This is a genomic window from Streptomyces sp. E11-3, from assembly GCF_046540415.1.
Taxonomy (GTDB): Bacteria; Actinomycetota; Actinomycetes; order Streptomycetales; family Streptomycetaceae; genus Streptomyces.
The window spans coordinates 3,230,558-3,285,552 of sequence record NZ_JAZGRL010000001.1 but is presented as its reverse complement, the minus strand read 5'-3'; the positions used below and the strand labels follow the sequence as shown (position 1 = coordinate 3,285,552).

General features: G+C 70.2%; 51 protein-coding genes and 4 pseudogenes (1 of these 55 cut by a window edge). 35 read left to right on the top strand and 20 right to left on the bottom strand.

Features of this window, described 5'->3' with window-relative positions:
* Both U9R90_RS14990 and U9R90_RS14985 read left to right on the top strand, forming a co-directional pair.
* Positions 1 to 1,197, top strand: the 3' portion of a protein-coding gene (locus U9R90_RS14990; protein WP_411056934.1) for an aldehyde dehydrogenase family protein. It extends 261 nt beyond the left edge of the window; the window shows 1,197 of its 1,458 coding nt (coding positions 262-1,458); its start codon lies beyond the left edge, outside the window; it ends in the stop codon at positions 1,195 to 1,197.
* A 167-nt stretch (positions 1,198 to 1,364) separates the two neighbouring features.
* Positions 1,365 to 1,910, top strand: a complete 546-nt coding sequence (locus U9R90_RS14985; RefSeq protein ID WP_411056933.1) for a DinB family protein — start codon at positions 1,365 to 1,367, stop codon at positions 1,908 to 1,910.
* A gap of 4 nt (positions 1,911 to 1,914) precedes the next feature.
* On the opposite strand, the gene U9R90_RS14980 is transcribed toward U9R90_RS14985, so the two are convergent.
* Entirely contained in the window at positions 1,915 to 2,622 is a 708-nt protein-coding gene (locus tag U9R90_RS14980) for a VOC family protein (protein ID WP_411056932.1), read from the bottom strand.
* A gap of 42 nt (positions 2,623 to 2,664) precedes the next feature.
* On the opposite strand from U9R90_RS14980, the gene U9R90_RS14975 reads away from it, so the two are divergent.
* From U9R90_RS14975 to folE, 6 genes are all read left to right on the top strand, one after another.
* Positions 2,665 to 3,306, top strand: coding sequence for a PadR family transcriptional regulator (locus U9R90_RS14975; protein ID WP_411056931.1), 642 nt, complete (start codon positions 2,665 to 2,667; stop codon positions 3,304 to 3,306).
* Positions 3,307 to 3,706: 400 nt separating this feature from the next.
* Positions 3,707 to 4,840 (top strand): zinc-dependent metalloprotease, encoded by a 1,134-nt coding sequence (locus U9R90_RS14970; protein ID WP_411056930.1) that lies wholly within the window; start codon positions 3,707 to 3,709, stop codon positions 4,838 to 4,840.
* Between the two features lie 198 nt (positions 4,841 to 5,038).
* Positions 5,039 to 6,097: a tRNA lysidine(34) synthetase TilS gene (gene tilS / locus U9R90_RS14965; RefSeq protein WP_411056929.1), complete on the top strand. Its 1,059-nt coding sequence runs from the start codon at positions 5,039 to 5,041 to the stop codon at positions 6,095 to 6,097.
* 40 nt (positions 6,098 to 6,137) lie between these two features.
* Positions 6,138 to 6,677, top strand: a complete 540-nt coding sequence (hpt, locus tag U9R90_RS14960) for a hypoxanthine phosphoribosyltransferase (protein WP_411056928.1) — start codon at positions 6,138 to 6,140, stop codon at positions 6,675 to 6,677.
* A gap of 208 nt (positions 6,678 to 6,885) precedes the next feature.
* Entirely contained in the window at positions 6,886 to 8,940 is a 2,055-nt protein-coding gene (ftsH, locus tag U9R90_RS14955; protein ID WP_411056927.1) for an ATP-dependent zinc metalloprotease FtsH, read from the top strand.
* Positions 8,941 to 9,071: 131 nt separating this feature from the next.
* Positions 9,072 to 9,677: a GTP cyclohydrolase I FolE gene (gene folE / locus U9R90_RS14950; protein WP_411056926.1), complete on the top strand. Its 606-nt coding sequence runs from the start codon at positions 9,072 to 9,074 to the stop codon at positions 9,675 to 9,677.
* A 189-nt stretch (positions 9,678 to 9,866) separates the two neighbouring features.
* Here the strand turns inward: folE and U9R90_RS14945 are convergent, their stop codons facing one another.
* A complete protein-coding gene (locus U9R90_RS14945; protein WP_411056925.1) occupies positions 9,867 to 11,699 on the bottom strand; it encodes a phosphatidylglycerol lysyltransferase domain-containing protein in 1,833 nt (610 codons plus the stop codon).
* Positions 11,700 to 11,874: 175 nt separating this feature from the next.
* Here U9R90_RS14945 and U9R90_RS14940 point away from each other — a divergent pair, with 175 nt between their 5' ends.
* Positions 11,875 to 12,996 carry an alpha/beta hydrolase gene (locus tag U9R90_RS14940; RefSeq protein WP_411056924.1) on the top strand — a complete coding sequence of 374 codons (1,122 nt, stop codon included), beginning with the start codon at positions 11,875 to 11,877 and terminating at the stop codon, positions 12,994 to 12,996.
* A gap of 31 nt (positions 12,997 to 13,027) precedes the next feature.
* On the opposite strand, the gene U9R90_RS14935 is transcribed toward U9R90_RS14940, so the two are convergent.
* Positions 13,028 to 14,011 carry a helix-turn-helix transcriptional regulator gene (locus tag U9R90_RS14935; protein ID WP_411056923.1) on the bottom strand — a complete coding sequence of 328 codons (984 nt, stop codon included), beginning with the start codon at positions 14,009 to 14,011 and terminating at the stop codon, positions 13,028 to 13,030.
* A gap of 109 nt (positions 14,012 to 14,120) precedes the next feature.
* On the opposite strand from U9R90_RS14935, the gene U9R90_RS14930 reads away from it, so the two are divergent.
* On the top strand, positions 14,121 to 14,528 hold the full coding sequence (locus U9R90_RS14930) for a DUF3224 domain-containing protein (protein WP_411056922.1): 408 nt from the start codon (positions 14,121 to 14,123) through the stop codon (positions 14,526 to 14,528).
* A 30-nt stretch (positions 14,529 to 14,558) separates the two neighbouring features.
* On the opposite strand, the gene U9R90_RS14925 is transcribed toward U9R90_RS14930, so the two are convergent.
* Entirely contained in the window at positions 14,559 to 15,722 is a 1,164-nt protein-coding gene (locus U9R90_RS14925) for an ABC transporter ATP-binding protein (protein WP_411056921.1), read from the bottom strand.
* Between the two features lie 175 nt (positions 15,723 to 15,897).
* Between U9R90_RS14925 and U9R90_RS14920 the strand changes: the two genes are divergently transcribed.
* From U9R90_RS14920 to U9R90_RS14905, 4 genes are all read left to right on the top strand, one after another.
* Complete coding sequence (locus U9R90_RS14920; protein WP_411056920.1) at positions 15,898 to 16,617, top strand: ABC transporter permease; 720 nt, start codon at positions 15,898 to 15,900, stop codon at positions 16,615 to 16,617.
* Between the two features lie 3 nt (positions 16,618 to 16,620).
* The gene (locus tag U9R90_RS14915) at positions 16,621 to 17,310 is read left to right on the top strand and encodes an ABC transporter permease (RefSeq protein ID WP_411056919.1); all 690 of its coding nucleotides are present in this window, start codon (positions 16,621 to 16,623) and stop codon (positions 17,308 to 17,310) included.
* 48 nt (positions 17,311 to 17,358) lie between these two features.
* Positions 17,359 to 18,339: an ABC transporter substrate-binding protein gene (locus U9R90_RS14910; protein WP_411056918.1), complete on the top strand. Its 981-nt coding sequence runs from the start codon at positions 17,359 to 17,361 to the stop codon at positions 18,337 to 18,339.
* An 82-nt stretch (positions 18,340 to 18,421) separates the two neighbouring features.
* Positions 18,422 to 19,462 (top strand): hypothetical protein, encoded by a 1,041-nt coding sequence (locus tag U9R90_RS14905; protein WP_411056917.1) that lies wholly within the window; start codon positions 18,422 to 18,424, stop codon positions 19,460 to 19,462.
* 46 nt (positions 19,463 to 19,508) lie between these two features.
* On the opposite strand, the pseudogene U9R90_RS14900 reads toward U9R90_RS14905, so the two are convergent.
* A pseudogene (locus U9R90_RS14900) lies at positions 19,509 to 20,848 on the bottom strand (PH domain-containing protein).
* A 152-nt stretch (positions 20,849 to 21,000) separates the two neighbouring features.
* Positions 21,001 to 21,513, bottom strand: a complete 513-nt coding sequence (locus U9R90_RS14895; protein ID WP_411056916.1) for a PH domain-containing protein — start codon at positions 21,511 to 21,513, stop codon at positions 21,001 to 21,003.
* 31 nt (positions 21,514 to 21,544) lie between these two features.
* Here U9R90_RS14895 and U9R90_RS14890 point away from each other — a divergent pair, with 31 nt between their 5' ends.
* Positions 21,545 to 22,696 (top strand): NADH-quinone oxidoreductase subunit D, encoded by a 1,152-nt coding sequence (locus tag U9R90_RS14890; protein ID WP_411056915.1) that lies wholly within the window; start codon positions 21,545 to 21,547, stop codon positions 22,694 to 22,696.
* Here U9R90_RS14890 and U9R90_RS14885 read toward each other — a convergent pair.
* Both U9R90_RS14885 and U9R90_RS14880 read right to left on the bottom strand, forming a co-directional pair.
* A pseudogene (locus U9R90_RS14885) lies at positions 22,661 to 22,906 on the bottom strand (hypothetical protein); the annotation flags it as partial. The gene U9R90_RS14890 and the pseudogene U9R90_RS14885 sit on opposite strands and share 36 nt — an antisense overlap.
* Positions 22,907 to 23,006: 100 nt before the next feature.
* Positions 23,007 to 24,044 (bottom strand): annotated as a pseudogene (locus tag U9R90_RS14880) (DUF5937 family protein); the annotation flags it as partial.
* A gap of 179 nt (positions 24,045 to 24,223) precedes the next feature.
* Here U9R90_RS14880 and U9R90_RS14875 point away from each other — a divergent pair.
* Entirely contained in the window at positions 24,224 to 24,409 is a 186-nt protein-coding gene (locus U9R90_RS14875) for a hypothetical protein (protein ID WP_411056914.1), read from the top strand.
* Between the two features lie 293 nt (positions 24,410 to 24,702).
* Here U9R90_RS14875 and U9R90_RS14870 read toward each other — a convergent pair whose 3' ends face one another.
* Entirely contained in the window at positions 24,703 to 25,881 is a 1,179-nt protein-coding gene (locus U9R90_RS14870) for a threonine aldolase family protein (protein ID WP_411056913.1), read from the bottom strand.
* A gap of 176 nt (positions 25,882 to 26,057) precedes the next feature.
* Between U9R90_RS14870 and U9R90_RS14865 the strand changes: the two genes are divergently transcribed.
* The 10 genes and pseudogenes from U9R90_RS14865 to U9R90_RS14820 all read left to right on the top strand — a co-directional run bounded on the left by U9R90_RS14865 (position 26,058) and on the right by U9R90_RS14820 (position 35,267).
* On the top strand, positions 26,058 to 27,002 hold the full coding sequence (locus U9R90_RS14865) for a Rossmann-like and DUF2520 domain-containing protein (protein ID WP_411056912.1): 945 nt from the start codon (positions 26,058 to 26,060) through the stop codon (positions 27,000 to 27,002).
* A complete protein-coding gene (gene panC / locus U9R90_RS14860; RefSeq protein WP_411056911.1) occupies positions 26,999 to 28,003 on the top strand; it encodes a pantoate--beta-alanine ligase in 1,005 nt (334 codons plus the stop codon). Before U9R90_RS14865 ends, panC begins: the two co-directional genes overlap by 4 nt.
* Positions 28,004 to 28,023: 20 nt before the next feature.
* Positions 28,024 to 29,780: pseudogene (locus U9R90_RS14855) on the top strand (L-aspartate oxidase).
* Positions 29,777 to 30,817: a carboxylating nicotinate-nucleotide diphosphorylase gene (gene nadC / locus U9R90_RS14850; protein ID WP_411056910.1), complete on the top strand. Its 1,041-nt coding sequence runs from the start codon at positions 29,777 to 29,779 to the stop codon at positions 30,815 to 30,817. The pseudogene U9R90_RS14855 and the gene nadC overlap by 4 nt, the downstream one beginning before the upstream one ends.
* Complete coding sequence (locus U9R90_RS14845; RefSeq protein WP_411056909.1) at positions 30,817 to 31,623, top strand: type III pantothenate kinase; 807 nt, start codon at positions 30,817 to 30,819, stop codon at positions 31,621 to 31,623. The genes nadC and U9R90_RS14845 overlap by 1 nt, the downstream gene beginning before the upstream one ends.
* A gap of 29 nt (positions 31,624 to 31,652) precedes the next feature.
* Positions 31,653 to 33,203, top strand: coding sequence for a hypothetical protein (locus U9R90_RS14840; protein ID WP_411056908.1), 1,551 nt, complete (start codon positions 31,653 to 31,655; stop codon positions 33,201 to 33,203).
* Positions 33,204 to 33,428: 225 nt separating this feature from the next.
* Positions 33,429 to 33,629, top strand: coding sequence for a hypothetical protein (locus tag U9R90_RS14835; RefSeq protein WP_411056907.1), 201 nt, complete (start codon positions 33,429 to 33,431; stop codon positions 33,627 to 33,629).
* 126 nt (positions 33,630 to 33,755) lie between these two features.
* Positions 33,756 to 34,142, top strand: a complete 387-nt coding sequence (locus tag U9R90_RS14830) for a BlaI/MecI/CopY family transcriptional regulator (protein ID WP_411056906.1) — start codon at positions 33,756 to 33,758, stop codon at positions 34,140 to 34,142.
* A gap of 10 nt (positions 34,143 to 34,152) precedes the next feature.
* Positions 34,153 to 34,695, top strand: coding sequence for an amino-acid N-acetyltransferase (locus tag U9R90_RS14825; protein WP_411056905.1), 543 nt, complete (start codon positions 34,153 to 34,155; stop codon positions 34,693 to 34,695).
* A gap of 236 nt (positions 34,696 to 34,931) precedes the next feature.
* Positions 34,932 to 35,267: a histone-like nucleoid-structuring protein Lsr2 gene (locus U9R90_RS14820; protein ID WP_411056904.1), complete on the top strand. Its 336-nt coding sequence runs from the start codon at positions 34,932 to 34,934 to the stop codon at positions 35,265 to 35,267.
* On the opposite strand, the gene U9R90_RS14815 is transcribed toward U9R90_RS14820, so the two are convergent.
* A complete protein-coding gene (locus tag U9R90_RS14815) occupies positions 35,246 to 35,845 on the bottom strand; it encodes an SCO3374 family protein (RefSeq protein ID WP_411056903.1) in 600 nt (199 codons plus the stop codon). The two genes, U9R90_RS14820 and U9R90_RS14815, sit on opposite strands and share 22 nt — an antisense overlap.
* Before the next feature lie 430 nt (positions 35,846 to 36,275).
* On the opposite strand from U9R90_RS14815, the gene U9R90_RS14810 reads away from it, so the two are divergent.
* Positions 36,276 to 38,801: an ATP-dependent Clp protease ATP-binding subunit gene (locus U9R90_RS14810; protein ID WP_411056902.1), complete on the top strand. Its 2,526-nt coding sequence runs from the start codon at positions 36,276 to 36,278 to the stop codon at positions 38,799 to 38,801.
* 259 nt (positions 38,802 to 39,060) lie between these two features.
* Here U9R90_RS14810 and U9R90_RS14805 read toward each other — a convergent pair whose 3' ends face one another.
* A complete protein-coding gene (locus tag U9R90_RS14805) occupies positions 39,061 to 39,726 on the bottom strand; it encodes a DUF4097 family beta strand repeat-containing protein (RefSeq protein ID WP_411056901.1) in 666 nt (221 codons plus the stop codon).
* Between the two features lie 239 nt (positions 39,727 to 39,965).
* Here U9R90_RS14805 and U9R90_RS14800 point away from each other — a divergent pair, with 239 nt between their 5' ends.
* Positions 39,966 to 40,721 carry a helix-turn-helix domain-containing protein gene (locus U9R90_RS14800; RefSeq protein ID WP_411056900.1) on the top strand — a complete coding sequence of 252 codons (756 nt, stop codon included), beginning with the start codon at positions 39,966 to 39,968 and terminating at the stop codon, positions 40,719 to 40,721.
* 49 nt (positions 40,722 to 40,770) lie between these two features.
* Here U9R90_RS14800 and U9R90_RS14795 read toward each other — a convergent pair whose 3' ends face one another.
* On the bottom strand, positions 40,771 to 41,412 hold the full coding sequence (locus U9R90_RS14795) for a TetR/AcrR family transcriptional regulator (RefSeq protein WP_411056899.1): 642 nt from the start codon (positions 41,410 to 41,412) through the stop codon (positions 40,771 to 40,773).
* Positions 41,413 to 41,549: 137 nt separating this feature from the next.
* Between U9R90_RS14795 and U9R90_RS14790 the strand changes: the two genes are divergently transcribed.
* The 3 genes from U9R90_RS14790 to U9R90_RS14780 all read left to right on the top strand — a co-directional run bounded on the left by U9R90_RS14790 (position 41,550) and on the right by U9R90_RS14780 (position 43,425).
* Complete coding sequence (locus U9R90_RS14790; protein ID WP_411056898.1) at positions 41,550 to 42,347, top strand: alpha/beta fold hydrolase; 798 nt, start codon at positions 41,550 to 41,552, stop codon at positions 42,345 to 42,347.
* 65 nt (positions 42,348 to 42,412) lie between these two features.
* Positions 42,413 to 42,631, top strand: a complete 219-nt coding sequence (locus U9R90_RS14785; RefSeq protein WP_411056897.1) for a DUF4287 domain-containing protein — start codon at positions 42,413 to 42,415, stop codon at positions 42,629 to 42,631.
* A 119-nt stretch (positions 42,632 to 42,750) separates the two neighbouring features.
* The gene (locus U9R90_RS14780; RefSeq protein ID WP_411056896.1) at positions 42,751 to 43,425 is read left to right on the top strand and encodes a class I SAM-dependent methyltransferase; all 675 of its coding nucleotides are present in this window, start codon (positions 42,751 to 42,753) and stop codon (positions 43,423 to 43,425) included.
* Positions 43,426 to 43,432: 7 nt separating this feature from the next.
* On the opposite strand, the gene U9R90_RS14775 is transcribed toward U9R90_RS14780, so the two are convergent.
* Positions 43,433 to 43,615, bottom strand: coding sequence for a DUF397 domain-containing protein (locus tag U9R90_RS14775; protein ID WP_411056895.1), 183 nt, complete (start codon positions 43,613 to 43,615; stop codon positions 43,433 to 43,435).
* The gene (locus tag U9R90_RS14770; RefSeq protein ID WP_411056894.1) at positions 43,608 to 44,513 is read right to left on the bottom strand and encodes a helix-turn-helix domain-containing protein; all 906 of its coding nucleotides are present in this window, start codon (positions 44,511 to 44,513) and stop codon (positions 43,608 to 43,610) included. The genes U9R90_RS14775 and U9R90_RS14770 overlap by 8 nt, the downstream gene beginning before the upstream one ends.
* 310 nt (positions 44,514 to 44,823) lie before the next feature.
* Between U9R90_RS14770 and U9R90_RS14765 the strand changes: the two genes are divergently transcribed.
* Positions 44,824 to 45,222 carry an ATP-binding protein gene (locus U9R90_RS14765; RefSeq protein ID WP_411056893.1) on the top strand — a complete coding sequence of 133 codons (399 nt, stop codon included), beginning with the start codon at positions 44,824 to 44,826 and terminating at the stop codon, positions 45,220 to 45,222.
* Between the two features lie 11 nt (positions 45,223 to 45,233).
* Here U9R90_RS14765 and U9R90_RS14760 read toward each other — a convergent pair whose 3' ends face one another.
* On the bottom strand, positions 45,234 to 48,311 hold the full coding sequence (locus U9R90_RS14760) for an NACHT domain-containing protein (protein WP_411056892.1): 3,078 nt from the start codon (positions 48,309 to 48,311) through the stop codon (positions 45,234 to 45,236).
* A gap of 368 nt (positions 48,312 to 48,679) precedes the next feature.
* Here U9R90_RS14760 and U9R90_RS14755 point away from each other — a divergent pair, with 368 nt between their 5' ends.
* The 3 genes from U9R90_RS14755 to U9R90_RS14745 all read left to right on the top strand — a co-directional run bounded on the left by U9R90_RS14755 (position 48,680) and on the right by U9R90_RS14745 (position 50,451).
* Entirely contained in the window at positions 48,680 to 49,363 is a 684-nt protein-coding gene (locus tag U9R90_RS14755; protein ID WP_411056891.1) for a M23 family metallopeptidase, read from the top strand.
* A gap of 169 nt (positions 49,364 to 49,532) precedes the next feature.
* Complete coding sequence (locus tag U9R90_RS14750; protein ID WP_411057748.1) at positions 49,533 to 49,916, top strand: helix-turn-helix transcriptional regulator; 384 nt, start codon at positions 49,533 to 49,535, stop codon at positions 49,914 to 49,916.
* Between the two features lie 85 nt (positions 49,917 to 50,001).
* On the top strand, positions 50,002 to 50,451 hold the full coding sequence (locus U9R90_RS14745) for a VOC family protein (RefSeq protein ID WP_411056890.1): 450 nt from the start codon (positions 50,002 to 50,004) through the stop codon (positions 50,449 to 50,451).
* A gap of 39 nt (positions 50,452 to 50,490) precedes the next feature.
* Here U9R90_RS14745 and cseC read toward each other — a convergent pair whose 3' ends face one another.
* The 5 genes from cseC to U9R90_RS14720 form a co-directional block, all read right to left on the bottom strand.
* Positions 50,491 to 51,825 (bottom strand): two-component system sensor histidine kinase CseC, encoded by a 1,335-nt coding sequence (gene cseC, locus U9R90_RS14740; protein WP_411056889.1) that lies wholly within the window; start codon positions 51,823 to 51,825, stop codon positions 50,491 to 50,493.
* Positions 51,822 to 52,538 (bottom strand): two-component system response regulator CseB, encoded by a 717-nt coding sequence (cseB, locus tag U9R90_RS14735; RefSeq protein WP_411056888.1) that lies wholly within the window; start codon positions 52,536 to 52,538, stop codon positions 51,822 to 51,824. Before cseB ends, cseC begins: the two co-directional genes overlap by 4 nt.
* Before the next feature lie 18 nt (positions 52,539 to 52,556).
* Positions 52,557 to 53,213: a hypothetical protein gene (locus U9R90_RS14730; protein ID WP_411056887.1), complete on the bottom strand. Its 657-nt coding sequence runs from the start codon at positions 53,211 to 53,213 to the stop codon at positions 52,557 to 52,559.
* The gene (locus U9R90_RS14725; protein ID WP_411056886.1) at positions 53,201 to 53,749 is read right to left on the bottom strand and encodes a SigE family RNA polymerase sigma factor; all 549 of its coding nucleotides are present in this window, start codon (positions 53,747 to 53,749) and stop codon (positions 53,201 to 53,203) included. Before U9R90_RS14725 ends, U9R90_RS14730 begins: the two co-directional genes overlap by 13 nt.
* A 227-nt stretch (positions 53,750 to 53,976) precedes the next feature.
* Positions 53,977 to 54,906 carry an A/G-specific adenine glycosylase gene (locus U9R90_RS14720; RefSeq protein ID WP_411056885.1) on the bottom strand — a complete coding sequence of 310 codons (930 nt, stop codon included), beginning with the start codon at positions 54,904 to 54,906 and terminating at the stop codon, positions 53,977 to 53,979.
* Between the last annotated feature and the right edge of the window lie 89 nt (positions 54,907 to 54,995).

The window sequence follows — 54,995 nt, the reverse complement described above, 5'->3', positions numbered from 1 at the left end:
GCCGACGCGATCATCGCCGAGCTGGGTGGCACCCCGCTCAAGGCCGGGTTCGAACTTCACCTGGCCAAGGAGTTCCTGCGCGAGGCGATCCAGGCGGCGCTGCGGCCCGAGGGGAAGATCATCCCCTCGCCCGTCGACGGCAAGGAGAACCGTGTCTACCGCGTCCCGGTCGGTGTCGTGGGCGTCATCAGCCCCTTCAACTTCCCCTTCCTGCTGTCGCTGAAGTCGGTCGCCCCGGCGCTGGCGCTGGGCAACGCGGTGGTGCTCAAGCCACACCAGAACACGCCAATCTGCGGTGGCTCGCTGGTGGCCAAGGTGCTGGAGGGGGCGGGCCTGCCGCCGGGGCTGCTCAACGTGGTGATCACCGACATCGCGGAGATCGGGGACGCGCTGATCGAGCACCCGGTCCCCAAGGTCATCTCGTTCACCGGCTCCGACAAGGTCGGGCGGCATGTCGCGACCGTCTGCGCCGCGCACTTCAAGCACGTCGTGCTGGAGCTCGGCGGCAACAGCGCACTGGTCGTCCTGGACGACGCCGATCTCGACTACGCGGTGGACGCGGCGGTCTTCAGCCGCTTCGTGCACCAGGGCCAGGTCTGCATGGCCGCCAACCGCATCCTGGTGGACCGCTCCGTGGAGGCGGAGTTCACCGAGCGGTTCGTCGCCAAGGTCAAGACCCTGAAGACCGGCGACCCGCGCGAGGTGGGCACCGTCATCGGGCCGGTCATCAACTCCTCGCAGGCCGAGTCGCTCACCTCGGTGGTGGACCAGGCGATCGCCGAGGGCGCCACCGCGCTGCTGCACGGCAGTACGGTCGGCACGCTGGTGGAGCCGAGTGTGCTCACCGGCCTGCCCGGCGACTCCGCGATCCTGCGGCAGGAGATCTTCGGCCCGGTGGCGCTGATCATCCCCTTCGACGGCGAGGACGAGGCGGTACGGATCGCCAACGACACTCCGTACGGCCTGAGCGGGTCCGTGCACACGGGTGACATCGAGCGCGGGGTGAACTTCGCGCGCCAGATCGACACCGGGATGTTCCACGTCAACGACAGCACGGTGCACGACGAGCCGGTGGTGCCGTTCGGCGGCGAGGGGAACTCCGGGCTCGGGCGCCTCAACGGCGACTCGACGCTGGAGGCGTTCACCACCCAGAAGTGGATCTCTGTGCAGCACGGCAGGAGTCAGTTCCCGTTCTGACGCGGGAGGACGCTGACAGGAGGACGCCAAAGGGAGGACGTTAACGGGAGAGCGTTACCCCGAATGGCTGATGCGGACCCTTGCGGACAGAACCTGACCGCAAGGGTCCGTAGCGTGGTGGGTGTCAAGAAGGACGGCACCACCCCCCTCGAAAGGCGGCCCCCCTCATGGTCACTCACGTCAACGCCGAAGCCCACGGTGACGAGCGCGGCGCCCTGCTGGCCTTCCTCGACGAGGCGCGCGGCGGCATCCGCCGTACGCTGCTCGGCCTGACCGACGAGCAGGCGGCGACCGCGCCGAGCGCCAGCGAACTCTCGCTTTCCGGGCTGCTCAAGCATGTGACCGAGACCGAGCAGAACTGGGTGGCCCGGGCCAAGGGCGAGCCGCCGGCTCTGGAGCGCACCGAGGAGAACTGGGACGAGTGCTTCCGGCTGGTCGGCGACGAGACGGTCGCGCAGCAGCTGGCCCTGTGGGAGAAAGTCGCCCAGCAGACCGAGGAATTCATCCGCACGGTGCCCAGCATGAACGACACCTTCGACCTGCCGGACGAGCCCTGGTTCCCCAAGGAGAGCGTCTCGATGCGCTGGCTGATGCTGCGGCTGATCAGCGAGATGGACCGGCACGCGGGCCACGCCGACATCATCCGCGAGACGCTGGACGGCAAGACGGCGTTCGAACTGGTCGCGCTCCAGAGCGGCGAAAGCCGGACCTGAGCGCCTAAGAGGGCTCGCTGAGCTCCGCCAGTCGCGCCAGGTCGTCGCGGGCCGACTCCCGTTCCTCATCGGTGAGTCGGACCGCGGCGGCCTGTTCCCATATCCGGGCCGCCGTCTCGCCCTCGCCCAGGCGGTACGCGATATCGCCGCGCAGTACGAGAAGGCGCAGCCGCTGTACCGGTGTCGGCTCCTCGTCGCCCGGCCGCAGCACCCGGTCCAGGATCTTCGCCGCGCCCGGCAGGTCCTCCTTGGAGTCCGCGAACAGCGTCGCCCTATGCAGAGCGCGCGCGAAGGTCTCCTTCGGCGCGTCCTCGTAGTGCCCGTCCCCGCCCGTCGGCTGCCCGATCCGCAGGCAGTTGCCGCCCGGGTCGGTCATCAGGAACTGCCGCACCCCGTACGGCATGTCCTTGACCGGCCCGATGCGCGGGATGCCACGGGTCGGGATCTTCCCGTAGGCCGTCTTGAGGCCAGCCCGGAACGCCTCGTGCAGGTCGTCCACGGCGTCGGTGACGATATAGCAGGCGGCGATCGATTCGGCGGGCTCGTACTTCTTCATGCCGAAGAACTGCAGCTCGATGGCGCCACGCTGGACCACCGCGTACGGGTTCGGGCTCTTCTGCAGGAAAGTCACCTCGAATCCGAGCGCGGTGTAGAAGTCGATCACGGGTGGGATGGTCTGGCACGGCAGGAGGGGGATCGTCTTCTCGGTCATGACGCATACTCTAGTCAAAGTTGAATAGAAAGGGAGTGGGTCATGTCGGCCATCCGGCTTCTGGTCCTCGGTGCGATCCGCCAGCACGGGCGGGCGCACGGCTATCAGGTGCGCAACGACCTGGAGTACTGGGGCGCCCATGAGTGGTCCAACGCCAAGCCCGGGTCGATTTACCACGCGCTGAAGCAGATGGCGAAGCAGGGCCTGCTGAAGGCGCACGAGATCGCCCCCTCCACGGCAGGCGGTCCGCCGCGCACCGAGTACGAGGTCACCACGGCGGGCACCGAGGAGTACTTCGCGCTGCTGCGCGAGGCGCTGCGGACCCACGACCAGAAGGCCGACGTCCTCGCCGCGGGCATCGGGCTGATCGTCGACCTGCCGCGCGACGAGGCCGTCGCGCTGCTGCGGGAGCGGGTGGCGGGCCTCACGGAGTGGCGGCGCTCGGTCACCGAGTACTACACGCCCGAAGAGGGCCCCGAGTCACTCGGCCACATCGGCGAGATCATGCACATGTGGGTGCACCAGGCGGACGCCGGAGCGGAGTGGACCCAGGGCCTGATCACCCGGATCGAGGGCGGCGCGTACACCTTCGCCGGCGAGGGCGAGCCGTTCGTCGCGGTGCTCGGCGAGGGCGAGGAGAACCCGTACGCGACGGGGGTCCCGCACGAGGGGGACCAGCGCTAGGGCCTGTCCGGCGGACAGGCCCTAGGTGTATTGACCCGCAGGGTTGTTGACGCGGCTGATGGGTGGGTGTCCGTTGAGTGCNTCGAGGGGTGTCGCAGGCGTCGCCCTGGGGTTGCTGCGTCCCTCGGGTACCTGGCCCGGGCGTGGGCCGTCGTAGGGCTCACCGCTCGGGCGGTCGGGGGGTGTGGTTGGGGTGGGCCGGGTGGCGGTGGTGCGGAGATGGTCGACTGGCTGTTTTCTCCCGGGGGCAACCCCCGTACCCCCGGCCGGGGGTGGGTTGCGGGGTCGAGGGGTGTCGCAGGCGTCGCCCTGGGGTTGCTGCGTCCCTCGGGGTCCCCGGCCCGGGCGTGGGCCGTCGTAAGGCTCACCGCTCGGGCGGTCGAGCACGTACGGTTGACGCATGACGAGCATCGGTGGTGCGGAGATGGTCGACTGGAATCTCGCGGTGGCGACCGCGACCCGGCTGGTGAGGCCGGGCCCAGAGGTGAGTCGCGACGAGGCGCGGGCCATCGTCGCGGAGTTGCGTCGGCACGCCAAGTCCTCGGAGGAGCATGTCCGTTCCTTCACGCGGATGGGGCCGGATGACGGGAGCGCGCTCCACGACACCCCGGTGCTGGTCGTCGACCGGCCCGGCTGGGTGCGGGCGAACGTCGCCGGGTTCAGGGAGGTGCTGAAGCCGCTGCTCGAGAAGATGCAGGACCGCCGCCCCGGCGGCCCCGGCGGCGCCATGCTCGGAGCCGTCGGCGGCAAGGTGACCGGTGTCGAGCTGGGCATGCTGCTGTCGTTCCTGGCCTCCCGCGTGCTCGGCCAGTACGAGACCTTCGCCCCCGCCAGCCGCGACCTCCCCGCCGCCCCCAACGGCGGCGGCCGCCTCCTCCTCGTCGCCCCGAATATCGTGCACGTGGAGCGCGAACTGGAAGTGGACCCGCACGACTTCCGTCTCTGGGTGTGCCTGCACGAGGAGACCCACCGCACCCAGTTCACCGCCGTCCCCTGGCTGCGCGACCACCTTGAGGGCGAAATCCAGTCATTCCTCGGCGAGACCGAGGTCGACCCGATGACCCTCCTGGAGCGCTTCAGGGAGGCCGCGTCCGCGCTCGCCGGCAACCGCCCCGAGGGCGAGGAGGACGACGGCGGCCGGTCGATCGTCGAGCTGGTGCAGACCCCCAGGCAGCGGGAGATCCTCAGCCGGCTCACCGCCGTGATGTCCCTGCTCGAAGGCCACGCCGACTTCGTCATGGACGGCGTCGGACCTGACGTCGTCCCGACCGTCGCCGAGATCCGCGAGAAGTTCCAGCAGCGCAGGGCCCGCGGTGCCTCCCGCCTTGACCAGGCACTCCGCAAGCTCCTCGGCCTCGACGCCAAGCTCCGCCAGTACCGCGACGGCGAACGTTTCGTCCGCGCCGTCGTTGACGAGGTGGGCATGGACGGCTTCAACCGCGTCTGGACATCGCCCAACACACTCCCCACCAAGGCAGAGATCGCCAAACCGGCGGACTGGGTCGCGAGGGTGCACCGTAAGGCAGAGTCGTGAGCCGTGTGCTGCCGATGGCAGAAGGATGCCCCGGCAATCACCCGTCCGAGGGACCGTGAGCCATGAGTAGGCGTGCAATGCTCGGGTAGCGGCTCGGCTCTGTCACCATCGACACACTCTGAGTGACTGATCCTCGGTAACTGATCCTCGGTGACTGAGTCGAACCCCCCTCCCGAACTTCACGAAGGGAACCGGGCAATGGGTCCCCATCCCGCGGTCGCGGCGATACGCCTGGCAGTCCGCCGCGTCCTCCACGACGTACTGACCGAACTCGCCGCACACGACCACGCACCCGAATACGCGCACACCGCACCCCCCACCGGCGACCGGCCCCGCACGCCGCTCGTGCTCGTCGCCTGCTCCGGCGGCGCCGACTCCATGGCGCTCGCCTCCGCCCTCGCCTTCGAAGCCCCCAAACTCGGCATCCGGGCCGGTGGCATCACCGTCGACCACGGTCTGCAGCCCGGCTCCGACCTCCGCGCCGCCGAAGTCGTCGCGCGGCTCACCGCCCTGCACCTGGACCCGGTCGACTCCGTCGCCGTCTCCGTCGGCCGGGACGGCGGCCCCGAGGCCGCCGCCCGCGACGCCCGGTACGCCGCCCTCGACGCCGCCGCCGAACACCACGGCGCCGCCGCCGTCCTGCTCGGCCACACCCGCGATGACCAAGCGGAAACCGTCCTGCTCGGCCTCGCCCGCGGCTCCGGCATCCGCTCGCTGTCCGGCATGGCCGCCGTCTCCGGACGCCCCGGCGCCACCGGCCGCTACCGCCGCCCCTTCCTCCAGCTCGACCGCCAGACCGCCCGCAAGGCCTGCATGGTCCAGTCGCTGCCCGTCTGGGACGACCCGCACAACGCCGACCCCGCCTACACCCGCTCGCGCCTGCGTCACGAGGGCCTGCCGGCGCTGGAGAAGGCCCTCGGCAAGGGCGTCGTCGAAGCCCTCGCCCGTACGGCCCAGCTGTCCCGCGACGATGCGGACGCCCTGGACGCCTGGGCCGCCCAGGCCGAGACCTCCGTACGCGACGAGAACGGCCAGCTGCGGTGCGCCGAGCTCTACGCACTGCCGCCCGCCGTACGCCGCCGAGTACTGCGCCGCGCCGCCATCGAGGCGGGCTCACCCGCCGGTTCGCTCTTCGCCCGGCACATCGAAGAAGTCGACCGACTGATCACCGCCTGGCGCGGTCAGCGGGCCATCAACCTCCCCGGCCGAGTGGAGGCTCGCCGCCAGGGTGGCAGACTGGTCATTCGGCAAGGCTGACCGGCGAACCGAAAGTGATGTGCGGGTGGACGCGAAAGACATGGGAACCGACCTGAAGTCGGTACTCATCACCAAGGAAGAGATCGACGCGAAGCTGGCCGAGCTGGCATCGAAGATCGACGCGGAGTACGCGGGCAAGGACCTCCTCATCGTCGGCGTCCTCAAGGGCGCCGTGATGGTGATGGCGGACCTGGCGCGGGCCCTGTCCACCCCCGTCACGATGGACTGGATGGCCGTCTCCTCGTACGGCGCCGGCACCCAGTCCTCCGGCGTGGTGCGGATCCTCAAGGACCTCGACACCGACATCAAGGGCAAGCACGTCCTGATCGTCGAGGACATCATCGACTCCGGGCTGACCCTGTCCTGGCTGCTCTCCAACCTCGGCTCGCGTGAGCCCGAGTCGCTGAAGGTCTGCACCCTGCTGCGCAAGCCGGAGGCGGCCAAGGTGGACATCGACGTGGAGTGGGTCGGCTTCGACATCCCCAACGAGTTCGTCGTCGGGTACGGCCTGGACTTCGCCGAGAAGTACCGGAACCTCCCGTTCGTGGGCACCCTCGCCCCGCACGTCTACGGCGGCTGACCAGGCCCGCGCGTCGCCCTCCGACCGGGCGGGAACCCTCGCCGGGTTCCCGCCGTTGGAGCAGGGGAAGACGGGTTTGCCCGCCGTCCCCTGCGGCTTCGGGTGACAATGCTGAGGTACCGTCCGAAGAGCAGTCTTCAGATCAGTCTTTTCAGTCTTTATCAAACTCACTATGGCAGGAGGGACGGGGCGACACCGCTCCGTATGGATGGACGTGAAGCGATACTTCCGTGGGCCGGTCATGTGGATCGTGCTGGCCGTCCTCGCCGTGGTCGTGTTGATGCAGGTCGTCGGTTCGTCCGGCGGTCACAAGACAGTGGACACCGGCGAGGTCGTGCAAGCGATCGACGACAAGCAGGTGCAGAGCGCCAAGCTCACGACCGGCGATGAGCAAATGATCAAGGTCGAGCTGATCAAGGACGCTGACAAGGACAAATACGGCGGCAGCACCAAGATCCAGGCCAGCTACATCGGCGACCAGGGCAAGGAGCTCGCCAACAAGCTCCAGGAGCACTACGAGAACGGCGAGATCGAGAAGGGCTACACCGTCTCGCCCGAGAAGCAGAACATGTTCGTCACGTTCCTGCTCTCGCTGCTGCCCTTCATCCTGATCATCGTCGTCTTCCTCTTCCTGATGAACCAGATGCAGGGCGGCGGCTCCCGCGTCATGCAGTTCGGGAAGTCCAAGGCCAAGCTGATCACCAAGGACACCCCGAAGACGACCTTCTCCGATGTCGCGGGCTCCGACGAGGCCGTCGAGGAGCTCCACGAGATCAAGGAGTTCCTCCAGGAGCCGGCGAAGTTCCAGGCCGTCGGCGCCAAGATCCCCAAGGGTGTGCTGCTGTACGGCCCGCCCGGCACCGGTAAGACGCTGCTCGCGCGTGCCGTCGCGGGCGAGGCCGGGGTGCCGTTCTACTCCATCTCCGGCTCCGACTTCGTCGAGATGTTCGTCGGTGTGGGTGCCTCGCGTGTCCGCGACCTCTTCGAGCAGGCCAAGGCGAACGCCCCGGCGATCGTCTTCGTCGACGAGATCGACGCCGTCGGCCGCCACCGCGGCGCCGGCATGGGCGGCGGCCACGACGAGCGCGAGCAGACGCTGAACCAGCTGCTCGTCGAGATGGACGGCTTCGACGTCAAGGGCGGCGTCATCCTGATCGCCGCCACCAACCGCCCTGACATCCTGGACCCGGCGCTCCTGCGCCCCGGCCGCTTCGACCGGCAGATCGCCGTCGACCGTCCGGACATGCAGGGCCGTCTGGAGATCCTCAAGGTCCACCAGAAGGGCAAGCCGGTCGCCCCGGACGTCGACCTGAGCGCCGTTGCGCGTCGTACGCCCGGCATGACCGGCGCCGACCTGCAGAACGTCCTGAACGAAGCCGCGCTGCTCACCGCCCGCAGCGACAAGAAGCTGGTCGACAACCACTTCCTGGACGAGGCGATCGACCGCGTCATCGCGGGCCCGCAGAAGCGGACCCGGGTCATGTCGGACAAGGAAAAGAAGATCACCGCGTACCACGAGGGCGGACACGCCCTGGTCGCGGCGGCCTCCCCGAACTCCGACCCGGTGCACAAGATCACGATCCTGTCCCGCGGCCGCGCCCTGGGTTACACCATGGTGCTGCCCGAGGAGGACAAGTACTCCACCACGCGCAATGAGATGCTCGACCAGCTCGCGTACATGCTGGGCGGCCGCGCGGCCGAGGAGCTCGTCTTCCACGACCCGACCACGGGCGCGGCGAACGACATCGAGAAGGCCACCGCCACGGCCCGTGCCATGGTCACGCAGTACGGCATGACCGAGCGGCTCGGCGCGATCAAGTTCGGCGGCGACAACACCGAGCCGTTCCTGGGCCGGGACATGACGCATCAGCGCGACTACTCGGAAGAGGTCGCGGCGCTGGTCGACGAAGAGGTCAAGAAGCTCATCGAGACCGCGCACAACGAGGCCTGGGAGATCCTGGTCGAGAACCGCGACGTCCTGGACAACCTGGTTCTCGAACTGCTGGAGAAGGAGACCCTCGGCAAGGAGCAGATCGCCGAGATCTTCGCCCCGATCGTGAAGCGCCCGGCCCGCCCGGCGTGGACCGGCTCCTCGCGGCGTACGCCGTCGACCCGCCCGCCGGTGCTCTCCCCCAAGGAGCTGTCCCTCACCAACGGCTCCGCGCCCGCGGTGACGGCGGGCTCCTCGCTGGACATCGGCACGGCCTCGGTGGACATCACCAAGTCCCCCGAGCCGACTCCGGAGGACCGTCCCGAGAGCTGACCCCAGCCCCAGTGGGCTGCCACGGCAGCCTCACAGGGCCCGGAATGGATGCCGCACCCCCCAGGTTCTAACCTTGGGGGGTGCGGCTTTCCCATGGGCTCGCACGCGAGACGCACAGGAACGAGGCAGACATGACCGACCCGGTGACACTGGACGGCGAGGGCTCGATCGGCGAGTTCGACGAGAAGCGGGCCGAGAACGCCGTACGGGAGCTGCTCATCGCGGTCGGCGAGGACCCGGACCGTGAGGGGCTGCGGGAGACTCCGGGGCGGGTGGCACGGGCGTACCGCGAGATATTCGCCGGGCTGTGGCAGCAGCCCGAGGACGTGCTGACGACGACGTTCGACCTGGGCCACGACGAGATGGTCCTGGTGAAGGACATCGAGGTCATGAGCAGCTGTGAGCACCATCTGGTCCCGTTTGTCGGGGTGGCCCACGTCGGCTATATCCCGTCCAACGACGGCAAGATCACCGGCCTGTCGAAGCTGGCCCGACTGGTTGACGTCTTCGCCCGTCGCCCGCAGGTGCAGGAACGTCTCACCACGCAGATCGCCGATTCCCTGATGGAGATCCTGGAGCCGCGTGGTGTGATCGTGGTCGTCGAGTGCGAGCACATGTGCATGACGATGCGCGGGGTGCGCAAGCCGGGGGCCAAGACGATCACCTCGGCGGTGCGCGGTCAGCTGCGTGACCCGGCGACCCGGGCCGAGGCGATGAGTCTGATCATGGCGCGATAGGCACCCCACGGCCTCGTGGACCGGGGTAGATCCGGCCGGTGTCGCCGGCGGGGGGGCNGGTCGAACGTGGGCAGGCCGGCAACCGACCCTCGGCCATACAACGTACTCATGCCTCCAGCGTAGGCCCGGATGGAGTACTCCCCGCGCCCCCGGCCCCGCACTCCGCCCCGTACTGCGTCCGCACGCCCCCTACGCGGCCTGGACCTCACAGTCCTGCCGGTCCGCCGGCGCCCGGTGCGGGCAGGGGCGCGGGCGGCTGCTCCCCACGCGCAGGAAGCGGGGCAGCGCCAGGGTCACAAAGCCCTCGGCCCGCATCGCGGCGATGCCGATACGGGGCAGGTCGCGGGTGTTGCGGAAGATGATGAAGCGGGGTTCCCAGCGGGGCCGGAACTTGGCGTTGAACTTGTACAGGGACTCGATCTGGAACCACCGGGAGAGGAAGACGAGCAGCCCCCGCCAGCAGCGCAATACCGGGCCCGCGCCCAGCTTCTCGCCGCGGGCGAGCGTCGAGCGGAACATCGCGAAGTTGAGCGAGACCCGGTTGACGCCGAGCTTCGGCGCCGCCTGCAGGGCCGCCACGATCAGCAGCTCGTTCATCCCGGGGTCGGCCGCGCGGTCGCGGCGCATCAGGTCGAGTGAGACGCCGTCGGTGCCCCAGGGGACGAAGTGCAGCACGGCCTTCAGATCGCCGTACGGTCCGGGCTCCTCGTCCTGCTTGTGCGCGGTGGCGATCAGGCAGGCGCCGTCGGCCGCGTCGCCGATCCGGCCGAGTGCCATCGAGAAGCCGCGCTCGGTGTCGGTACCGCGCCAGTCGGCCGCGGCACGCTGGACGCGGGCCAGCTCGGTGTCGCCGAGGTCAGCCACGCGCCGTACGCGGGTCTCGTAACCATGGCGCTCGATGCGCTTGACCATCTGGCGCACATTCCGCATCGCGCGCCCGGACAGGGAGAAATCCGCGACATCCACCACCGCCTCGTCGCCCAACTCGAGGGCGTCCAGGCCGGTCTCACGGGTCCACACCTCGCCGCCGGTCTCCGAGCAGCCCATCACAGCGGGCGTCCAGGAGTGCAGTTTGGCCTCGTCCATAAAGCGTTCGATCGCGCCCGGCCAGGCCTCCACATCGCCGATGGGGTCGCCGCTGGCGAGCATCACACCGGATACGACGCGGTAGCAGACGGCCGCCTTGCCGCTGGGCGAGAAGACCACGCCCTTGTCGCGGCGGAGGGCGAAGTGGCCCAGTGAGTCGCGGGCGCCGTGCCGGTCGAGCAGTTCGCGCAACCGGGCCTCGTCGCCCTCGGTGAGCCGGGCCGCCGGGTGCTCGGGGCGGAAGGCCAGGTAGATCGTGGTGATCGCGGTCAGCAGGCCGAGCGCGCCCAGCGAGTACGCAACGGTGGTGGACGTACGACCGACGTACTCGACCGGACCCTCGACGCCGACCAGACCGAAGAGCACATGCGAGAGGTACTCGGCGATGCTCGGGTCGCCGACCACCTTGGCCGGGTGGCTGCTGACGATGACCGTGCCCAGGCTGATCGAACCGGTGCCCATGAGGACGAAGTTGGCCAGCGCGTACCAGCGGCTGCGCGGGTCGGGCAGGGCGGCGAACTCCCGGCGGTGCCGCAGCAGGAGGGCGAGCAGAAGCAGTGAGATCAGGGTGCCGACCACGGAGTTCCGGTACAGCAACTGCGCCAGCGCCCCGACCGGCAGCAGCACCACCGCGGCCCGCCAGGCCCGCCGCTTGCCGCGCCGCAGCCCATGGCCGAGCAGGAGCAGCAGGACGCCCGCGCTGATGGACAGGGCGGCGGCGAAGGGGCCGAGCGCGCCGGGGAGCACCTCGGCGACGGCGTGCATCCGGCTGTGCCGAAAGCGCGGGATCGCGCCCGCGGCGATGTCAAGGAGGCCCACGACGGTGCAGGCGGTGGCGACCAGAGAGGGGACCTTCGCGGGGCTCGGCCCGTGCAGTACGCGGCGCAACTTCCCCGGAACCTCAGCTGACGTTTCCCCATCTACTCTGACAGACATCGCATCCCGTAGTTCGGCGAGAGAGTTGGCGCCCGGTCCTGTTATGGCCGGACAAATGGCGCTCTCTAGGACGCTCCGACCGGGAGGCGGGTTCACTCTCCGGCCGGGAAATCCCGCAGTGGAATCGACAGCCAGGGCCTTGATCCCGGCAGGAAGCGCGGACAGGAACACCCCCATGGGCCTCAAGAGCAACCTTGTGCTGGCACTCGCGGTTTCGTTGGCCGTGCTGCTGTTCCTCGGCACCGTCTGGCTCTGGCCGCGGCTCTCCCACCGCACCTGGCGCGCCGTACTCGGCCGCGTCGCGCTGCTGCTCGCCACTCAGGTGACGCTGTTCGCCTCGGTGGGCCTCGCCGCGAACAGGACCTACGAGTTCTACGCCACCTGGGCCGACCTCTTCGGCCAGGAGCAGGAGATGGGCGTGGTCCAGGACCACGGCCAGGCCGGTGCGAAGTCCCTGGTCAAGCTGCTCGGCAAGCGGGGCGTGCCCCATGTGCCCGGCAGCTCCCAGCCCGCGGTCGGTGGCCAGATCCAGCGGATCGAGGTCTCGGGGCAGAAGTCGCGTATCGCCAGTACGGCCTACGTCTACCTGCCACCGGAGTACTTCCAGCCGCGGTACGCGGACCGCACCTTCCCGGCGTCGGTCGCGATCACCGGCTACCCGGGCACCGCGGAGAACCTGCTCAACGGCCTGCGCTACCCGGCGACCGCCCATGAGCAGGCGCGCAAGGGCCGGATGCAGCCCATGGTCCTGGTGATGCTGCGCCCCACGGTCGCCCCGCCACGGGACACCGAATGCGTGGACGTGCCGAACGGCCCGCAGACCGAGACCTTCTTCGCCGAGGACCTGCCGACGGCGATTTCCAGCCACTACCGGGTCGGCGAGAAGCCGGAGAACTGGGGCGTCATCGGCAACTCCACCGGCGGCTACTGCGCCCTGAAGATCGCCATCAAGCACCCCGACCGCTTCGCCGCGGGCGCCGGACTCTCCGGCAACTACAAGGCACCCCAGGACCGCGACACCGGCGACCTCTTCCACGGCGACAAGCAGCTGGAGCGGCGCGCCAACCTGCTGTGGCTCCTGGACCACGAGCCGCCGCCCAAGGTCTCGCTCCTGGCGACCAGCAGCAAGCAGGGCGAGAGCAACTACGGCGACACGCTGAGGTTCATCGACAAGGTGCGGCCCCCGACCCGGGTGTCGTCGATCATCCTCGACAGCGGCGGGCACAACTTCAACACCTGGCGGCGGGAGATCCCGCCCGCCCTGGAGTGGCTCGGCGGCAGGCTCGCCGCCGACTGAGAGGCAGCGCCCGGACAGGCTCTAATGAGCTCTAAGTGGTCTCGGGGATCACCCCCGCGTAACGGTCCGCCAGTGCCGCTGCCGTGCCGGCCACGGCCTCCCGGAGCTCGGGCGGGCCGAGAACCTCGGCCTCCAGGCCGAGTCTGAGTACGTCGCTGACGGCGACAGCCTGTGCTTCGACGGGCAGTTCCACCTCCACCCAGCCCTCGGCGTCCGCGGGACCGGCGTCGGTCAACGCCTGGGTGCCCGCGGCGCCGAACTGCATGGGCAGCAGCCGCTGGGCGCGCGGCGAGATCCGCAGCCGGGCGATGCCCTGGTACCGCGCGGCCTCCAGGCGCCGCGACGACTCCTCCCAGTAGGCGGCCAGATCGAATCCGGTCGGCCGCTCGAAGACCTCTTCCGTGGTGTCCACGGCCAGGAACCGGGCGACGCGGTAGGTCCGTACGCTGTCGTCCGCCCGCGCCACGAGGTACCAGATGCCGCCCTTGAGGACGAGGCCGAGCGGATGCAGCTCGCGGTGCACCTCACCGTTCCACCGCCGGTAGTGCGCGCGCAGCACCCGCTGGCCCCACACGGCCTGGGCGACCGCCGCCAGATACGGGACCGGGTCGGCGTCCCGGAACCAGGCGGGTGCGTCCAGATGGAAGCGGTCCTGGACACGGCCCGCGCTGTCGGCCAGTTGGGCCGGGAGCGCGGCCCGCAGCTTCAGCTGGGCGGTGGCCAGCACCGCGTCGAGGCCCAGGTCGCGCGCGGGCCCCGGAGCCCCGGCGAGGAACAGGGACTCGGCCTCGGCGGGGGTGAGCCCGGTCAGCCGGGTGCGGTAGCCGTCCATCAGCCGGAAGCCCCCGGCGGGACCGCGGTCGGTGCGGACCGGGACGCCTGACGCGCCGAGCGCCTCGATGTCCCGGTAGACCGTGCGGACGGACACCTCAAGCTCCGCGGCGAGTTCGGGCGCGGTCATCCGCCCGCGGTTCTGGAGCAGCAGGAGGAGGGAGAGGAGACGGTCCGCGCGCATCGCGTCAGTCTGCCTTCCTTTCCGTACCTGACAGAAGGTGTCAGGTACGGAAGAGAGGGTGGTCGTACGCCGCCGGGGAGACGCCGTGCGGCCGAGAGAGAGGACGCCCATGCCCATCCGGACCACTGGTCAGTTCACGTTCGCCAACTGGGAAGAGAAAGCGCTCGCCCCGAGCGAGACGTTCCCCCGGCTCGCCCACGCCAGCGTCACCAACGCCTTCTCCGGTGGACTTGAGGCCGCCGACACCCACTGCCAGTACGTCATCGCGTACGTCACCGAGAACACCGGTACGTTCACCGGCATGGAGCTGGTGGCCGGGAGCCTTGACGGTCGCGAAGGCACCTTCGTGCTGGAGGAGCGCGGCTCGTTCGACGCCGGAGGCACCGAGTGCGCCTTCGAGGTCGTGCCGGGGTCGGGCACCGGGGAACTGGCCGGGCTGCGGGGGAGCGGCAGTTTCACGTACAAGCACGGCGAGGCGTCCGTCCCGTACACCTTCGACTACGAGATGGCTGGCTGACTGACGGGACGGACGCGATGGAGGCGGGGGTCAGCGGCCGCTGACCGTCTCCAGCTCCACTTCGCTGCGGGCGATGGCGCGGGCGTCGGCGGTGGTGGAGCGGCGTAGCGCCTCGTGCAGGGTCGCGGGGGTGAGGACGCCCAGGAAGTGGCCGGCGCTGTCCTGGTCGATGACCGCGATCCAGCCGGCGTCGTGCTGCAGCATCGTCGCGAACGCCTGCTTGAGCGGGGCGCCGACGGGCAGCCAGGCCTCCATCCGGCGGGCGTGGTCGCGTACGGTCCCGGCGAGCTGCGTGTGTTCGGCGGAGATCCAGCCGTGCAGATTGTCCTCGGCGTCCAGGACGACGGCCCAGTGCGCGTCGCTCGCGCGCAGCCGCAGCGCGGCCTCGCTCACCGGGTCGTCCAGGCGTACCACCGGGGGCTGTTCGAGGTCGCTCTCCTCGATGGGGGTGACCGACAGGCGCTTGAGCCCCCGGTCCGCGCCCACGAAGTCGGCTACGTACTCGGTGGCGGGGGCGCCGAGTACGGTGGCCGGGGCGTCGAACTGCTCGATGCGCCCCTCGCCGTAGACGGCGATGCGGTCACCGAGGCGTACCGCCTCCTCGATGTCATGGGTGACGAAGAGGACGGTCTTACGCACGGCCGACTGCAGTTTGAGGAACTCTGACTGCAGATGTTCGCGTACGACCGGGTCGACGGCGCCGAACGGCTCGTCCATCAGCAGGACGGGCGGGTCGGCGGCCAGCGCCCGGGCGACACCGACGCGTTGGCGCTGGCCACCGGAGAGCTGGTCGGGGTAGCGGTCGCCGTAGACGCCCGGGTCCAGGCCGACCAGGTCCAGGAGTTCGGCGGCGCGCTCGCGGCCCTTGCCCCGCTTCCAGCCGAGCAGGTGCGGGACGGTCGCGGTGTTCTCCAGGACCGTCTTGTGCGGGAACAGGCCCACCTGCTGGATGACATAGCCGATACGCCGCCGCAGCTGGACCGGGTCGATGGCGGATATGTCGTCGCCGTCCAGGAGTATCCGGCCCGATGTGGGTTCGATGAGCCGGTTCATCATCTTCATCGTGGTGGTCTTGCCACAGCCGGACGGGCCGACGAGGGTGACCAGTTCGCCCTCGGTGACCTCGAAGGACAGATCGTCCACGGCGGTCGTGCCGTCCGGGTACCGCTTGCTGACGTGCTCGAACCGGATCATGACTCCCCATTGTGGTGGGCTCGCTGTGCCCACCATGGTGCTGTACGACGGCGACTCTCGGCGATTGTCAGTACTCAGGGTTAGGGTCGTCGGGAGTTGTCAGACGCGCGTTCGGGGCCGCGGGGTGCGGGCGCGGGTCGTGGACGGGATCGGGGAGCGGGGGAGGTGCGGCGGGGTGAGTGAGCCCAACTGCCTGGTGGCCAATGACTGGGTGTGCGGTGAGTACCTGCGCACGCGCAGCCAGGAGCTGACCGACGCGACGGTCCAACACCTGGGCATCACCGTGGTGTCGGTGGTCATCGGGCTGCTGATCGCCTTTCCGCTGGCGCTGTTCGCACGCAGGCGGCGCGCCTTCGCGGGCGCGGTGCTCGGGCTGACCACCGTGTTGTACTCGGTTCCGTCGCTGGCCATGTTCTCGCTGCTGCTGCCGGTGTTCGGGCTTTCCGCCTCGCTGGTCGTCACCGGCCTGGTGCTGTACTCACTGACGATCCTGGTACGGAACATCCTGGCCGGACTCGAAGCCGTCCCCGACGACGCCCGGGAGGCGGCGCGCGGGATGGGGTACGGCTCGTGGCGCCTGCTGTGGGAGGTCGAACTGCCGCTGTCGCTGCCCGCGCTGTTCGCGGGGGTACGGATCGCCACGGTCTCCACCGTCGCGATGACGACCGTTGGCGCGATCGTGGACTACGGCGGTCTGGGCGGGCTGATCATGTCCGGGCTGCAGACCGACTTCAAAGCGCAGGTGCTGACGGCTTCGGTGTTGTGCGTCCTGCTCGCGGTCGCCGCCGATCTGCTGCTGCTCGGGCTGCAGCGGTGGCTGACGCCCTGGACCCGAATACGTACGGCGCGGGCGGCCTTCGCGCCCACGCCTGAGGTGACAGAGGCGGCCGGGTAAGAGATGAACGTGATCCCTCAGGCGTACGACTGGCTGACGACCGGTGCCAACTGGCAGGGCGAGAAGGGCGTCTGGAGCCGGCTCGGCGAGCACCTGTACTTCACCGGGACCTGTCTGGTGGTGGCCTGCCTCATCGCGCTGCCGATCGCGCTGCTGCTCGGCCACCTGGGCAAGGGGGGTGGGCTCGCGGTGAACATCTCCAACGCGGGGCGGGCGATACCCACGCTCGCGGTGCTGGTGCTCCTGACGCTCACGCCGCTGGGCAGGTACGGCGATCTGCCCACGCTGATCGCGCTGGTGCTGTTCGCGGTGCCGCCGCTGCTGACCAACGCCTACATCGGGATGCGCGAGGTGGACCGGGCGGTGGTGGAGGCGGCGCGGGGGATGGGGATGAGCGGCCGCCAGCTCTTCCTGCGGGTCGAACTCCCCCTCGCCTACCCGCTGATCATGACCGGGCTGCGGTCCGCCGCGGTCCAGGTGGTCGCCACGGCCACGCTGGCCGCGATGGCGGGCCAGGGCGGCCTGGGCCGGATCATCACGGAGGGCTTCAACCTGCAGGACACGCCTCAGGTGGTGGCCGGTGCCGTGCTGGTCGCGGCGCTCGCGCTGCTGGTGGAGGCGCTACTGGTGCTGGCGGGCCGGTGGTGCGACCCGATGCGGGGGCGCCAGACGCCAGCGCGCAACAACGCATGACGACGTAGACGTAACGGCGTGACAGATCCCTACGGATGGTGGTTCCACATGAAGACGTTCCCGCGCGGTGCGCGCATGGCCGGGGCGGTGCTCGGCGCCCTGGCGCTGTCCGTAGGGCTCACGGCCTGCGGCGGCGACAGCCTGGAGGACAAGGGCTCCGGCAAGGCGGACGGCAAGGAGAAGAAGGGCTCGCTGGTGGTGGGCGCGGCCAAGTTCACCGAGTCCAAGGTGCTGGCGGAGCTCTACGCACAGCTGCTCAGCGACGCCGGATACAGCACATCGATCAAGACCGTGGAGAACCGCGAGATCTATGAGCCTTCCCTGGAGAAGGGCCAGATCGATGTCATGCCGGAATACGCCGCGACGCTCGCCGAATTCCTGAACGCCAAGGAGAACGGCCCGAAGGCGCCGGAGGAGAAGCCCGTCGCCTCCAGCGATGTGGACGACACGGTGGCCGGGTTGAAGAAGCTCGCTGAGCCGCGCGGGCTGAAGGTGCTGCCGCCGGGCGAGGCGGTCGACCAGAACGCCTTCGCGGTGAGCAAGGAATACGCGAAGAAGCACAACCTCAAGACTCTTTCGGATCTCGGCAAGTCGAAGCTGAAGGTCAGGATCGCGGCCGGTGACGAGTGCGAGGTCCGGCCGTTCTGCGCGCCCGGCCTGAAGAATTCGTACGGCATCGACGTGGCGGGCATCGACCCCAAGGGCGTCGGCAGCCCGCAGTCCAAGAAGGCCGTCCAGGACGGCACCGACCAGATGATGCTGACCACGACGACGGACGCGACGCTGGACAACTACGACCTCGTCCTGCTTGAGGACGACAAGAAGCTGCAGAACGCGGACAACATCGTCCCCGTGGTGAACGCCAAGGACGCGGGCGGTGCCGGGATAGCCGACGTACTGGGGAAGTTGACGGACACACTGACCACCGAGGACCTCGTGGAACTCAACCGCAAGGTCGACGCGGAACGCGTGAAGGAGGCGGACGCGGCGAAGGAGTATCTGGAGTCCAAGGGGCTGCTCAAGAAGTAGTCCCGAGCCTGGGGCGGCGAAAGTTGCGGGAGATTGGTGGGCGGGGCCCCGCGCCGTGCGCACGCACGGTAAGTTTTTGGCCATGCCACGTGGACGCCACCGCCATTCCCCACCCCTGCACCGGCTGCTTCCCCCCTCCGGGGTCGCAGGCGCCGCCGTCGTGTGTGCGGCAGCCGCCTGGCTGTTCGCGGAACCCGTGATGCTCCGCGCGCTGGCCGCGGCCGCCGCGGCCGCCGCTGTGGTGGGCGCGGTCGTGATGCGCCAGTGGGACCTGCAGGCCGGCAAGCGGGTCGCGGAGCTCACCCGCGCCAGGACGAGCGACGGGTGGCGGTACGAGGAGCGGACGGCCGAGCTGGAGTCCGACCTTGAGGAGTCCCGGGAACTGCGCGGGAAGCTGGAGGCCAAGATCCGGGCCAAGCGTGTCGAACTGGCCGCCCTGCGCAGCGAGCACGCCGCGCTGCTGCGGCGGTACGCCACCGCGGAGACCGAGCGCGCCAGCGCCCTGGAGGGGCGTCGGCAGCTCGCGATCGAGGCGGCCGAGCCGACCAAGGCGCTGCCGCCCGCCGACGGCGCGTCCCGCGCCGCCGTACCGCCGGGGCCCCGTGCCGCCGTGCCGTCAGGCGTGCCGCACTCCGCGCTGTACGCGCGCGCCAACCGCGCGCTCGACAGGCTCGCGCGGAACGGTGCCGCGGACGAGGAGGCGGACGCGGGGCAGGGGAAGCCCGAGGCGGTCGCCGTGCACGAGCGGGCGGCCGCCGGGCACTACACCGTTCCGGCCGCAGCGGCCGTCGTACCGCACACGCCGGTACGGCGCGGCGCGGAGGGCGGCTTCGACTTCTTCGGTACGCAGTCGGCGGGGCGGGCCATGGAGAAGGAGGACCTCGCGGACGTGGTGGGCGAGGAGGCCCTGGCCATCCACAAGGCGGAGTCCGCGGGCATGGACTCGGACACGGGCACGGATGCAGACCTGGGCACGGACACGGACCTGGGCACGGACGACGCGGACGCGGACGGCAAGCCGCTGAGTGCGGATCAGCGCGTGGTGGGCCAGGTCATCGACCTCACGGAACATGACGAGACCGAACAGCTCAACATGAGCGAACTCCGCAGCGCGATCTCGTAACACCCACCCCGCTGCTGCCCGTCGGCCCCCTTGTCCCCTCTGCCCCTCACGCCATCCAGCGGTCGGGGCGGGCCTCGCGGCGGCCGGTGCGGGAGCGGTCAGCCTGGGATGAGAGGAGGGCCGCCGCCTCGTCGGCGTCGCGGCGCCTGGCCGTGACCGTCTTGTTGGCACCGGTGTCCACGGTGATGTCCGCGATCCCGTGCCTGCGCTCCCACGGGCCCTGGCTCAGCCGGACGCTCTGCACCTTGGAGTGCGGCACGAGCGAGAGGCGCCGGGTCAGCCGCCCCTTGCGGGCCACGAAGACGCTGTCGGTGACCTGGAGTCCGTACCCCCGCCACCAGACCGGCGTGACCCAGGCCGCGCGGCGCGGCGCGGGGCTCACCTCGTGCGGCACCGTCACCCCCGGCAGCACCCGGGCGATCAGCGACTCAGCGACATCACGCGGCGCCACCGGTACCAGCAGGCTGTTGGACGACCCGGCCACATCCAGCTCGACCCGCACCCAGCCGCGCCGCCGCCACAGCAGTGGCTCCACGATGTGCACCGTCTGCACCCGCCCCGGCGGCACGGTCTCGTGCAGTTTGTCGAGCAGCCCGTGGTCGATACGGAGCCCGTCCGGGGACTCGCCCACCGTCCAGCCATACTCCTTCACGAACCGCCCGATGCTGCTCGCCCCGGCCATGCCGAGCAGCGGCAGTCCGGTCGCGATCAGCAGTCCCACGCTGTGGGTGGCCACCCACAGCACCACCGGGATCACCACACCGGCCCCCCCCCCCCCCCCACCACCGGGATCACCACACCGGCCAGTACCAGCGCCCACACCGAACCGGTGAGCACCATCGAGACGGCCAGGGCGCGCGGCTGGACGTACACCAGGTGCTGTACCGGCGCCTCGCCCACCTCGTGCGCGGTCTCCGGCGCGAACCCGGCGGCGCGCGCGAGGAGTTCGGCGCGCAGGGCTCTGGCGTCCCGCTCGCTCAGATAGGCCAGCTCGTCCTTGGAGTCGGTGCCGATGACATCCATCTTGAGTTTGGCGACGCCGAAGAAGCGGGCCAGCAGCGGCTGGGTGACGTCCACGGCCTGCAGCCGGTCGAGCCTGATGTGCGCGGTGCGCCGGAACAGCAGCCCGGTGCGGATGCGCAGTTCGGTGTCGGTGACCGAGAAGTGGGTGACCCACCAGCTCAGGAAGCCGTAGAGACCCGCGAGCGGGACGACGACCGCGAGCATGATGAGCAGCGAGGTGAAGGTCAGCTCGGTGAGCTGGCGCTGCGTCCGGTTGGGGTCGTGCAGCGCCGTGCCCGCGAGCACCGCTATCGGGGCCCAGGCCCGGCGCAGCGGCGTGACGGGGTGCAGCCGCCGCTCCCGCCGCCCGTCGGGTTCGGACACGGGCTCGGCTTCCCGTACGCCAGGGGAATCCCGTACGTCAGGGGAATCCCGTACGTCAGGGGAATCCCGTACGTCAGGGGAATCCTGTACGGCTTCGGGCTCCCGCGCGGCTTCGGGCTCCCGTACGTCGTCGGCCCCGGACTGCGGCGTGCTCACAGCCCCGCCGATCGGGCCTCGCCCAGCTCGGTCAGCCGGTCCCGCAGCCGCTGGGCCTCCTCCGGGTCCAGCCCCGGAATCGTCGCGTCCGTCAGGGCGGCTGCCGTATGCAACTGCACGCTCGCCAGCCCGAACTTCCGCGCCAGCGGCCCCGAGGTCACCTCCACGAGCTGCATCCGCCCGTACGGCACGACCGTCTCCTCACGCCACAGCACCCCGCGCTTGATGAGCAGGTCGTCGGCGCGCTCCGCGTACCGCCAGGAGCGCCAGTTGCGCCCGAGCAGCACCCAACCCCACGCCGCCAGGCCCCCCGGCAGCAGCGCGAAGACGGCCCAGCCGGGCCCGGCGAACACCCAGAGCAGGACCCCCGTGGCCACGGTCAGCGGCGCCAGCCACAGCACGAGCACCAGTCTGCGCAGCTTCAGCAGAGCGCGCGGCAGCCCGGTCCAGGCCGGTTCGGCGCCCGACTCGTCCGGTGTGTGCGGCATCTCTGCCGTCCCCGTCTCCATGCATCCACCCTACGTACGACAGACTGTCCCCATGACGCCCAAGACGGAGACCATGGTCGGCATCGGCGGCGCAGCGGAGAGCACGGACATGGTGCTCAACATCGGGCCCCAGCATCCGTCCACTCACGGTGTACTGCGCCTGCGCCTGGTCATCGACGGCGAGCGCATCCAGCACGCGGAGCCGGTGATCGGCTATATGCACCGCGGCGCGGAGAAGCTCTTCGAGGCCCGCGACTACCGGCAGATCGTGATGCTGGCCAACCGCCACGACTGGCTCTCCGCCTTCTCCAACGAACTCGGCGTGGTGCTCGGCGTCGAGCGGATGCTCGGCATGGAGGTGCCGGAGCGCGCGGTCTGGACGCGGACCCTGCTGGCCGAGCTGAACCGCCTGCTGAACCACCTGATGTTCCTTGGTTCGTACCCGCTGGAACTGGGCGGAATCACCCCGGTGTTCTATGCCTTCAGGGAGCGCGAGGAGCTGCAGGCCGTCATGGAGGAGGTCTCCGGCGGCCGGATGCACTACATGTTCAACCGGGTCGGCGGGCTCAAGGAGGACCTCCCCGCGGGCTGGCTCGGCCGGGTGCGCGACACGGTCGCGTCCGTCCGGTCGCGGATCGACGTGTACGACCGTCTCGTCATGGGCAACGAGATCTTCCGGGCGCGCACCAGGGGCGTGGGCGTCCTGACCCCCGAGGTGGCCCACGCGTACGGCGTGAGCGGTCCGATCGCCCGCGCCAGTGGCGTCGACTTCGACCTGCGGCGTGACGAGCCGTATCTGGCCTACGGCGAGCTGCAGTCAGTACTGAAGGTCGCGACCCGCCAGGAGGGCGACTGCCTGGCCCGCTTCGAGTGCCTCCTGGAGCAGAGCCACAACTGCCTCGACCTCGCGGACGCCTGCCTCGACCGCCTCGCGGAACTGCCGCCGGGGCCGATCAACCAGCGGCTGCCGAAGGTGCTGAAGGCCCCCGAGGGCCACACCTACACCTGGACCGAGAACCCGCTCGGGATCAACGGCTACTACCTGGTCTCCAAGGGCGAGAAGACGCCGTACCGGCTGAAGCTGCGCTCGGCGTCGTACAACAACATCCAGGCGCTCACCGAGCTGCTGCCCGGCACGCTGATCTCCGACATGGTGGCGATCCTGGGCTCACTGTTCTTCGTCGTCGGTGACGTCGACAAGTAGCTCGGGCAGTACGGCGGTGTCGGCCCCGACGGGCTGCATCAGCCACCCGAAGTCCCCGAGCCCGCCCACCGCGGTGAGCTCGGCGGCTTCGCCCGCGCCGGACAGCCGCCGCAGATAGCCCACAGGGTCGCTCGAAGCGAGCGAGAGCGGTGGCCGCGCACCCCGGACCCCGAGCCCGTGGAGCGCCTCCCGCTGCGTCAGCAGTCGCGGCGCCGCGGCGGGCGCGCCTTCCGTGGCCTGGGTGCCCTGCGTGCCCTCCGTGCCCGCCCCGGCCTGGGTGCCCTGCGTGCCCTCCGTGCCCGCCCCGNACATAGCGCCCGCGCCGCTCCGAAGTGAGCAGCCCGGCCTTCTTCAGGACGGCCAGGTGCCGGGATATCTCGGGCGCGCTCATGCCGAGCGCGTCCGCCAACTCGCCGGTGGTGTGCGGGCCACGGGCCAGATACCGGCAGAGCCGCATCCGCGCCGGGTGTGCCAGGGCCTCCATACGCCGGGTCAGCTCCTGCACCGATGAACGGGCGGACAGCGCGGAGGTGCTGACCGGATAGTGGATCACCGGCTGCCAGGCGTAGCGGTGCAGCACCATCAGGTGCGGCCAGCCGAGGCTGGTCGGCACCAGCAGGAGTCCGCCGCCCGCGGTACGGGTGTGGCCGTCGGCGAGCTTGTCGACGGAGACGATGGAGGTCCGCTCGTCGAGCGTGACGGCCTTGGAGGTCGCGGCCAGCGCCTCGGTGAGCCCTCGCCGCTTGAGCAGCTCGTTCTTGTGCCGGGCATCGGCGGCGAGTTCCGGGCCGAGGCGGGCCCAGGTGTCCGCGAAGAACGCCGCGTCGCAGTCCTCCATCAGCTCCCGGAACCAGCGCCGGACGGCCGGTGGGTCGTCCAGGAGGCGCCGGGTGAAGTTCACCTGCCGCGCGCCGCGGGTCGCGGACAGGTCCAAGGCGCGCTGCCGGGTGGCGGGGTCGGTCAGCGGGTCCGGGTGTGCGGGGGTGCCGTACGTGGGCTGGCAGGTGAACTCCAGGGCCGCGTCCACGAACTGACTGTCACTCAGCTTGTCCAGCTGGTCCAGTTCCTCGCCGAGCGTGGCGCCGGGCACGGCGGTGCCGCCCGGTATCCCGGCGAACGGCAGGAAGATGTCCGAGAACGAGCTGCGCCACAGGAACTCGGCCTCGGAGAGCCGGTCGGCGAGACAGGGGTCGAGCCGGGTGGCCGTGGCGGTCGCCCAGCCCTGCAGACCCGGGTGGTGCCCGGGTTCGGTCAGCGCGTGCAGCGCCATGCCCAGCTCGGTCAGCGGTGAGGGCAGGGCGGTGACCCGCTCGGGCGGCAGTCCGGAGATGTCGATGGTCACGCTCACATCCCCATGGTGCACCCGGGGTCTGACACCGTCCGCGCCGATTGACGGCTCTCATCAATCGGCGTGACCGGGGTGCGGGGTCGGGCGGAGTCTCAATGACGTCGACACCGTTCGACCCACCTCACCCGCACCGCACCGCACCGCGCCGCGCCGCGCCGACCTGAATCGAGGGGACCGTCATGAGCATCACCACCCAGTACGCCCTGGACTCCTACCGCGCACTCCAGCACGGTGAACCCCACGTGCCCGCGCCGGGCAGCTACGACCGGCGCCTGCTCGAAGAGCTGCGCGACGCGCCCCGCGTGGCCGTCGCCAGGCGCCACCGGGGTTTCCTCGCGCGGCTCTTCAGGGGGCGCGCCGCGTGAGTCCCCCTGAGAGCCTGTCTTTGAACCCCCGCCTGCGCCCCGACGCCCGGCACGCACTCTCGGCGCACGGCGTCGCAGGACAGGTGGCTCCTTCTCCAAGCTCTCGGCTTCTCCCCCACTCTCGGCTCCGCTCGAGCGGGAGGTGCCCCCCTGAGCAGGGGAGACCCCATTCATGACCTGCGACGCCGCACGCCGAGAGCACGCACCGCCGGGACATCAGCCGCTTCGCGGCGGGCGCTGCGCCCGCGCTTCGCGCGGACGACGGGGGTTCAAAGACAGGCTCTGAACGGCTCTCACGCACTCCCGGCCGCCGTACCCACCCGCCGTACGAACTCCAGGGCCGCGGCCCGGACGTCGTCCGCGGTCCACTCCAGGCCCTCGCCCGTCACCGACACCTCGGTGTAGGAAAGCCCGGGACCGGCCGCGTCCCAGTACCGGAAGAGCGCGGTCTTGGTCTCCTCGGCCTGGGCGAGCGCCGCCTTGTTCAGGACCTCGGGCGGGTACGGCAGCCACAGCTGGAACTCGTGAGTGTGCGGCACCTCGGGATGTACCCGCACCCACGGCACCTCCGCCGCCGCGAACCCGTCCCGCAGCGCGTCGGCGACCACGCGCGCGTGGGCGACGTACGCCGGTAGCCGGGGCAGCTCCCGCTCCAGGCCGAGCAGCGCCGACAGCGCGGTCGGGAACTGCTGGAACACCTGGCCGCCGTACCGGTGCCGCCAGGTCCGCGCCTCCTCGACCAGCGTCTCGGGACCGGCCAGTACCGCGCCGCCGAGCCCCTGCAGCGACTTGTAGAACGACACGTACACGCTGTCCGCGAGGGCGGCGATCTCGTCCAGCGGCCGCCCGAAGTGCGCGGTGGACTCCCACAGCCGCGCCCCGTCGAAGTGCACGACCGCGTCCCGCTCCCGCGCCGCCTCGACCGTCTCGGACAGCTCCTCCCAGGTGGGGAGGACATAACCCGCGTCCCGGAGCGGCAGCTCCAGCATCAGCGTCCCGAAGGGCTCGTCGAAGTCCCGTATCTCGTCCGCCGATGGCAGCCGCGGCTCGCGCGTGGGGTGGACCGTGCGCAGTCCGCTCACCGCGCCGAGCGCTCCCCGCTCGTGCCGCTCGGGGTGTGCGAGCGGATGCAGCGCGACCGTGCTGTTCCCCGTACGCCCCGCCCAGCAGCGCAGCGCGACCTGCTGGGCCATGGTCCCGGTGGGGAAGAACGCGGCCGCCTCCTTGCCGAGCAGCCCGGCCACCCGGCGTTCCACCTCCGCCACGACCCCGTCGCCGTATATGTCGGCCGACTGGTCCAGGTCGTAGACGCTGGACGCGTCCGCGGCCAGCCGTGCCAGCCGCTCCCCGAGCGGGGCGGCGGCCCCGGCCCGGGACAGGACCCGTGTCGCGCCCCGGAACGCGGCCTGTCGCCGCTCCCGCTCATCCGGCACGTTGTGCTCCCCCCGCTCGGCTCCGTCGCTCTCGGTCATCCAGAGATCGTCTCGTACATGCGTCTGCCGCACCCACACTTTTCCCCACGCCTGTGGATAACCTTTCCGGGCCCCTGGGCCTGTGGACAACCCGAGCCTCGCCCGAACACCTCGCGTTAACATGACGAGAAATCGTCCGGTACCCCGAGCGGACTGGAACGGAAGGCCGTCGACGCGTGAACGCATCTCAGCAACCGGGTCACCCACAGGACCCGAAGGACCGCCCTGCCCGGCTCACCGTCGGCGTCGTGGGCGCCGGTCGGGTCGGACCCGCGCTCGCGGCGTCCTTGCAGCTCGCGGGGCACCGCCCGGTCGCCGCGTCCGGGGTCTCCGAGGCCTCCGTGCGCCGCGCCGCCGTGCTCCTGCCCGACGTGCCGCTGGTGTCGCCCGCCGAGGTCTTCGAGCGCGCCGACCTCGTCCTGCTCACCGTGCCGGACGACGCACTGCCGGGACTCGTCGAAGGCCTGGCCGAAACGGGCGCCGTACGGCAGGGACAGCTGGTCGTGCACACCTCGGGGCGGTACGGCACCAAGGTGCTCGACCCGGTGCTGCGCGCCGGTGGGCTGCCGCTGGCCCTGCACCCCGCCATGACGTTCACCGGCACCCCCGTGGACGTCCAGCGGCTGGCCGGCTGCTCCTTCGGTGTGACCGCACCCGAGGAGCTGCGGCTCGCCGCCGAGGCGCTGGTCATCGAGATGGGCGGCGAGCCCGAGTGGATCGAGGAAGCGGCCCGCCCGCTCTACCACGCGGCCCTCGCGCTCGGCGCGAACCACCTGGTCACCCTGGTCGCCGAGGCCATGGACCTGCTGCGGCAGGCGGGCGTCGAGGCCCCGGACCGGATGCTCGGCCCGCTGCTCGGAGCCGCGCTCGACAACGCGCTGCGCTCCGGCGACGGCGCGCTCACCGGACCCGTCGCGCGCGGGGACGCCGGCACGGTCGCCGCCCATGTCGCCCAGCTGCGCGAGCACGCCCCGGGGACGGTCGCCGGCTACCTGGCGATGGCGCGGGCCACCGCCGACCGCGCGCTGGCCCACGGCCTGCTCAAGCCCGAGCTCGCCGAGGACCTGCTGGGCGTCCTGTCCCACGAGGGCCAGGGCAGCACCGAGGGAGGCACCCGATGACCACACTGGTGCACACCGCCGCCGAACTCCACGGCCACGCGCGCCCGGAGCAGGCCCCGGCGGGCCGCCGAGCCGTCGTGATGACGATGGGTGCCCTGCACGAGGGCCACGCGACCCTGGTCCGGCAGGCCCGCGAACTGGTCGGCCCGCAGGGGCAGGTCGTGGTCACCGTCTTCGTCAACCCGCTCCAGTTCGGCGCGGGCGAGGACCTGGACCGCTACCCGCGCACCCTGGACGCCGACCTCAAGGTCGCCGAACAGTCCGGTGCGGACCTGGTGTTCGCCCCCTCCCTCGACGAGGTCTACCCCGGCGGTGAGCCGCAGGTCCGCATCACCGCGGGCCCCATGGGCGAGCTGCTCGAAGGCCGCACCCGCCCAGGACACTTCGACGGCATGCTCACCGTCGTCGCCAAGCTGCTGCACCTCACCGCGCCCGACGCCGCGCTGTACGGGCAGAAGGACGCCCAGCAGCTCGCCCTGATCCGCCGCATGGCGCGTGATCTGAACTTCCCGGTGGAGATCGTCGGCGTACCGACCGTGCGCGAGGCGGACGGTCTGGCCCTGTCCAGCCGCAACCGCTATCTCTCGCCGGCCGAGCGCCACACCGCGCTCGCCCTGTCCACCGCCCTGTTCGCGGGCCGCGACCGGCTCGCCGCCCAGCAGGCCCTGCACGCGCGCGCGGTGACGACACCCGCAGCGCGCGAGCGCGCGGTCGCCCTGAGCGCGCTGGGAGAGGCCCGCGCCGCGGCCGACGCGCACGCGGTCGCGCAGGCCTCGCTCGGTGTCCCCGCCGCGGTCCGCGCGGCCGCCAGGTCCGTACTGGACGACGCGGCGGTCGCCAAGACGCCCCTCGTACTGGACTATCTGGCCCTGGTCGACCCGGCCGACTTCACCGAGGTCCCGGACGGCTTCACGGGCGATGCGATCCTCGCGGTCGCCGCACGGGTCGGCACGACCCGGCTGATCGACAACCTCCCTCTCACGTTCGGAGCCGCTTCATGAGTCCCGTGAACGGCCCCTCGGTGAACGGCACCGGCATACGGCTGCACGCCCCCGCCCCCAGCTGGGCCATCGAGGCCGACGTGGTCGTCGTCGGCTCCGGCGTGGCAGGCCTCACGGCCGCCCTGCGCTGCGCGACCTCGGGCCTGCGTACCGTCGTCGTCACCAAGGCCCGCCTGGACGACGGCTCGACCCGCTGGGCGCAGGGCGGTATCGCGGCCGCACTCGGCGACGGCGACACACCCGAACAGCACCTGGACGACACCCTGGTGGCGGGCGCGGGCCTCTGTGACGAGGAGGCGGTACGGCTCCTGGTCACCGAAGGCCCCGACGCGGTACGCCGACTCATCGCCACCGGCGCCCACTTCGACACCTCGGCATCCGGCGAGATCGAGCTCACCCGCGAGGGCGGCCACCACCGGCGCCGTATCGCGCACGCGGGCGGCGACGCGACCGGCGCGGAGATCTCCCGCGCCCTGGTCGAGGCGGTACGCGCGCGTGGCATCCGCACCATCGAGAACGCCCTGGTCCTGGACCTGCTGACGGATGCCGACGGCCGCGCGGCCGGGGTCAGCCTGCATGTCATGGGCGAGGGCCAGCACGACGGCGTCGGCGCGGTGCACGCGCCCGCGGTGGTGCTCGCCACCGGCGGCATGGGCCAGGTCTTCTCGGCCACCACCAACCCCTCGGTCTCCACGGGCGACGGCGTGGCCCTCGCGCTGCGGGCCGGAGCGGAGGTCAGCGACCTGGAGTTCGTGCAGTTCCACCCCACGGTGCTCTTCCTCGGCCCGGACGCCGAGGGCCAGCAGCCGCTGGTCTCCGAGGCGGTACGCGGCGAGGGCGCCCACCTGGTCGACGCCGACGGCACCCGCTTCATGCTCGGCCAACACGAACTGGCCGAGCTGGCGCCCCGGGACATCGTCGCCAAGGCCATCATGCGCCGCATGGCCGAGCAGGGCGCCGAGCACATGTACCTGGACGCCCGGCACTTCGGCGCCGAGATGTGGGCCACCCGGTTCCCCACGATCCTCGCCGCCTGCCGCGCCCACGGCATCGACCCGGTGACCGAGCCGATCCCCGTCGCCCCGGCCGCCCACTACGCGTCCGGAGGCGTCCGCACCGACCGGCTGGCCCGGCCGCCCACTACGCGTCCGGAGGCGTCCGCACCGACCGGCTGGGCCGCACCACGGTCAACGGCCTCTACGCCTGCGGCGAGGTCGCCTGCACCGGCGTGCACGGCGCCAACCGCCTGGCCTCCAACTCCCTGCTTGAGGGCCTGGTCTACGCCGAACGCATCGCGGACGACATCACCGCCCACGCGCGCGTGGAGTCCAAGCCGAAGCCGACACCGACCCCGGTCCCGACCCCCGAGATCCCGGCCCACCCACTGCTCCCCGCCGAGGCCCGCTTCGCCATCCAGCGGATCATGACCACCGGCGCCGGGGTGCTGCGTTCCGCCGAGAGCCTCGCCGCCGCGGCGGCCGAGCTGCAGCGGATCCACACCGAGGCGCGCGGCGAGCTCGCCGAGAACGGCAAGACCGCGGAGCCCGGCACCGACACGTGGGAGACCACCAACCTGCTCTGCGTCGCGCGTGTGCTCGTCGCCGCCGCCCAGCGCCGCGAGGAGACCCGCGGCTGCCACTGGCGCGAGGACCACGCGGAGCGCGCCGACACGGACTGGCGGCGCCACATCGTCGTACGCCTGAACCCGGATCGCACCCTCGCCGTACACACCACCGACACACCCGACTTTCCCCCCACCAGGACGCAGGAGCAGTGACCGAAGTGAGCGCCCCCAGCACCCCAGGCACCCCCGACAGCTCCGAGCTCCCGCTCGCCCCGAACGCGGGCGGCTGCGGCGACGCCTGCGGCTGTGCGGCGGACGGCGACCTCGTAGCGTCAGACGGCGAACTCGACCCCATGGAGTGCGGTCTCGACCCCTCCCTGGCGGGCCTGCTCGCCGATGCCGGACTCGACCCGGTGGAGGTCGAGGACATCGCCCACATGGCGATCGCGGAGGATCTGGCGGGCGGTGTGGACGTCACCAGCGTCGCCACGATCCCCGAGGACGCCGTCGCCACCGGAGACTTCACGGCCCGCGAGAACGGTGTCGTCGCGGGCCTGCGCGTCGCCGAAGCGGTCCTCTCGGTGGTCTGCGCCGACGAGTTCGAGGTCGAGCGGCACGTCGAGGACGGCGACCGCGTCGAGGCTGGACAGAAGCTGATCTCGGTCACCACCCGCACCCGCGACCTGCTCACCGGCGAACGCAGCGCGCTGAACATCCTGTGCCGCCTCTCCGGCATCGCGACCGCCACGCGCGCGTGGGCGGACACGCTCGACGGCACGAAGGCCAAGGTCCGCGACACCCGCAAGACCACCCCCGGACTGCGCTCCCTGGAGAAGTACGCGGTGCGCTGCGGCGGCGGCGTCAACCACCGCATGGCCCTCTCCGACGCCGCGCTGGTCAAGGACAACCACGTGGTCGCGGCCGGCGGCGTGGCAGCCGCCTTCAAGGCCGTACGGGAGCGATTCCCCAACGTGCCGATCGAGGTCGAGGTCGACACGCTCGACCAGCTGCGCGCCGTCCTGGACGCGGGCGCCGACCTGATCCTCCTGGACAACTTCACCCCCGAGGAGACCGCCGAAGCGGTCGCCCTCACCCAGGGACGCGCCCTGCTCGAGTCCTCCGGACGCCTCATCCTCGACACCGCCCGCGCCTACGCCGAGACCGGCGTCGACTACCTCGCGGTGGGCGCGCTCACCCACTCGTCGCCGATCCTCGACATCGGTCTCGACCTGCGTGAGGCGAACGTCTGATGCTGCTCACCATCGACGTCGGCAACACCCACACCGTCCTCGGCCTGTTCGACGGCGAGGAGATCGTCGAGCACTGGCGCATCTCCACCGACGCCCGCCGCACCGCCGACGAACTGGCCGTCCTGCTCAACGGCCTGATGGGTATGCACCCGCTGCTCGGCGAAGAGCTGGGCGACGGCATCGACGGCATCGCCATCTGCGCCACCGTCCCCTCCGTCCTGCACGAGCTGCGCGAGGTCACCCGCCGCTACTACGGCGACGTGCCCGCCGTACTGGTCGAGCCCGGCGTCAAGACGGGCGTGCCGGTCCTCACGGACAACCCCAAGGAGGTCGGTGCCGACCGCATCATCAACGCGGTGGCGGCGATAGAGCTGTACGGCGGCCCGGCGATCGTCGTCGACTTCGGCACAGCGACCACCTTCGACGCAGTCACCGCGCGCGGCGAGTACGCGGGCGGCGCGATCGCCCCCGGCATCGAGATCTCCGTCGAGGCGCTCGGCGTCAAGGGCGCCCAGCTCCGCAAGATCGAACTGACCCGCCCGCGCAGCGTGATCGGCAAGAACACCGTCGAGGCCATGCAGTCCGGCATCCTGTACGGCTTCGCGGGCCAGGTCGACGGCGTCGTCAGCCGCATGGCGCGCGAACTGGTGGGCCCCGCGGGCGACCCCGACGACGTCACGGTGATCGCCACCGGCGGTCTGGCCCCCATGGTGCTCGGCGAGTCCACCGCCATCGACGAACACGAGCCCTGGCTCACGCTGATCGGGCTGCGCCTGGTCTACGAGCGCAACATCGCACGTAGCTAGGGTCTGGCGTCTCCTGGGGGATCAAGCACATGAGTCTCATACGCCGCCGGGGTGCTGCCGCCCTGCTCACCGCGGCCGCCCTGCTCACCGGCGCGATCGCGCCCGCGCACGCGGACGACCCGGCGATCGAGCTCGACGTCCCCACGACGTACTACCTGAACCAGCCGGGAGTCGGCCCCACCGGCGGCACCCGCCTGTGGCTCGAACCGCGCCTCACCGGGGGCGCCGCCGCACGTGCCGACGTCACCCTGAAGATCGACGCCAGCGACCTCAAGGGCAAGGCCAAGCTGCGCTCCCGCAGGCAGTGCGGACAGCACGCGGGCGGTACGACGTACACCTTCACCTGCGATCTCGGCACACTCACCAGCGGCAAGCCGAAGCTCCTGGACGCCGTCTACATCGAGGCGAAACCGGGCGCGAAGCTCGGCGCCCACGGCAAGCTCCGCTACACCTTCAGCGCCCCCGGAGTCCCGGACTCGACCTTCGAGACCGAAGTGTGGGTGGCGGGACCCACGCTCCACACGCGTGTGGAGAAGCCGCTGAAAAACCTGAAGGCGGGCTCCACCATCGCGTTCACGCCGGAGCTGCGCAACGCGGGCGCGTACCCGGCCAAGGGCCTCGGCCTGATGCTGCACACCAACCATCTCCAGGCAGCCGTCCAGTACCGCAACTGCCGCTATGGGACGGCCGGTGACCAGTCCACGGCGTACTGCTCCTTCGACCAGACCCTTGAACCGGGTCAGGCGTACGAAGTCTCGGAGCCGTTCTCGATCTCCGTGTCCAAGACGGTGATCCACGGCGACATCAGCTACAGCGCCTCCCTGCCAGGCGTCGCCCACGAGTGGCAGGACGGGCCCGGAGCCGATCCAGCCCAGCTCGAACAGGTCGGGTCAGGCCCCGAGTTGTCGCTGCGCCCCGTCGAGCGGCCCGCATCCGCCTTCGTCGAGTACGGCAGGCCCATCCCCACCACATTGTCGCTGGACACCGACCTCCAGGCGATGGCACAGCCCATCGAGGGCCGCACGGGGCAGACGGTGGAGGTGCGGCTGGGCATGCGCAACGCCGGTCCGGGCCAGCCCAAGCGCCCCACGATCAAGGTCACTCCGCCCGAGGGCACCACGGTCGTACCACCGGAGCCGGATCTGGAGGAACCGCTGGACTGGGAGTGCGGCCCAGAGACAGCGGGCGCGAAGGCTTACCACTGCCGGCTCGGTGGCGGAATGACGCCCGGCGACACGGCGGCCGTCACCCTCACCTTCCGCATCGACCAGCGGGTACGTGACGCGGTGGGCCGCGTCGAGATCGTCGACAACCCCAAGTTCCCGGCCCACGACCCCGACCGGTCCAACAACACGGCGCCCCTGGAGGCCCGGGCCACAGGCGGCCCCCTGGTCGAGCCCACCCAGACCCCCGACACCAGCGGGGACCAGGCCCCGGCCGCCTCCGGGTCCACCAGCGGTTCGTCAGGCAGCGGCCCGCTCATCGCCACGGGCATGGCCCTGGCAGCCCTGCTCGCCGCCACAGTGGCGGCCCACCGCTACCGCACCCGCCGCAGCTCCGCGCCGACCGACACGACCTAGTAGTGCTTCGTTAGGAGTGCCGATCTTGGCTGGTCGGGGGCATGCTGCGGGGTATGAGGCTCGGGGAGGTGGAACGGCTCCGGGGTGAGTTGGCGGAGTTCGTTGCCGAGGTGTTCGGTTCGCTGCCGCGGCGGNGCCGCCGCCCCGCCGCCCCCACGCCCAAACCGGCTCCGGAACGCCCCGCCCCGCCGCAGAAGATCGCCGTCGGATAGCTACTCTGGGGGCATGGACTACGTCTCCGCGCTCCTGCCCCCCGTCGTGATGGCCGCGTTCTTCATCGGTCTGATCGTGACGATCGTCAAGACCCAGGGCGGCGCCAACAAGGCCAAGGAGGACGCAGCCGTCGACGCCGCCGTCTTCCGCGCCGAAGGCGTCCACCAGTCCGGACTCTCGGCGGCCCCGCCCTCAGGGCCCAGCGAGGCCTGACGGGCCCCGCCCCCGGCACCCAGACGCGTACGGCTCGCGCACTTTTCGAGCCGTACGCCCTTTTTGTTGGCCAAATAGCACATCCGAGGCACATCTCACACTATTGTTACTACTGTGCCTCGCCCATTGGGAGAACTCGAAGACGCGGTCATGACGCGGGTGTGGAAGTGGAACCGCCCCGTCACCGTTCGAGAAGTCCTGGAAGACCTTCAGCAGGAACGGTCCATCGCGTACACCACGGTCATGACCGTATTGGACAATCTCCATCAGAAGGGCTGGGTCCGCCGGGAAGCGGAAGGCAGGGCCTATCGATATGAGGCGGTCTCCACCCGCGCCGCCTACGCGGCCGCACTGATGAACGAAGCCTGGTCGCAGAGCGACAACCCGGCCGCCGCGCTCGTCGCCTTCTTCGGGATGATGTCGCCAAAGCAGCGGGAAGCGCTTGCGGACGCGGTGCGCATGGTGCAGGGCCCCGAGAGCCCCGACGCGGCGGCGGACGACGCGGGGCGATAACGTCCGCTTCATGTCCGAAGAGCTCCCCGCGTATCCCGACGCCCCCGCCAAAGCCGTCACCATCCGCCGGGCGAGGACCGGCGATGTCCCGGCGGTACGCGAGCTCCTCGACGCGTACACACGCCGACGCATCCTGCTCGACAAAGCGACCGTCACGCTTTACGAGGACATCCAGGAGTTCTGGATCGCGGAACGCGACGACAACGCACAGGTCGTCGGCTGCGGCGCCCTGCACGTGATGTGGGAAGACCTGGCGGAAGTGCGAACCCTCGCGGTGAACCCCGAGCTCAAGGGCTCCGGAGTGGGCCATCAGCTGCTCGGCAAGCTGCTCCAGACGGCGCGCTGGCTCGGTGTGCGCCGGGTATTCTGCCTCACCTTCGAAGTCGACTTCTTCGCGAAGCACGGCTTCGTGGAGATTGGCGAGACGCCGGTCGACGGAGATGTCTACAGCGAGCTGCTGCGTTCCTATGACGAAGGCGTCGCCGAGTTCCTCGGGCTCGAACGAGTGAAACCGAACACCCTGGGTAACAGCCGGATGCTTCTGCACCTGTGATCGCCTACGCGTTTTCCCGTTCCCGATCCGTTACCGAAGCGCCCCCGGCGCGGTAGCTATGTCCGAAACGCGCATGTTTCACGGGGCCTTGAGTCATCGTCTTCTCCCCAGGGGTTTGTGTTTTCCGGAGAAAAGCGGTTTGCTTTCCGACGTACTCCATATAACCGGAGACGGTGAAACAGCGGCGGGCGCGCCGTTGGCACCGGTCTCTGAAGTTATCGATGAAGGGAAATCCGGTGGCACAGAAGGTTCAGGTCCTTCTTGTCGATGACCTCGACGGCGGCGAGGCAGACGAGACCGTGACGTTTGCGTTGGACGGCAAGACGTACGAGATTGACCTCACCACCGCCAACGCGGAGAAGCTGCGCGGGCAGCTGGAGCCCTACGTCAAGGGCGGTCGGCGCACTGGCGGCCGTGCTTCGGGTGGTCGTGGCAAGGCGCGCGCCGCTGCCGGTGGCAGCGAGAACACCGCGCAGATCCGCGCGTGGGCGAAGGAGAACGGCTACGAGGTCAACGACCGCGGCCGCGTTCCCGCGTCCATCCGCGAGGCCTACGAGAAGGCCAACGGCTGAGCGCAGGCGCGCAGAAGTCGGACTCGGTGGCACTGCGTTGCCGCTGTGTCCACGAGTCGTACGAAGTCGGCACCCGTGCCGCCGGCGCCTTGGTTCGTGTCCGCACGCCTTCCGAAGCCGGTGAAAGCCGGCAGCGTCGGCTCCACCTCGCACCCCGGCTCGGGGGGCCGCAGCCACCTGGCGGCCCCCTGCGGGCCCGGCCCGGTGGGGGGCGGTGGTGCGGTGATCCGGCCGCCCACGCCGAAGGCGGTCAGATCGAGCGCCAGCGAACCCCACTCCAGCCAGTCGAGCAGCCCTGGCAGTTCGTCCGCGCTTCCCGCCGCGACCAGCAGCTGCAGCAGGTCGCCCGCCAGGGCCACCGGGCCCTTCGGCAGCGCGTCACCCAGCCGCCGCAGCACGGCGTAGCCGGCCTCCGCGGGCATCTGCAGGACATCGAAGCGCAGACCCGTCAGCAGCTGCAGGGGCGGCCCTGACGCCGTCGCCCAGCCCAGCTCGGTCTCGTACCACTGCCGCACCAGGTCGCCCTCAGGGAGCGGACCGCGCGGGGCGGGTACGGAAGCGGGCGGGGTGGGCACCATGTCAGGAGCAACTCCGGAAAGCCTCCATGGTTACGCTTAGTTCTGTGGAGGATGCACAGGGTGTCCGCTATGGGGGCGTACGGGCGCGTTCGGGGGCGCAAGCGTGTTCGCCCGTAGCGGAGGGAACCGGTGTCCGCCGCATGGAGTGTCCGTCCTTACGGGTAAGACATTCCTAGTGGGGAGGGGCGACACGCTGGCCTGGCCGTCCCCCGTTCGCCATCGGCGTACTGGCGAAGAGGGTAACTGCCTGGCCTGCGGGAACATCGTCTCGGACCATTGGGTTGGAGTAGTTGTCGGCGTTCGGGGTCAGGAGGCCATCGACGGGTGTCGGCAGTTGGAATGAGCGGTCCCCGCTTGCGGGACTAAGCTGCGGAAGGACAGGGAGGGGACCGACCCCTTACTGCCTGACCGCTCTGAGGAGCGATTAACGATGTTCGAGAGGTTCACCGACCGCGCGCGGCGGGTTGTCGTCCTGGCTCAGGAAGAAGCCCGGATGCTCAACCACAACTACATCGGCACCGAGCACATCCTCCTGGGCCTGATCCACGAGGGTGAGGGTGTCGCCGCTAAGGCCCTGGAGAGCCTCGGGATTTCGCTCGAGGCGGTCCGCCAGCAGGTGGAGGAGATCATCGGCCAGGGGCAGCAGGCCCCGTCCGGCCACATCCCCTTCACCCCCCGTGCCAAGAAGGTCCTGGAGCTGTCGCTCCGCGAGGCCCTTCAGCTGGGCCACAACTACATCGGCACGGAGCACATTCTGCTCGGCCTGATCCGCGAGGGCGAGGGCGTCGCCGCCCAGGTCCTGGTCAAGCTGGGTGCAGACCTCAACCGGGTGCGGCAGCAGGTCATCCAGCTGCTCTCCGGTTACCAGGGCAAGGAGACCGCCACCGCCGGTGGACCGGCCGAGGGCACCCCCTCGACCTCGCTCGTCCTGGACCAGTTCGGCCGGAACCTCACGCAGGCCGCTCGCGAATCCAAGCTCGACCCGGTCATCGGGCGCGAGAAGGAGATCGAGCGGGTCATGCAGGTGCTGTCCCGCCGTACGAAGAACAACCCGGTCCTGATCGGTGAGCCCGGCGTCGGTAAGACCGCCGTCGTCGAGGGACTCGCCCAGGCCATCGTCAAGGGCGAGGTGCCCGAGACCCTCAAGGACAAGCACCTCTACACCCTGGACCTCGGCGCCCTGGTCGCCGGCTCCCGATACCGCGGTGACTTCGAAGAGCGCCTGAAGAAGGTCCTCAAGGAGATCCGCACCCGCGGCGACATCATCCTGTTCATCGACGAGCTCCACACCCTGGTGGGTGCGGGCGCCGCCGAGGGCGCGATCGACGCCGCCTCGATCCTGAAGCCGATGCTGGCCCGTGGCGAGCTCCAGACCATCGGCGCCACCACGCTCGACGAGTACCGCAAGTACCTGGAGAAGGACGCCGCCCTCGAGCGCCGCTTCCAGCCCATCCAGGTCGCCGAGCCGTCGCTGCCGCACACGATCGAGATCCTCAAGGGTCTGCGCGACCGCTACGAGGCCCACCACCGCGTCTCCATCACGGACGAGGCCCTCGTCCAGGCGGCCACGCTCGCGGACCGGTACATCTCGGACCGCTTCCTCCCGGACAAGGCGATCGACCTGATCGACGAGGCCGGCTCCCGGATGCGTATCCGCCGGATGACCGCGCCGCCGGACCTCCGCGAGTTCGACGAGAAGATCGCGGGCGTCCGCCGGGACAAGGAGTCGGCCATCGACTCCCAGGACTTCGAGAAGGCCGCGTCCCTGCGCGACAAGGAGAAGCAGCTCCTGGCCGCCAAGGCCAAGCGGGAGAAGGAGTGGAAGGCCGGCGACATGGACGTCGTCGCCGAGGTCGACGGCGAGCTCATCGCCGAGGTCCTGGCCACCGCCACCGGCATCCCGGTCTTCAAGCTCACCGAGGAGGAGTCCTCGCGTCTGCTGCGCATGGAGGACGAGCTCCACAAGCGGGTCATCGGCCAGGAGGACGCCATCAAGGCGCTCTCCCAGGCGATCCGGCGTACCCGCGCCGGTCTGAAGGACCCCAAGCGTCCCGGTGGCTCCTTCATCTTCGCCGGTCCGTCCGGTGTCGGTAAGACGGAGCTGTCCAAGACCCTCGCCGAGTTCCTCTTCGGCGACGAGGACGCGATGATCTCCCTCGACATGTCGGAGTTCAGCGAGAAGCACACCGTCTCGCGGCTCTTCGGCTCGCCCCCCGGCTACGTCGGGTACGAAGAGGGCGGCCAGCTCACCGAGAAGGTGCGCCGCAAGCCGTTCTCCGTCGTGCTCTTCGACGAGGTCGAGAAGGCCCACGCGGACATCTTCAACTCGCTGCTGCAGATCCTGGAGGACGGTCGCCTGACCGACTCCCAGGGCCGCGTCGTGGACTTCAAGAACACGGTCATCATCATGACGACCAACCTCGGCACCCGGGACATCTCCAAGGGCTTCAACCTGGGCTTCGCCGCCCAGGGTGACGTGAAGACCAACTACGAGCGCATGAAGAACAAGGTCAACGAAGAGCTCAAGCAGCACTTCCGCCCCGAGTTCCTCAACCGCGTCGACGACACCGTGGTCTTCCACCAGCTCACCGAGGAAGACATCATCCAGATCGTCGACCTCATGATCGCCAAGGTCGACGAGCGCCTGAAGGACCGCGACATGGGCATCGAGCTCAGCTCGACCGCCAAGTCGCTGCTCGCCAAGCGCGGCTACGACCCGGTCCTGGGCGCCCGGCCGCTGCGCCGGACGATCCAGCGCGAGATCGAGGACGTCCTCTCCGAGAAGATCCTCTTCGGCGAGCTGCGCCCCGGTCACATCGTGGTCGTCGACACCGAGGGCGAGGGTGAGCAGCAGAAGTTCACCTTCCGCGGCGAGGAGAAGTCCCCGCTGCCGGACGTCCCGCCGATCGAGCAGGCCACGGGTGGTTCCGGCCCGAACCTGACGAAGGACGTGTAAGCAGCCAGTCAGCGTCAGCTGAAAGGGGCTGGCCCCGAGACCGTGTCATACGGTCTCGGGGNCCCGCTGCCGGACGTCCCGCCGATCGAGCAGGCCACGGGTGGTTCCGGCCCGAACCTGACGAAGGACGTGTAAGCAGCCAGTCAGCGTCAGCTGAAAGGGGCTGGCCCCGAGACCGTGTCATACGGTCTCGGGGCCAGCCCCTTTTGCTGTGCGGGTCAGCTGCTGTGCGGGGCAGCCACGGTCTGCTTCGGCTCCTTCAGAGGCTGCGGGCGGTGATGTCGCCCTGGGAGGTGGTGGCGCGGATGTCGAGTTCGGCGGTGCCGTCGTTCTTGAGGGCGTTGCTGACACGGCCGTAGTCGGTGCCGGCGTCCAGGGTGGCCGAGACGCCTGCGGCGGCGGCGACCGAAATGTCGCCGGACTGGGTGCGGAGCACGACCGTGCCGCGCGAGGCCTCGGCGATCCGGATGTCGCCCCTCGCGGTGCTGATCTCCGCGGGGCCGCCCAGCCGTCCGACCTCGACGTCGCCGTCGATCGCGGTGAGACGGACGCTCGCGGCCTCGTCGATCTTGATCTGGCGGTACGCGCCTTCGAAGGCCACGTCGCCGAGACGTCCGACGCCACGGAGCTCGGCGCTGGCGGCCTTGGCCTCGACGCGGGAACCGGCGGGCAGCTGGACGGTGACCTCCAGGGATCCGGAGGGGCCGAAGAGCTGGTTGTTGGCGGTGGGCGCCGTGATCCGCAGGACGCCGTCGGCGTAGGCGACGGTGGTCTGCTCAGCGGCCTTGGTGTCGCGGCTCTTGGAGGGGTTGGCGGGCAGGACCTCGACGGTGGTGTCCGAGCGGTCCGCGGCGATGAACTGGATGCGTCCGGCGGGGATGTCCAGGACGGCGGTGATCGGGGTGGTGGTGTCGAACTTCTGCATCGCGTTCTCCGTTGCTCGTTCGTCGTTTTCGATGTGGGAAACGCTACGTTGCTTTCCTGGGTGCGGCAACACTCCTGTTGCATAGAAGTGACATCTATGCAGGTGAAAGCCGATAAATTGTTGCAACGGCCTCGGAGGTAACGCAATGGAGGCAAGCTTGGTCGTTGCAATGAATGAGAAGTGAACGCTATGGTGGGGATCAGGGACCGCCACGAAAGACCACCAGCAAGGAGACCGCGATGCCGGGAGGCAGGCTCACCCAGGCCGAACGCCAGCAGATCGCGCTGGGGCTGGCCGACAGCCTCGCCTACGCCGAGATCGCCCGACGCCTCGACCGTCCGACCTCGACGATCACGCGTGAGGTGATGCGCAACGGCGGCCCCACCGCCTACCGCGCCGACCTGGCCCACCGCGCCACCGAACGCCGCGCCCACCGGCGCAGGCCCGCCGCCTCCCGAGGGGCGGGGTCAGCCCCCCAGCCGCACGGACGCGACGCCGAGGCTGTGGCCGAGTACGAGGAGACGTTCACCACCGTCCTCATGGCTTCGGGCCTGACCAAGATGTCCGCCCGGGTGTTGACGTGCCTGTTCACCACCGACGCGGGCAGCCTCACTGCGTCCGACCTCGTACAGCGCCTCCAGGTCAGTCCGGCGTCCATCTCCAAGGCGATCGCCTTCCTGGAGAGCCAGAGCCTGGTCCGCCGAGAACGCGACGAACGCCGCCGCGACCGCTACGTCGTCGACGACGAACTCTTCTACCAGGCGACGATCGCCAGCGCCCGGGCCAACGACCAGCTCGTCGAAACCGCGCGCCAAGGCGTCGCCGTCCTCGGCCCCCGCACCCCCGCCGCCACCCGCCTGGAGAACATCGCCCGCTTTCTCGACTTCATCAGCGAAAGCATCACCCGCGCCGCGGAACAGGCCCGCGAAGTCCTCCACACCAAAACGGAAGCAACCTCAGACGGCACCGCTCACCCGAATCCAGACCGCGGATAGCCAGCAGCCTCCGTCATATAGCAAGCCGCCTCCGCCATACGGCCTTCTCTCAAGAGGCGGCCGGGTGGACGGCTTCGCCGGGGTGGCGGTAGGCGCCGAGGAAGGCGCGGACGCCGCTGAGGGCGTAGCGGTCGAGGTCGGCCTCGGTGTGCTGGACGCTGCCGTGGAACATGGCCTGGTTCACCGGGATCCAGAGCAGCAGACCGGCGAAGTGGTGGGCGGCCAGCATCGGGTCGTCGATCTTGAGCGTTCCCTGGTCGGCGAGGCGCTGGAAGGTGGCCGCCAGGGTGGCCAGACCTCGCTCGAAGCCCTGCTCGTACCAGGCGGCGCCCAGTTCGGGGAACGCGTCGGCATTCGCGATGATCAGGCGCCGCAGCTGGATGACCTGGGGCTGGGTCAGGGCCACCAGGAACTGGCGGGCGAAACGGGTCAGGTTCTCTTCCAGGCCGTCGGGATCGGCGGGGATGTCGGACATCAGGTCGATCATGCCGTCGATACGGTCGGTGGTGGCCAGCACGATCTCGGCGAACAGCTTCTCCTTGTCCGCGAAGTGCTTGTAGACGGTCTGCTTGGACACCGCGGCCAGCTTCGCGATGTCGTCCATGCTCGTCCCCGAGTACCCCTTGCTCAGGAACACCGTGGTCGCGGCCTCCAGGATCGCCTGGTGCTTACGCGCTGAACGGCTGTCCATCGTCAACTCCTCGCTCGTCCGGGCCCCCGACAAAAGAGTACTGGACTGACCAGTACTCGATTGGGTACTGTACCGTCTAGTTCCAAGTCGCGGGGCTTCCGGCCCTGCGCGCCGCCCATGAACGGAGTGGTTTTCACATGGACAAGGTGTTCTCGTCCGACGGCACGGCCATCGCCTACGAGCAGCAGGGCTCGGGCCCCACGGTGGTGCTCGTCGGCGGCGCCTTCATGACCCGCGCCGAATCCGCCGAACTCGCGGGGCTGCTGGCCGAGCGCTTCACCGTGATCACGTACGACCGCCGGGGCCGCGGCGACAGCGGCGACAGCGCGGCGTACGACGTGCAGCGCGAGGTCGAGGACCTGGACGCGGTGATCGAGCGCGTGGGCGGCGAGGCCATGGTCTTCGGCATGTCCTCCGGTGCCGTTCTGGCGCTGGAGGCCGTGGCCCGAGGCAGCGCCGTCTCCCACCTGGCCCTGTACGAACCGCCGTTCATCGTCGACAGCACCCGCCCTCCGCTGCCCGCCGACTACGTCGACCACCTGAAGGCGCTCGTGGCCCGGGAGGCGTACGGCGACGCTGTCGCCTACTTCATGACCGCGGCGGTGGGGATGCCCGCCGAAGCCGTCGCCGGGATGCGGCAGGCCCCCTTCTGGACCGGGATGGAGGCCACCGCCCGCACCCTGCCCTACGACGGCCAGGTCATGGGCGACACCATGTCCGGCCGCCCCCTGCCCGCCGACCGCTGGCAGTCCGTGAAGGTTCCCGTCCTCGTCGGCAGCGGCGGCGCCAGCGAGACGCACATGCTCAACGGAGCGCAGGAACTGGCCGCGCTGGGGGACAACTTCACCCTGCACACGTTCCCCGGCCAGGACCACAACATCGACCCGAAGGTTCTCGCCCCTGCCCTGGTCGGCTTCTTCTCCGGCGGAGAGTAGACCTGAGCCGGGAGCTCGTGAGGGCATTCAGGATCACCAGACATAAACACGGGAGAGGCATCAGCATGACTGCACCGGTAAAGGGCCCCGCCAGCTACTTCCCCTCGATCGAGAAGAAGTACGGCCGCCCGATCGCGGAGTGGAAGGACCTCATCCGCTCATCGCCCCTGACCAAGCACATGGAGCTGGTCGCCTGGCTCAAGACCGAGCACGGCCTGGGCCACGGCCACGCCAACGCCCTCGTCGCACACACGCTCGCCGAGGCGGCGGACAGCGGCGAGTGAGCCCCTGCCCTGTGCAAGGGGCGCGTGCGGGTGAAAAGCCGTCATCGGCCCATCACGGCCGGGGCGCGTGGGTACGGTGTCCAGCCTCCAGCCCGGCGGACACCCCCCAAGGAGCCCTCATGTCACGCGAGTCCACGAACCTGCCCGAGTACTGGGACAGCTACAAGCCGCACCGCGGTCAGGGTGAGCAGCCCGCCCCCGCGGCCGACGTGTTCGCGTGGACCCAGTACGAGGGGCACGGACCCGCCGAGGAGCTGCTGGGCCGCCCTCGCGCCGCGCTGGAGCTCGGGTCCGCGGAGGGCAAGGAGGCCGTCTACCTCGCCCGCACCGGCGTTGCGGTGACCGCCCTGGACTTCTCCACCGAGCAGATCGCCCGGGCCCGCCGCTGGTGGGGGCCGGACAGCCCCCGCCTCACCTTCGTCCAGGCCGAGGCCTGTGACTACCTCACCCGCACCGAGAGGTCCTACGACGCGGTGTTCTCCATCTGGGGCGCAATCTGGTTCACCGACCCCGACGTCCTCATCCCTCTGATCGCCAAGCGCCTCAACCCCGGCGGCGTACTCGCCTTCTCCCAGGCCGAGCCGATCGAGGGCTACCACGGCCCCCAGCCGATGTACGGCAACGGACTCGCCGGCCGCAAACTGCCCCTGCTGCGCTGGTCCTACGGCCCCCAGTGGTGGGCCGACCTCCTCAAGCGCCACGGCTTCACCGACATCGATGCCCACACCCTCCCCGCGCCGAACCCTCAGGACGTGGGCACGCTCATGGTCCGTGCCTGCCTTCCCGCTGCGTGAGGACTTGTCAGCGCAGGATCGGTCGGGTGGAGCGTATGAACGCGGCGAGGGCGGACGGGGTCGTGGTGAGGGTGACGTTGGGGGTGTCGCTCTCGCGGAGGTGGATGCTTCCGTCGGTGGCGGCGACGTAGACGCAGTTGTCGCCCTGGCCTTCGCTAAAGGTGGACTTCTGCCAGTTGAGTTCAGTCATGGTGTCTCCCCTGGTGGGTGTAGAGAAGGTGCTGGATCAAGCCCCAGGAGTCTCGGCGTTCGTGCGCCTCAGGGGCTTCATCCGGCACGAGTGGGGGGAGCGCGCTGCGGCACAGGTCGGCAAACGTGGCTCGGTATCGCTCCAGGCTCTCCTCGTCGTCCAGCGCGACACGGGCTGCCGGGTGCTCCAGAACCACCGTGCCCAGGCGGGCGACGGCGGGTTCGACATGCAGGAAGGGGGCGCTGAGCCAGGCGCCCGAGCCTGCGTCGAACGGGAGCACCTGAAGGGTCACGTCGGGGCGGGCCGTAGCGCGTACGAGGTGCGTCAGCTGTTCGCGCATGACGTGAGCGCCACCTACGACCATGCGCAGGGCTGCTTCGTGTACGACCACGTGCAGTTGGGTGTCGGACGAGTCGAGGACGGCTTGCTGGCGGGCAAGCCGGAACTCGACGAGTTGCTCGATCTCGTCGGCCCGCGCGGTGGGGCGGGTGACTTGGAAGAGCGCCCGCATGTAGGCCTCCGACTGGAGGAGCCCTGGCAGGACCAGTGTCTCGTAACTGTGGACGCGTGCCGCGTTCCACTCCAACTCCGCCAGGTCCAGGGTTCGTTGAGGGAACGAGCGCCGGTACTCGTACCACCAGCCCTTGCCGTCGCTCTCGGCCATGGAGGCGAGTGCATCAGCATAGGGCTCAGATCTGACGTCGTACGCGTCCAGGAGTGCGGCGAGGCGATCGGCTGCGACCGCAGTGCGGGCGGCTTCCACGTGGCTGAGGTGCGCGGCACCCATCCCGATTTGCGCGCTGGCCGCGTTGACTGACAGGCCCGCCTCCTCGCGGAGTTTGCGGAGTTCGGAGCCGAGTCGTCGCTGTCGTTCCGTGATGTGCGTGCGCAGCGCCATGCGGGCCTTCCTGGTGGGTGGGTCACAGTTTGCCGGTGCTGTGCAGGCAAGGTCCAGCAACTATGGCGATCTGGTTGCAGATCTGAGCCTCACATCGCTACCGTGTGTGTAGCGACGCTCACACGATGATGGTGGAAGCCTCGCTGTCGACGCAGCACAAACCTGCCCGGTCGCAGAAGCGCACCGCCCGATCCACCCCCCGTTCCGGACGGGGGCGTGCCCGCGGGGGCGGTAGGCCACTGCTGCCGGGCGCGCGCAGCGCACCGCCATCGATCCGAGCATCCGACGACCCAACGCCTGGAGGCGTTCCATGGGCGTGCCCGAGCATGAGCGCGAACTACCTCAGTCGTACACCCTCTTCACCCCGAACAACGCCAAGTCACCCAAGATCTGCCGCGACTTCGTGCGCAGCGCGCTGGAGACCCTTGGCCTCACCGAACTGGCCGATACCGCCGCCGTCTGCACCTCGGAGCTGGTCACCAACGTCCACCTGCACGCCGAGGGCGACGTTCACCTCAGAGCCGCCATCGAGCCGACCCACGTGCGGGTCGCCGTCTACGACGGCAGCGCGCGGCTGCCCGCGTCCCGCCTGACGGCGTGCAACGACACGGGCGGGCGCGGGCTCTCTCTGGTCGCGGCTGTGTCGGACGTGTGCGGGGTGACGCCGACGGAGCATGGCAAGGGGGTGTGGTTCCAGCTCAACCGGTGAGGGAGCACGCGTCAGGCGAACACGAGTACTTCGACGTGGTCGGGGAGGGCCTCCTGGTTGTCTGGCTGCCCGCCCGAGATCCGTACGCGGCTGAGATGCTGAAGGCGGGCCAGGGGGCCGAGATCGATGCGCTTCGTCGCGGCGGGTAGATCCACACGGAGCCCCGTGACGTTGGGGAAGATCCGTGCGACGTGCCCCGTCGTCGCTTCCCAGTCTCCCGAGTGGATCAACCAGAGCTCTGTGAGGCCCGGCAGCGTCATTCCGTACGGCGCGTGGGGGAGGCTGCTGGATGACAGATGTAGCTGTGTGAGGTGGGGCAGGCGGGTGAGGGCCTGCCAGTCCGCCGCGGAGTGAGGGCCGTCGTGGCGGCCGAAGATGATCCAGTCAAGCTCCGGCCAGCGGTCGATCCGCCGCAGGTCGGTAAGGGCTTTGCGGGCATCGAAGAGGCCGAGGTTGCGCAGCGGAGCTTGGGCGGGGAACTGGCCCAGGCTCCAGGGCTCGGTGATCTCGTTGAGGCGCAGTGTCTCCAAGGAGTGCAGTGCGCCCCGCGCCTCGGGTGTGAGGAGGACGGGCGGGAGTGAGAGCCGAAGCAGGGTGGGGGTGCAGGCGGTGATCAGTTCCGAAGCGGCTGAGGGGGAGACGCCGGCCCGGATGTCCAGTTGCTTCGGGCGAAGCCCCAGTCGCATGGTCTCCGAGATCTGTTCGTCGTAGCGGACGGTGAAGTGCGTTTCGCCGTCGTCGAGGTGGGTGATGACCTGCTCCGCGTACTGGCGGCACTCGTAGCGGTCCCATGCCCACATCAGCTGGCTGCGTACGGAGGAGGACGGGTGCCGCACGAACCGTGCGAGGAACGGGATCGCGCCCTCTGCCGGAACATGTGTGGCGGCGATCGTCACATGGTGTGCCTCCTGGTCATCCAGGTCCTCCGGGCCGGGCAGCAGGTCCAGCACCATGGGGCCGACCGCCGCGAGGTCCCGCGCGGCGGCCGCGTTGCGGGGCGGTATGAGCGTGGAGGTGCGGCGCTCGACCTCCGCTCGTACCGGCGCCGCCAGGTCGGTCGCGTGTTCCAGGCAGGCAGCCGCCAGCAGGTAGCTGCGGTTTCGGGTCGGCTTGTCCGGTGCCGCGTCCCCCTGAGTGAGCAACTCACCGAAAAGCTCCGCCCGTTCACGAGGGCGCGCGTGGGCGACCGCCATCCGGATGACGTCCTCCCACTGGTCGTCCGCCGCGTGCGAGACCAGCACGCCGAAGTCGCCCTCCTCTACTGCGGCCCGTGCGCCGAGGAAGTCCTGGAAGGTGCGGTGGATGAAATCCACTGTCCCCGGGGCTGGTTCGCGCAGGAGGCCGCTGCGGTGCAGGAAGTGGGTGTAGACGGCCCCGGCGTCGCCCAGCGCGGCCACTTCGGGGACGGCGGGCAGCGCGTCACGGATGACGCTCTCCGCACGTGAGCGGTCCATCGACGTACGGCCGTTGCGGATCAGCCAGTACGCCAGCCGCTGGAGAAGCTGGATCTGGGGCTCCTCGCGCAGCTCGGGGACGCGCATGTCGCGTTCGCGGTCGCGGCGGGTGAGGAGCATGGAGAGGGCGGCCGTGTAGAGGTCCTTGCGGCCGTGCGGGAGGAAGCCGCGCCTGTCCCGGTGCAGGGCGCAGATCAGGCCGCACATCAGGGGGTTGGTGGCCAGGCGGCCCAGGTCGGGTTTGGTGCGTACGGCTTCCAGTAGCTGGGTCTCGTACGCCGCGAGGTCGACGTCTTCTTCCGCCACGCCCGTGCGCGCGGCCCGGTGCCAGCGTTGGATGAACGCTGTCACGGCGGTGTGGTCCATCTCGGACAGGGCCAGCTCGGCGAAGCCTTCGTCGGCGAGCCAGTCCTCCCGTATGGCGGAGGGGCGGGAGGTGACCAGCCAACGGTTGCCGGGGTAGGCCTCGATCAGGTCGCTGAGCCACGTACGGGCGTGGGCTCGTTCGGTGTCGGGGACCTCGTCGATGCCGTCCACCAGGACCAGGCCCCGGCCGGAGGCCAGTACACGGGCCTCCCAGCCGTCCGGCTGGGTCCCGGCGAGGGGGGAGCTGATGGCGGTCAGGAAGTTGTTGGGAGCTGGCAGGCGCTCGCCGTGCCGGGTGAGGGTGCGCAGAGGCAGGACGAACGGGACGCGGTCGTGGACGTACGACATCCGGTCGTCGGGGTCCTGACGGGTGGCGCTCACGGCCAGCCACTGGACCAGGGTGGTCTTGCCGGAACCGGCCTCGCCGCGCAGCAGCACGCGGTCGTGGTCGGCCAGGGCCTGGTCGGCAGGCTGGGGGCTGGGCGAGTAGATGACCCACCACTCTTCGGCCTCGGTGCCCCGCTCTTCGGTCTCGGCGTCCCAAAGTGCGATGACGTGATCGTTCCTGGTCGCCTCCAGGCTCAGATACGCCGCGTCCAGCGGCCACCGCTCCGGCGAGTTGGCCAGATCCAGCCCGTAGATCGTGAGCTTGCTGTGCTTCTTCGCGATGTAGGCGAGGTAGCGCCGCTCGAACTCCGCGTCCCGCGCGTCCGGGCGGGGCGTACGGGCGACCAGCTCGTCCACCTTGGCGATCAGCTCGGCCTGGCGGCGGCTCTGCTCGACGAGTGTGCGCGGTACGAACGTCGAGCGCTGGGTGAAGAAGTGCAGGATGTGCAGGCACGCCGCCTCGAGCAGGCGGGCGTAGAGGTGGGTCGCGTCGGACGACAGGTGGCGGTCGGCGCCGCCGCTCGCGCGGTGCAGCCGTGCCGCGAACTCCTCGTGTCCGAGCTGCACCGCCTCGACATCGCTGAGGTCCAGGTCGCCCAGGGCGTGCAGCGTACGGGCGAGCGCGTCGGCGACCGCTCGTTCCTCCTCGGCCGGTACGGGCCGCTCGCCGGTCCGCAGGGCCTGCTTGACCAGCTCGGCGGAGAGCTTGCGCAGGTCGGCCTCGACCAGGGTGCGCTTCTCGCCGTGGAAAGAGACGAGCCGGGAGATGCGGATCGGCTTGTCGACCAGGCCCGCGCCCGGACCTTCGGTCACGAAGAGCTTCTTGACCAGGGGTAATGCCGCGCTCGACGCGATCCGTGCGCCCATGAGTGCAGGGTCCATGCGCCGCTCCCCCGAAAGCCGTGCGATAGCCGTCTGACTGGCCAGGTCAGAGTAGCCGCCGTCACATTCGGCAGGGGGTGGATCTCGCTGCCCGGTGACATGCCGCACAGGCGATTTGTCCGTTACTAGGGGGAATAGTGGACAAGGCGGGTGGGGAGTGGAGTCCTTTGGTGGCCAACCGAGGGGGCTTTGGTCCCTTTGGAGGTTGATGCGGATCATGACTGCTATACGAGCTTGTGTAGTAGATAGGGGTTTTGGGTGGGAGTGGGGGTGCGGGTTACCAAGGGATGGCCATCCCGGTCTCAGGGTTCCCGCAAGGGTCCTGGCGGCCGGGTCCCTTTTTGCCCGGCCCCGGAGGTCACCCCACGATGTCGAAGCGCACCCACTCCCACAGTCCCGTCTCGCCCCTGCTCCGTACGCGGGCCACCGTCGTGGCCGTCAGCCTGGGAGCGTCGGCGCTGCTGGGGACCGGGGTCGCGGTGGCCGCTGAGAACGGTGCGAGCGAGGGGCTGACCAGTGCCGCGGCGTCGATCCGGGCGCAGGCCGAGGCGCAGCGCAAGGCCGCCGACCAGCTGGCGGCCGAGATGAAGAAGGCCGCGGACGCCAAGAAGGCCGCGCAGGCCAAGAAGGCCGCCGCCTGGTCCGACCCGGTCGACAAGTACACGCTGACCGCGACCTACGGCAAGGGCGGCAGCATGTGGGCCAGCAAGCACTCCGGGCAGGACTTCGCGGTGCCGGTCGGCACCCCGGTCGAGTCCGTGGGCACCGGCACCGTGGTCAAGGCCGGTGCGAACGGCGCCGGTGACGGGCCCGCGTACGGCAACGCCGTGGTGGTCAAGCACAGCAACGGCCGCTACTCGCAGTACGCGCACCTGTCCAAGATCAACGTCAAGGCCGGGCAGAAGGTCAAGGCGGGCCAGCGGATCGCCCTCTCCGGCAACACCGGTAACTCCAGCGGCCCGCACCTGCACTTCGAGATCCGCACCAGCGCGAACTACGGCTCGTCGATCAACCCGGTGGCCTTCCTGCGCTCCGTGGGCGTGTCGCTCTAACACGGGAAGCCGGGCACGACGGGAAGCCACGGCCGAAAAGTCCTGGTCAAGGCCATTGTCAGTGGTGCGTGTCAGCATCGAAGACGTGGAACCCGTCGAGCGCGTCCCCCTCACCCCGGTGACGGCGCACCTCGCCCATCTGCGGCAGCTGCGCCTCGCCAAGGACGCCATGGACCGCGACTGGGCCGACCCCGGCCTCGACCTGGACGCGGTGGCCGCCCACGCCGGGTACTCGCGCTATCACTTCGTCCGCGCTTTCAAGGCGGTGTACGGCCAGAGCCCGGGCCAGTACCTGTCGCGCCGCCGAATAGAGCGGGCCGAGGATCTGCTGCGTACGGCGAACCTCTCGGTCACCGAGATCTGCACCCTGGTCGGCTTCAGCAGCCTGGGCACCTTCTCCACCCGGTTCAAGAAGCAGACCGGGCTGTCCCCGAGCGAGTACCGCGCCAAGTACACCGGGCGTGGGGCCGCGCTGATACCCGGGTGCTTCGCGATGCTCTACGCGGGCGGGTTCAAGCCACAGCGGGACCAGCCGAATGCCGAGCAATTCTGAAGAAGCGGGGCGAACCGCTGCCTGCCTACCGTGGCAGGGCAAGCACGGAACCCCCTCAACAGAACCCCTTATTCGGGAGCTCGCCATGATCAAGGGACTCGCCATCTCCACCGTCTGGGTACTCGACCAGGACCGGGCCAAGGAGTTCTACACCGAGAAGCTGGGCCTTGAGGTCCGCACGGACATGACCATCGGGGAAGGGGGCGGAATGCGCTGGCTCACCGTCGGCGCCCCGAACCAGCCCGACGTCCAACTGACGCTGATGGTGCCGGGTGCGCCCGTCATGGACCCGGAGTCGGCCGAGGCCGTACGGAAGTTGGTCGCCAAGGGCATCCTCGGTGCGGGCGTCCTGGCCACCGACGATGTGCACGGGGACTACGAGAAGCTGAAGGCCCGCGGAGTCGAGTTCCTGCAGGAGCCGCAGGAGCGTCCGTACCGCACCGAGGCGATTCTGCGCGACGACTCGGGGAACTGGTTCTCCTTCACCCAGGCCCGCGAGGGCGGGCTCGACCCCGACGCGGACTGGGCCTCTTGAGGACCGGGCCTCCTGAGGACCGGGACCCGCCGGTCCCGCTCACTCCTCCGGCAGCCGCACGATCGGGAAGCTCCCCGTGGTCGTCGGGGCGTGCTCCGGCAGCCAGAGCACGGCGACCGCGCCCTCCGCCGGGCCGTCGCCGGTCTCCGGGCCCACATTGCGGAAGGTCAGCCGGGCGCCCAGCACCCGCGCCTGGCCCGCCGCGATCGTCAGCCCGAGGCCGTGGCCGTGCCCCGCGCGGTCGGTGCTCCCGGTCCGGAAGCGGCTCGGTCCGTCGGCCAGCAGGTCCGGCGGGAAGCCGGTGCCGTGGTCGCGCACCCGGATCACCCGGCCCTCGACGCTGACCTCGATCGGCGGCTTGCCGTGCTTGGCCGCGTTGGCCAGCAGGTTGCCCAGAATCCGCTCCAGGCGACGCGGGTCGGTGCTGACCCGCCACTCGTGCACCACGTGCACCGACACATCGGGGTTCAGCCCGCCGATCCGCCGAGTGACGAACTCACCCAGGTCGATCTCCTGCAGCTCCGCCCGCTCGGTCGCGCCGTCCAGGCGGGCCACTTCGAGCACGTCCTCGACCAGCGTGCGCATCGCCTGCGCCCGGTCCTTGACCAGCTCGCTGGGCCGCCCGGGCGGCAGCAGCTCGGCCGCCGTGAGCAACCCGGTGACGGGGGTGCGCAGTTCGTGGGCGATGTCCGCGGTGACCCGGCGCTCCGCCTCGTACCGCTGCTTCAGCGCGTCCGCCATCGCGTCGACGGCGTAGGCGAGGTCGTCGGTCTCGTCGCGTACGACCCCGTCGATGGCCTCGCGCACCCGCACCTCGGTGTTGCCCTGGGCGACCTCGTGCGCCGCGATCGCCGCCTTGCGGAGCCGTCGCGACACCTGCCCGCCGATCAGCACCCCCAGCGCACAGCCCCCGAACACCGCGGCGATGGAGCCGATCCACAGCGCCTGGTCGAGATCGCCGATCACGGTGGCGCTGCGGTCGGTGAACCGCGTGTGCAGCGACAGGACGCGACCGCCGCTCACCGGGGTCGCGGCCCAGATGTCGGGCACGCCCTCGTCGTTCTCCTGCACATACGTGGCACGCCGGCCCGCCTCGGCCTTGGACCTCAGCTCGGCGGGCAGCTCCGGGTCGTCGAGCTTGACGCCGAACTGCGTACGCCCGGTGGACTCGTAGATCCGCTGCGCGTACTGCACGCGCTGGTCCTGGACCTCACGCGCGCTGTCCAGCATCGAGACCCGCGCGGCGTTGTGCACGACGAGACTGAGCGCCAGCGCCACCAGCGCCCCCACCAGTGCGATCGCCACACTGATCTTCCAGCGCAGCCCCGTGCGCAGCCCCCTGGGAAACCCGTTGGGCAACCTGAGCAGCTTCATCCCCTGAGCTTGTAGCCGAAGCCGCGGACCGTCTCGATCCTGTCCTGGCCGATCTTCGTACGCAGTCGCTGCACATGGACGTCCACGACCCGGGTGTCCCCGCCCCAGCCGTAGTCCCAGACGCGCTCCAGGAGCTTGTCGCGCGAGAGCACGGTGCCGGGCGCGTGCGAGAACTCGAGCAGCAGCCGCATCTCGGTCGGCGTCAGCGCCACCGGGGCACCGTCACGGCGTACCTCCATGCCCTCGGTGTCGATCTCCAGGCTGCCGAAGTTCAGCACCGAGTCGGTCGCCGCCTGCCGTCCGTCGTCGGCCGCCGCCTGCGTGGCGCCCGGCCCCCCGGCGTGCCCGAAGCGGCGCAGCACCGCCCGGATGCGGGCGACCAGGACCGCGCCGTCGAACGGCTTGGTCACGTAGTCGTCGGCACCGGCCTCCAGGCCGAGCACCACGTCGATGGAGTCGGCCCGCGCCGAGAGCATGATCACCGGCACCGTGGACTCATCCCGGATACGGCGGCACAGGCTCACCCCGTCCAGGCCCGGCACCATCACATCGAGCAGCGCGATGTCCGGCTGGTTGCCGCGGAACGCCTCAAGGCCCGAAAGGCCGTCGGGCATGGCGGTCACCACGAAGCCGTCGCGCTCCAGGGCGAGCTGCGTGGCCTCGCGGATGACGTCGTCGTCCTCGACGAACAGGACATGGGTCTGCTCAGCCATCCGCTGCTCTCAGTTCTCTCAGTTCTGTTCGGGCGCCGGGCCGTCGCCGCTCACCGCACCGCTGTACTCGTTGTACATCACGTCCCGCTTGACGAACTCGTCGGTCTGCCACCGGTACGTCACCACCTCCTCGGCGGAGGGGTAGGGCGCTGAGTCGGCCTCGTTGTAGACCTGTGTGCTGACCACCAGATCGCCCCGGTCGATCTCGGCGTAGACCGGGGGCTGCTCGGCCTTGAACACATTCTGGTACTTCTTGCCCTCTTCGCGATACACATAGCTACCGATGCCCACCGCATCGGCGCAGGTCAGTACGTTGACCACGACATCGGACGCCGACCCTCCGGTCAGGTTGCCGTACGACACGTCGACCGGGTACTCGTTCCCGGTGCAGGGCTTCAGGTCGCGCTTCACTGACCTGCTGACCTTCGGGTCGGCCATCACCAGCGCCACCGGATCCACCCGATTGACCGCGTCCGACGCCGAGGGCAGCGGCGAGGCCTGGGTCGCCGGGTCGCCGCTGCGCGCCGGACCCTCGTCGCGCGCGCCGGTGCCGCCCGTGCCGCAGGCGACCAGTGAACCGGCGAACAGAGCAGCGGCGGTGAGACCGCTCACCGCCGTACCCACCGCCCGAAGACCCCGTCGTTGATCAGGGTCGCCGCCTTTCAGGCCGCGCAACGCTCCCGCTCCTCACGTTCCAGCACCCGCCCGGCCGCCTCCTCGGTGGCCCGGCTCTCCAGCTCCTGCCGGAGCCTGGCCAGCGCCCGGTGCAGGGTGCTCTTGACCGTACCGGCCGACATGCCCAGTGCGGCAGCGGTCTCCTCGGTCGACATCTGCTCCCAGTGTCGCAGCACCACCACACTGCGCTGCTTCGGAGCCAGCACCTTCAGGACGTCCATCAGCAGGGCGCGGTCCGCGTGCTGCTCGGTGGAGTCGTCCACGCTCGCGTCCGGAAGCTGCTCGGTGGGGACCTCCTCCAGGCGGCGGGCCCGCCACCACTCCGTACGAGTGTTGATCATGACGCGGCGGAGGTAGGCGTCCGCGAGGCGCTTGTCGGCTATGCCGTCCCAGCGGTGGTACGTCCGCACCAGCGCCGTCTGCAGCAGGTCCTGCGCGTCCACCGGGTCGGGAACGAGGCGGCGGGCACTGCGCAGGAGGGCTTCCTGCCGGGTGCGTACGTACTCTTCGAACTCGAGCACCTCTCCGTGCGCCATGTTCAACCGCCTCCGTTTGCGCCGTGGAACCGGATCGTTCTCCGGCTCATCTACGAAGCTACGGACGGGGTGTAACGAGGCTTTGCGAAGAGGCCTGCGGCGGGAGCACGGCTGCCCCTCGGTTGTGTAACAAAGGTAAGAGCCGCTTAAAACCTGCGAATCTTTTGCGAGGTCGGACCCGGTATGAGCGATGTAGGGACGGCGTAGGGCGCTGGCGTAGCAGCGGGCTAGGTCAGCGGCAGCCGGTAGACCCCGCCCGGCAGCGGCTCCACCAGACCGTCGGCGACCAGCCCGTCCAGTGCGCGGGCCCGCTGCACCGGCTCGTCCCACACCCGGTCGAGTACGGACTGCGGTACGGGAGCCGACGCCTCTCGCAGTACGGCGAGCAGCTTGCCGCGCACCTGCCGGTCGGTACCCGCGTAGCTCTGCCCGCGGCGCGGCGGCCCCTCGTGCTCCGGCTTCCCGGCCAGCCGCCAGGCGCACTGGGAGGCGATCGGGCAGCGCTCGCAGTCCTCGTTGCGCGCCGTGCAGACGAGCGCGCCCAGTTCCATGGAGGCGGCCGCCCAGCGCGCGGCGGTGGCCTCGTCGTCTGGCAGTAGCGCCCTGGCCAGCTTCCGCTCGGCCGCGGTGGTCGCGTTCGGCGGGTAGCGCAGGCCGCTGACGGCCCGGGCCAGGACCCGGCGCACATTGGTGTCCAGCACCGCGTGCCGCTGGGCGTACGCGAACGAGGCGACGGCCGCCGCGGTGTACTCGCCGATGCCGGGCAGCGCGAGCAGCTGCGCGTGTTGCGTGGGTACGTCGCCGCCGTGCCGTTCCGTTATCGCCAGCGCCGCCCCGTGCAGCCGCAGCGCGCGGCGCGGGTAGCCGAGCCGGCCCCAGGCCCGTACTGCCTCGCCGGGCGGCTCCTTGGCCAGGTCGGCCGGGCGCGGCCAGCGGGCCAGCCACTGCTCGTACACCGGAAGCACCCGGCTGACCGGGGTCTGCTGCAGCATGAACTCGCTGACCAGTACGCCCCAGGGGCCCGCTTCGGGGCGGCGCCAGGGCAGGTCGCGGGCGTTCTGCGCGAACCACGCGATGACGGGGGTGTGCAGCGCGGTGTGCGGCCCGTCGGGGGTGTCCGGCTCGGGTTCGGGGGTGGTGAGTGCGGTCGCAGTCATGGCACAGGCGATCCTCCCACGGCGCCGCCCGCGGATGGCCCAATGGACCCTGCGGGCGGCGCGGTGCGTCGGGGTGGAGGGGGCTCAGG

What these genes read in the sequence shown, in the direction of transcription:
- U9R90_RS14985 (WP_411056933.1), top strand. Translation starts at nt 1,365, where the DNA reads ATGGTCACTCACGTCAACGCCGAAGCCCACGGTGACGAGCGCGGCGCC.
- U9R90_RS14980 (WP_411056932.1), bottom strand. Translation starts at nt 2,622, where the DNA reads ATGACCGAGAAGACGATCCCCCTCCTGCCGTGCCAGACCATCCCACCC.
- U9R90_RS14975 (WP_411056931.1), top strand. Translation starts at nt 2,665, where the DNA reads ATGTCGGCCATCCGGCTTCTGGTCCTCGGTGCGATCCGCCAGCACGGG.
- U9R90_RS14970 (WP_411056930.1), top strand. Translation starts at nt 3,707, where the DNA reads ATGACGAGCATCGGTGGTGCGGAGATGGTCGACTGGAATCTCGCGGTG.
- tilS (WP_411056929.1), top strand. Translation starts at nt 5,039, where the DNA reads ATGGGTCCCCATCCCGCGGTCGCGGCGATACGCCTGGCAGTCCGCCGC.
- hpt (WP_411056928.1), top strand. Translation starts at nt 6,138, where the DNA reads ATGGGAACCGACCTGAAGTCGGTACTCATCACCAAGGAAGAGATCGAC.
- ftsH (WP_411056927.1), top strand. Translation starts at nt 6,886, where the DNA reads ATGGACGTGAAGCGATACTTCCGTGGGCCGGTCATGTGGATCGTGCTG.
- folE (WP_411056926.1), top strand. Translation starts at nt 9,072, where the DNA reads ATGACCGACCCGGTGACACTGGACGGCGAGGGCTCGATCGGCGAGTTC.
- U9R90_RS14945 (WP_411056925.1), bottom strand. Translation starts at nt 11,699, where the DNA reads ATGTCTGTCAGAGTAGATGGGGAAACGTCAGCTGAGGTTCCGGGGAAG.
- U9R90_RS14940 (WP_411056924.1), top strand. Translation starts at nt 11,875, where the DNA reads ATGGGCCTCAAGAGCAACCTTGTGCTGGCACTCGCGGTTTCGTTGGCC.
- U9R90_RS14935 (WP_411056923.1), bottom strand. Translation starts at nt 14,011, where the DNA reads ATGCGCGCGGACCGTCTCCTCTCCCTCCTCCTGCTGCTCCAGAACCGC.
- U9R90_RS14930 (WP_411056922.1), top strand. Translation starts at nt 14,121, where the DNA reads ATGCCCATCCGGACCACTGGTCAGTTCACGTTCGCCAACTGGGAAGAG.
- U9R90_RS14925 (WP_411056921.1), bottom strand. Translation starts at nt 15,722, where the DNA reads ATGATCCGGTTCGAGCACGTCAGCAAGCGGTACCCGGACGGCACGACC.
- U9R90_RS14915 (WP_411056919.1), top strand. Translation starts at nt 16,621, where the DNA reads ATGAACGTGATCCCTCAGGCGTACGACTGGCTGACGACCGGTGCCAAC.
- U9R90_RS14910 (WP_411056918.1), top strand. Translation starts at nt 17,359, where the DNA reads ATGAAGACGTTCCCGCGCGGTGCGCGCATGGCCGGGGCGGTGCTCGGC.
- U9R90_RS14905 (WP_411056917.1), top strand. Translation starts at nt 18,422, where the DNA reads ATGCCACGTGGACGCCACCGCCATTCCCCACCCCTGCACCGGCTGCTT.
- U9R90_RS14895 (WP_411056916.1), bottom strand. Translation starts at nt 21,513, where the DNA reads ATGGAGACGGGGACGGCAGAGATGCCGCACACACCGGACGAGTCGGGC.
- U9R90_RS14890 (WP_411056915.1), top strand. Translation starts at nt 21,545, where the DNA reads ATGACGCCCAAGACGGAGACCATGGTCGGCATCGGCGGCGCAGCGGAG.
- U9R90_RS14875 (WP_411056914.1), top strand. Translation starts at nt 24,224, where the DNA reads ATGAGCATCACCACCCAGTACGCCCTGGACTCCTACCGCGCACTCCAG.
- U9R90_RS14870 (WP_411056913.1), bottom strand. Translation starts at nt 25,881, where the DNA reads ATGACCGAGAGCGACGGAGCCGAGCGGGGGGAGCACAACGTGCCGGAT.
- panC (WP_411056911.1), top strand. Translation starts at nt 26,999, where the DNA reads ATGACCACACTGGTGCACACCGCCGCCGAACTCCACGGCCACGCGCGC.
- U9R90_RS14845 (WP_411056909.1), top strand. Translation starts at nt 30,817, where the DNA reads ATGCTGCTCACCATCGACGTCGGCAACACCCACACCGTCCTCGGCCTG.
- U9R90_RS14840 (WP_411056908.1), top strand. Translation starts at nt 31,653, where the DNA reads ATGAGTCTCATACGCCGCCGGGGTGCTGCCGCCCTGCTCACCGCGGCC.
- U9R90_RS14835 (WP_411056907.1), top strand. Translation starts at nt 33,429, where the DNA reads ATGGACTACGTCTCCGCGCTCCTGCCCCCCGTCGTGATGGCCGCGTTC.
- U9R90_RS14825 (WP_411056905.1), top strand. Translation starts at nt 34,153, where the DNA reads ATGTCCGAAGAGCTCCCCGCGTATCCCGACGCCCCCGCCAAAGCCGTC.
- U9R90_RS14815 (WP_411056903.1), bottom strand. Translation starts at nt 35,845, where the DNA reads ATGGTGCCCACCCCGCCCGCTTCCGTACCCGCCCCGCGCGGTCCGCTC.
- U9R90_RS14810 (WP_411056902.1), top strand. Translation starts at nt 36,276, where the DNA reads ATGTTCGAGAGGTTCACCGACCGCGCGCGGCGGGTTGTCGTCCTGGCT.
- U9R90_RS14805 (WP_411056901.1), bottom strand. Translation starts at nt 39,726, where the DNA reads ATGCAGAAGTTCGACACCACCACCCCGATCACCGCCGTCCTGGACATC.
- U9R90_RS14800 (WP_411056900.1), top strand. Translation starts at nt 39,966, where the DNA reads ATGCCGGGAGGCAGGCTCACCCAGGCCGAACGCCAGCAGATCGCGCTG.
- U9R90_RS14795 (WP_411056899.1), bottom strand. Translation starts at nt 41,412, where the DNA reads ATGGACAGCCGTTCAGCGCGTAAGCACCAGGCGATCCTGGAGGCCGCG.
- U9R90_RS14790 (WP_411056898.1), top strand. Translation starts at nt 41,550, where the DNA reads ATGGACAAGGTGTTCTCGTCCGACGGCACGGCCATCGCCTACGAGCAG.
- U9R90_RS14785 (WP_411056897.1), top strand. Translation starts at nt 42,413, where the DNA reads ATGACTGCACCGGTAAAGGGCCCCGCCAGCTACTTCCCCTCGATCGAG.
- U9R90_RS14780 (WP_411056896.1), top strand. Translation starts at nt 42,751, where the DNA reads ATGTCACGCGAGTCCACGAACCTGCCCGAGTACTGGGACAGCTACAAG.
- U9R90_RS14775 (WP_411056895.1), bottom strand. Translation starts at nt 43,615, where the DNA reads ATGACTGAACTCAACTGGCAGAAGTCCACCTTTAGCGAAGGCCAGGGC.
- U9R90_RS14770 (WP_411056894.1), bottom strand. Translation starts at nt 44,513, where the DNA reads ATGGCGCTGCGCACGCACATCACGGAACGACAGCGACGACTCGGCTCC.
- U9R90_RS14765 (WP_411056893.1), top strand. Translation starts at nt 44,824, where the DNA reads ATGGGCGTGCCCGAGCATGAGCGCGAACTACCTCAGTCGTACACCCTC.
- U9R90_RS14760 (WP_411056892.1), bottom strand. Translation starts at nt 48,311, where the DNA reads ATGGACCCTGCACTCATGGGCGCACGGATCGCGTCGAGCGCGGCATTA.
- U9R90_RS14755 (WP_411056891.1), top strand. Translation starts at nt 48,680, where the DNA reads ATGTCGAAGCGCACCCACTCCCACAGTCCCGTCTCGCCCCTGCTCCGT.
- U9R90_RS14750 (WP_411057748.1), top strand. Translation starts at nt 49,533, where the DNA reads ATGGACCGCGACTGGGCCGACCCCGGCCTCGACCTGGACGCGGTGGCC.
- U9R90_RS14745 (WP_411056890.1), top strand. Translation starts at nt 50,002, where the DNA reads ATGATCAAGGGACTCGCCATCTCCACCGTCTGGGTACTCGACCAGGAC.
- cseC (WP_411056889.1), bottom strand. Translation starts at nt 51,825, where the DNA reads ATGAAGCTGCTCAGGTTGCCCAACGGGTTTCCCAGGGGGCTGCGCACG.
- cseB (WP_411056888.1), bottom strand. Translation starts at nt 52,538, where the DNA reads ATGGCTGAGCAGACCCATGTCCTGTTCGTCGAGGACGACGACGTCATC.
- U9R90_RS14725 (WP_411056886.1), bottom strand. Translation starts at nt 53,749, where the DNA reads ATGGCGCACGGAGAGGTGCTCGAGTTCGAAGAGTACGTACGCACCCGG.
- U9R90_RS14720 (WP_411056885.1), bottom strand. Translation starts at nt 54,906, where the DNA reads ATGACTGCGACCGCACTCACCACCCCCGAACCCGAGCCGGACACCCCC.